The sequence below is a fragment of the Streptomyces sp. NPDC048420 genome (assembly GCF_040651535.1).
Taxonomy (GTDB): Bacteria; Actinomycetota; Actinomycetes; order Streptomycetales; family Streptomycetaceae; genus Streptomyces.
Window position 1 is genome coordinate 1 of record NZ_JBEZKG010000016.1, and the last position, 56700, is coordinate 56700.

Sequence of the window (56700 nt, forward strand, 5' to 3'; positions counted from 1 at the left end):
GGGAGTCGACGCGGAGCGTCGGCGAGTGACGACAACGCGGCAGATGCGCGTGCCAGACCCCGCGCCGCCGGCATGATCCGCCGGACAGGCCCTAGACGATGTTGCGGGCCACTGTCCAGGCGACGGCGACCGCCAGGACGGCCACCTGGGCCCGGGGACTCAGCGTGGGGCGCCAGCGGCGGCCGCGCAGCCCCTCCCATGCCCAACGGCCCAGCAGGGCCAGGGCGTACGGCGAGGCGAGCAGCAGGGCGCGGTTGTCCAGCCAGGCCTCGATGAAGTGGCCGTGCATCAGGTCGTACACCATGCGGGTGCCGCCGCAGGCCGGGCAGAGCAGGCCGGTGAGCATCCGGAACGGACACTGCGGCAGGACGTGGCCGGGCTCGTGCGGGTCGGTGCGGTAGAGGTACCCGGCACCGAGGGCTCCCGCGGCGAGGACCGCCGAGGGCGCCGCCGCGGGGTGACGGAGCGGGGAGCGCCGCACGGACGCGGAAGGCTCGGCCCCGGCCGTCTCCGCCCTAGCTCCGGAGGATCCGGCCATGTTCATCGGTGTGGTCGTTCCCGGTGAGCAGGAGGATGCCGTCGACCAGGGACCAGATGCCGAGCCCACCGCAGGTGAAGAGCTGTGCGAGCCCCATCCCGACGTTGCCGAGGTAGAAGCGTCCGACGCCGAAGCCGCCGAGGGTGAGCTGCAGGATGCCCGCGATGACCTTCGACTTGTCGGAGTACGGGCGCCCGTACGGGTCGTAGCCGTAGGGGGCGTTGGGGTCTCCGGTGTACGTCCCCGGCGGCGGGAAGTAGCCCGGCGGAGGGTAGCCGGGAGGCGGGTAGCCCGGGGGCGGATACCCCTGCTGTTGATATCCCTGCTGATATCCCTGCTGGTCGGGGCCCTGCTGGCTTGCCTGCTGCTCGTCTTGCGGCTGATAGCCGTGATGTTCGTGGCCATGATGTCCGTGGCCGTGGTGCTCGTGGCCCTGATGCTCGCTCAAGGGGGACTGCTCCTGGGGACCGAAGCGGGCGGACCCGCGAAAAGAAGACAATGCGCCCGGTCATCATGCCCGACGACACCGCGTCGCAGAAGCCCGTTCCGTCACCCCCGGCTTAATCTGACGACATGTCAGATGACCAGTCGTACGAACTGCTCGGATTCGACAACGTACTGCTGCCCGTCGGGAACCTCGGCGAGGCCGTCTCCTTCTACGAGCGCGCGGGCTTCACGGTGGGCTTCCGGCTCGACGAGGCCGGGATCGCCCTGCTGAAGGTGGGCGGCGAGACGCCCGGGATCCTGCTCCGGCAGGAGGAGGCCCTGGGACACCGACCGCCGCCGTGGCCCGCCACGCGCGTGTGGCTGGAGGTGCCGGACGCCAGGACTGCCGCCCGGGAGCTGCGCACGGCCGGCGTCGACCTGCTCGACGAGCCCTTCTCCGTGGCCACGGGCTGGACCGTCGAGGTCGCCGACCCATGGGGCAACGTCCTCGGGTTCACCGACTACACGAAGCGCCCGGAGCTCGGGCGCCGAGCCTGAGGCACTCCGCGCGGACGTGACGCAGACCTCTCCGCAAGCGAGTTGAACACGTTCAAAAGCAGGTCTAGAGTCTCCCCTGTCAGCGTTTTGAACGCGTTCAAGAAGGGGGAGGCGCATGGACCGCACGGTCGTCGCCTACGTCATCTACCTCGTCGTCAGCATCGGGCTGACCGTCTGGGTCGCCCGCACGCTCAGCAGGAACGGGCGGATCTTCCTCGCCGACGTACTGCGCGGCAACGAGAAGCTCGCCGAGGCCGTCAACCACCTCCTGGTGGTCGGCTTCTACCTGGTGAACCTCGGCTTCGTCGCCCTGTACCTCAGCGGCGACGGGACGATCGAGGACACGCGCGGCATCTTCGAGGCCCTGTCGACCAAGCTGGGCGTCGTACTGCTGGTGCTCGGCGTGATGCACCTGGCCAACGTCTACGTCCTCAACAAGATCCGCCGACGGGGCGCCATGGAGCGGGAGCAGGTACCGCCGGTCGCACCGCAGGACTGGGTCCGGGCGTGAGCACGGTCACCGCGGCGGACCGCACCCCGGTCCGCCGGCTCACCGTCCTGTACGACGCCGAGTGCTCGCTGTGCGCCTTCCTTCGCGACTGGCTCGTACGGCAGCCGCAGTTGGTGCCTCTGGAACTGGTACCGGCTGCCTCGGAGGAGGCCAGGCGGCGGTTCCCCGGGCTCGATCACCGCGCCACACTCGAAGAGATCACCGTGGTCGGCGACTCCGGGCAGGTCTACCGCTCCACGGCCGCTTGGATCGTCACACTGTGGGCGCTGCGCGAGCACAGGGGACTCGCGCATCGGCTCAGCACACCGTCGGGTGCTCGCCTCGCCAGGGGGGCCGTGCTCGCCGCGGCGAAGTGGCGCGGGGCGCAGTGGGGCGGGACGCTTCCTGGGGGCCCGGGACGGGGCGGGCGGGTGTACCGACGGGCGGACGGATGGTCGTACGACCCGAGTCTGGGCTGGACCCGCACCCCACCGGGGTGCGACAACGGCACCTGCGCCACTGGCTAGGCTCTCCTGTTGTGCCCGCCAAGAACGAAGGCCCCGAAGAGGGCTCCGCGCCGTCCACCAAGTCCGAGCAGACTCGCGCGCTGATCCTGGAGACGGCCATGCGGCTGTTCCAGGAGCGGGGGTACGACAAGACCACCATGCGTGCCATCGCGCAGGAGGCCGGAGTCTCCGTCGGCAACGCCTACTACTACTTCGCGGGCAAGGAGCACCTGATCCAGGGCTTCTACGACCGGATCGCCGCCGAGCACCAGGTGGCGGTCCGGGAGGTGCTGGCCCGGGAGAGCGACCTGGAGGCGCGGCTCGCGGGCGTGCTGAAGGTCTGGCTGGACATCGCGCAGCCGTACCACGAGTTCGCGGTGCAGTTCTTCAAGAACGCCGCCGATCCCGACAGCCCGCTCAGCCCCTTCTCACCCGAGTCGGAGCACGCGCGCGTGGAGGCGATCTCGGTGCACCGGAAGGTGCTGCGGGGCGCGACGAGGACCAAGGTGCCCGACGAACTGCGGGACATCCTGCCCGAGTTGATGTGGCTCTCCCAGATGGGGCTCGTCCTGTACTGGATCTTCGACCGCACGGAGGGCCGGGAGCGGAGTTACCGGCTCGCCGAGCGGGGGGCGCGGCTCACCGCGCGGGGCGTGACGCTGGCCCGGTTCCGGGTGCTGCGGCCGCTCGTACGGGAGGTGCACGAGCTGTTCACGGACTTCCTGCCGGGGATGACGAAGGTGATGCCGGACCCCGGCAGGAAGCCGTAGCCACGTCAGTTGACGGCGTCCACCTCACCCTCGGCGAGCTCCACGTCGTACACCAGCGGGCCCTGCCCCACGACGACGTGCCGCGCGCGCGAGCCGTACGACGCGGCCGTGGCGGCCAGCAGATACGTCCCCGGCGCCGGGACCGAGACGATGTACGAGCCGTCGGCCAGCGACACGACACGGTCCAGTTGCCGGCCCCCGGCCGACAGCAGTGTGACGGCCGCGCCCTCCACCGGGTCCCCCTCCGTCGTACGGACGAAGCCGTGGACGGCCGAGGCCGGGCCGCCGTCCGCGCGGACCTCGGCCACCGGAACCGCCGCCTCTTCCCCCGGTTCCACCGCGAGGTGCGGCAGCCGCTTCTCCAGCCACCCGGGCAGCCACCAGTTGGAGTTGCCGAGCAGATGCATCGCGGCCGGCACCAGGGCCGTGCGCAGGACGAAGGCGTCCAGGGCGACGGCGGCCGCGAGTCCCACGCCCGCCATGGCCGCGCCCGAGTCGCCGCTGAGGACGAAGGCCATGAACACGCAGACCATGATCAGGGCGGCGGAGTTGATGACCCGGCTGGTCTCCGCGAGGCCGACGCGTACCGCGCGCGCGTTGTCGCGGGTGTGCACCCACTCCTCGTGCATACGGCTCACCAGGAAGACCTGGTAGTCCATCGAGAGCCCGAAGAGCAGGGACAGCATGATGACCGGCAGGAAGGCGTTGATCGGGCCCTCCTTGCCGAGACCGAGCAGTTCCAGGCCCCATCCCCACTGGAAGATCGCGACCAGGACGCCGAAGGAGGCCGCGGCGGCGATCAGGTTCATGAGGGCGGCCGTCAGCGGCACCACCAGGGAGCGGAAGGCGACCAGCAGGAGCAGGAAGCCGAGTCCGATGATCGTCGCGATGAACAGCGGCAGGCGGTCGCCCGTGACGGACGCGAAGTCCTTCGAGACGGCCGTGACCCCGCCGACGTGGGCCTGTGCCCCGGCCGCGGGGATGACGTCGTCCCGCAGCCGGTCGATGAGCCGGTCCGTCGCCACGGACTGTGGTGACGTCGTCGGCACGACCTGGATCACCGTCACGCCCCGCGCGGGCGGCAGCGCGGCGACCCGCGCGACGCCCGGCGTGTCCTGGAGGCCCTTGACCAGGGTGCTCGTCCCGCCGCCCTCGGTGACCACCTGGAGCGGGCCGTTGAAACCGGGACCGAAGCCCTCGGCGAGCAGGTCGTACGCCTTCCTGGTGGTCGTCGAGGAGTCGTCGTTGCCCTGGTCGGTGGCGCCGAGGCGGAGCGACAGCACCGGAACGGCCAGGACGGCCATGAAGACCAGGGCGAGCGCGGCGGTCCTGCGGGGGCGCTTCTGGACGCCCGTCGACCAGCGGGCGGCGAGACCACTGGCGTGCTCCGGCTCGGGCCCCTGGTCGGCCAGCCTGCGCCGCTGGCGGCGGCTGAGCACGCGCGGGCCGAGAAAGCCGAGCAGGGCCGGCAGGAGGGTCGTGGCGGCCAGGACGCTCAGCACCACGGTCAGGGACGTGCCGATGACCACGCCGTCCAGGAAACGCAGGCGCGTCACCAGCATGCCGGCGAGCGCGATGCAGACCGTGCCGCCCGCGAACAGCACCGCCCGGCCCGAGGTGTTGAGGGCGGTGACCGCCGACTCCTCGGGGTCCAGGCCCCGCAGGATGCCGCGTCGGTGCCGGGTGACGATGAACAGCGCGTAGTCGATTCCGACGCCGAGGCCGATCAAGGAGGCGAGCAGCGGGGCGATGTCGGGTACGTCGGTGGTGTGGCTGAGCAGCTGGGTGGCGAACAGGCCCATGCCCACGCCGAAGACGGCGATCGCGATCGGCAGCATCATCGCGAAGAACGAGCCGAACGCCAGGAACAGCACGACCGCCGCCGCGACGATGCCGACCGTCTCCGACAGCCCCTGCGGCGGCTCCTGCACGCGCTGGATCGCCTGGCCGCCCAGTTCCACCTGCAGACCGGCCCGCTCGGCCCCGTGCGCGGTGTCGACGACGTCCTCGACGAGTCCCTTGGGCACCTCGTTCGCGCGCTTGACGAAGGTCACCTGGGCGTACGCGATCGTGCCGTCCTGGCTGATCTGCGCGGCCCCCTGGGCGCCGTAGGGACTGGTCACCGCCCCGACGCCCGGCATCTTCGCGATCTCGTCGAGGGCGGGCCGGATCCGGTCCCGGACCGCCTGGTCGCGCACCGAGCCGTCGTCGACCTTCCAGACCACCGTGTCGGTGTCGCCCGAGGTGTTCGGGAAGGCCTTCTCCATCAGGTCGTACGCGCTCTTGGAGTCCGTGTCGGGGAGGGAGAACACGTTCGCGTAGTTCGTGCCCGCCGTCGAGGCCGAGAAGCCAAGACCGAACAACGCCCCCACCCACAGCAACAGGACCACCAGCCGGTGCCGGTAGCACCAGCGTGCCAATGCCGCCACGCTCATCTCTCCTCAGTAGGTCGGTCGGTTGGTCCCCCAGGTCCTGGGCAACAGGATCGGGGCGGCACGCGCGCGTGGACACGAGAGGCCCATGACTCTCAAGGAACTCCAAAGCGCGAACCGGCCCGACTGTCAGTGGCCCGGCCGATACTGAGGACATGACTGGGGGAACGGCTGGGGAGAAGGCCGCGCATCAGGGCACCGTGCTGGTGGTGGAGGACGAGGAGAGCATCGCCGACGTGCTCGCCATCGCCCTGCGCTTCCACCGGTTCGAGGTGATGGTCGCCGGCACCGTCCGCGAGGCGCTCGCGCTCGCCGGGCGCACCTGCCCGGACGCGGCCCTGCTCGACGTCATGCTGCCCGACGGCGACGGCCGCGCCCTCGCCCGCGAACTGCGCGAGCGGCGACCGGAGCTGGCCCTCGTCTTCCTCACCGCGCGGGACTCCCCCGCCGAGATCGTCGGCGCCCTCGGCTTCGGCGACGACTACATCACCAAGCCGTTCAACATCGACGAGGTCGTCGCGCGGATCACCGCGGTCCTGCGCCGCACCCGCCCGGCCGACGTCCTGCCGCAGCGCCCGCCCCTGAGATACGGCGACCTGGAACTGGACGAGACGACCTACTCGGTGCACCGCGACGGCCGCACGGTCCAGCTCACCCCGACCGAGTACGCCCTGCTGCGGTTCCTGGTGCGCAACGGCGGCCGGATCGTGCCCAAGGAGCAACTCCTGCGCCATGTCTGGCAGTACGAGCACACCCCGCCCGAGTCGACCGTCGTGGAGACCTACATCAGCTATCTGCGGCGCAAGCTGGACGCCCTGGGACCGCCGGTGATCACCACCCGGCGGGGTGTCGGATACGGGCTCGCATGAAGTTCCGCCCCGCCCACGGCATCCACTCGCTGCGCGGCAAGCTGACGCTGGCCAATGTGGCGCTGCTCGCGATCGGCATCGTCGCGGCGACCGCCGTGAGCGTGATGGGCATGCGGTACTACCTGCTCGACCAGATCGACACCGAGCTCATCAAGAACCGGGACTCCCTGGGCGGCTCGCAGCTCACGCTGCGCCAGATCGACTCGCTGAGCGCCATGAGCTTCGTCCGCGACAGGCTGGTGCCGGAGGACCGGGACGAGGACCAGGACGACCGCACGACGGAGACCGTCTTCGCCGCGGTGGACCAGCGTGGCGAGCCGGTCGAGATCCTCGGTTTCGCGCCGACCGGGACCCAGCGGGCGCTCGCGAAGGCGGCCGGCGACCCGGGCGCGCTCGCCGCCGACTCCGAGCCGCACGACCTCACCCTGGGCGGCTCTCCCTACCGGGCCACGGCGGCCCGGCTCGGCGACGGCAGCTACGCGCTGATGGCCGCGCCCACCGACGTCCTGCACCAGGGCGTCGCCAAGGCCGTCAAGCTCGACCTCGCCATCGGCAGCCTGCTCCTGGCCCTGCTGGCCTGTCTCACGATGTTCAGCGTCCGGCGCCGGATGCGGCCGCTGGAGGACATGGTGGAGACCTCGTCGGCGATCGCCGAGGGGGACCTGACCCGGCGTGTGCCCTCCAGCCGCGAGGCCACCCTGGAGGTCGAGCAGCTGCGGGTCGCCCTCAACACCATGCTCCACCAGGTCGAGTCGGCGTACCGCACGCGCGAGCGCAGCGCGGCCCAGCTGCGCAGCTTCGTCGCCGACGCCTCGCACGAACTGCGCACCCCGCTGTCGGCGATACGCGGCTATCTCCAGCTGTACGACAAGGGCATGCTGTCCGACCCGGACGAGCGAAAGCGGGCCTGGGGGCGGGTCCTCGCGGAGACCGACCGTATGGGGCGGCTCGTGGACGAACTGCTCACCCTCGCCCGTCTCGACCAGCAGCCCGAACTGCGGTTCAGGAACGTCGACCTGAGCCGCCTGGTGCGGGAGGCGGCCGAGGATCTGCGGGTGCAGCAGCCGGACCGGCCCGTGGAGGTGGCCGCCGAGGGCTCGCTGCTCGTCCGGGCCGACGAGTCGGGGCTCAGACAGGTCCTGGGCAACCTGGTGGGCAACGTCCGCACGCACACTCCCGCCGACGTGCCGGTGCGGCTGGGGGTGGAGCGCGCGGACGGGGTCGTACGGCTGTGTGTCGCGGACGAGGGGCCGGGGCTGCCCGCGGACGACGCGGCTCGGGTCTTCGACCGGTTCTTCCGGACCGGCGGTGGCGCGGGCAGCGGTCTGGGCCTGGCGATCGTGCAGGGCGTGATCCGGGCCCACGGCGGCGAGGTGGCGGTCCGCACGGCGCCGGGCGAAGGGCTGGCCGTGACGGTCACGCTGCCGGGCCGGGCGGGGGTACCGTCCTGACACCGGGCGGGGGTACCGTCCTGGCGCCGGGCGCGGGTCCGGGCGGGCTGCGGGCGTGATCCGGGTCGCCATTGCGGCCGTGTGCGCCGGGAGGTCCTGCGGGGCCGGGGGCTCCCGGCGGTCCTGCGGGGTGGGGCCACGGCGGTTCTACGGAGCCTGGCTCCTCCGGGTGGTCCTACGGGGGTGGGGCCCCGGCGGTCCTACGGAGCCCGGCTCCCGGCAGTCCTACAGAGCCCGGCCCCGGCAGTCCTACAGAGCCCGACTCCCGGCGGTCCTGCGGGACGGGGCCACGGCGGTCCTGCGGAGCCCGGCTCCCGGCGGTCCTACGGAGCCCGGCCCCGGCGGTCCTACGGAGCCCGGCCCCGGCGGTCCTGCGGAGCCTGGCTCCTCCCGGTGGTCCTACGGGATGGGGCCCTGGCAGTCCTACAGAGCCCGGCTCCCGGCGGTCCTACGGGACGTGACTCCGGGCGGTTCGGCGGCCTTGGCGCCGTGTGTCCCGGTCGGCGCCCTCCGTCGGTGCCCGGCGCTGCGAGGCGCCGTCACGGGCGGGGCCCGGATCACGCCCTGCACGATCGCCAAGTCACTGACAGATCAGCTCAGTTGGCCATCACCAGAGCCCACACGGTCTTGCCGTGCCGGCCCCGGCTCCACACCCCCCACGCGGCGGCGATGTTCTCCACCAGGTGCAGCCCCCGCCCGGTCTCCTCCCACTCGCCGACCACCCGCAGCCGGGGTTCGAGCCGGCCCTCGTCGGAGACCTCTATGAGACAGGAGCCGTCGGCGAGGGCGGTCACCGCGACCTCGAACTCCCGCTCGAGGAGCGGCCCGTGGCGCACCACGTTGGTGGCCAGCTCCGACACCAGCAGAACGGCGTCACTCAGGGCCGGATCGTCCGGCCCGTGCCCCCAGTCGGCCAGATGATCCCGGACCCGGCGCCGGGCGAGACCGACGGAAGCCGGATGCCGGGGCAGCCGGAAGGAGTTGCGTCTCAACACGTTTGCTCCTCACCCCGCGCGCACCTCCGTCACATGGTGCTGCGTTGAGTGGCTGCCCGGCGTCACTCGGGCGAATGTCAGTTCCATGGAAATGCGTCAGATACGGCGCGAACGCATCGGGATCAGATCCAGTTGAGGCGCCAGAGCCGGAAGACCCCGGTACCGTCCGAGAGGTACTGGCCGCCGCCGACGTCCTCGCTGGTCACGACGTAGTCCTTGGCCTGCCACAGCGGGATGACCGGGACATCGCGGGCGATGTCCTCCTGGAGGTCACGGAAGTCCTGCTCGGCCTCGCCGCGGTCGGCGTACCGCTGACTGTCCTGAATCAGATGGTCGACCTCGTGGCTGCTGTAGCCGGTGTTCATGGTGCCGCCGGTGCCGATCAGCGGGGAACCGTAGGTGTCCGGGTCGGGGTAGTCCGCCACCCAGCCGACCGCGTAGGCGTCCAGCTTCCCGGTGGCCCAGCGCTTCTGGAAGTCGGTCCACTCGTAGCCCTTGAGCGTCACCTTGAACAGGCCGCTCGCCTCCAGCTGCTTCTTGAGCTCCTTGGCCTCCGCGGCGGCGGAGCCGCTGTTGAGTCCGTAGCCGTAGGTGAAGCTGACCGGGGTGCTCACCCCGGCCTCGGTGAGCAGGGCGCGTGCCTTCTTGACGCTCGGCTCCGAGTAGGTGTCGAAGAACGAGGTGGTGTGGCCGGTGATGCCGGTCGGGATCAGCGAGTACAGCGGGTCGACGGTCCCCTCGTACACCGAGGCGGCCAGCTGCTCGCGGTTGATCAGCCAGGCCATGGCCTGGCGCACCTTGACATCATGCAGCGGCTCGCCCGCGCGGGTGTTGAGGTAGAGGTTGCGGACCTCGGAGCTGTCGGCCTCGGAGACACGCTGGCCGGGGTCGCTCGGGTTCAGGTCGGCGAGGACCTTCGGCGGCAACTGGCGGTAGGCGACGTCGACCCGCTTCGCCTTCCAGGCGTCGTTCAGCTTGGCCGAGTCGCTGTAGTACTCGAGTTCGACCGAGCGGCCGGTGCCCTTGATCTCGCCCTTGTAGTCGCTGTTGGGCGCGAGGACCGCCTTCTTCTCCTTCGTATACGCCTGCAGCTCGTACGGACCGGTGCCGTCGACTCCGTTGTCCTTACGCAGGGAGTCGGCCGGGTACTTGGTGCGGTCCACGATGGCGCCGGCGCCCGTGGCCACCTTGAACGGGAAGGTGGCGTCCGGTGAGGACAGCTTGAAGGTGACGGTCCGGCCGCTGGCGTCGACGGACTTGAGGGTGTCCAGAAGGCTGGCCGGGCCGACGTCGGAGTTGATCTTCTTGACCCGGTCGAAGGAGTACTTGACGTCCTCGGCGGTCATCTCGCGGCCGCTCGGGAACTTGATCCCCTCGCGCAGCACACAGCTGTAGGTGCGCAGATCGCTGCCCTTGAAGCCACAGCTCTCGGCCGCGTCGGGCACGGGTGTGGCGCTGCCCGGCTCGAAGGCCAGCAGTGACTGGAAAACGTTGTTGAACAGCGCCCAGGAACCGGCGTCATAGGCGCCGGCCGGATCGAGTGAGGTGACCTCGTCCGTAGTCCCCACCTTGATCGTCGCTCCGGCGCCCGCGTCGGACGGAAGCAACTGCCAGCCGCCGACCCCCACCACGCCCAGTACGAGCAGCGTCGCGAGAATCCGCATGCGAACCGACCGCATCGGTTTGCCCTCCCCGGACCCCTACGGGCCCCAGTGCACATGCCACCCCCTAGTGGCGCGGATCACCTAATCACAGGTGTTTCACCTGGGGGAAGAGGGATTTGTCGAGTTGGGCAAGACGTTACCGCAAGGAGTTTCGGCCAGGTTTCACAGACCTCGCACAGGGTCTCCGGCCGATGGTCAATGGGTCATCACGTAACCGAACACCCCGGCACACACCGTGATCGACGCGACGGCCCGCACCATGATCACCCGATCCACGATCCGCCGCAGCCACGGGACCGGAACGCCTCTCAGCAGCCAGGTGACCGGCAGGGAGAGCGCCGTCGCGCAGGCGAGGAGGAAGAACGGCCGCGCGGGCGGGTGGTCGGGGTCCCAGGGGTCGTGAGCCGCGTTCTCCAGATACAGCCCGCGACCGCGTACCAGAACAGCGCGCAGCCACCGGTGAGCAGCGTCTCGAACAGTGCGAACAGAACCGGCCTGCTGCGTGCGAGGCGCAGGACGGACGCGTCGGAGACCATGCGGCGAGCCCTTCCCCGGGTGGCGCCAGCAGGGCCGTCTCGCGTCAACGTACGCCGACTCGCGCGCCGTGCACAGCCGTACGACACGGAGGGCGCCGCCGTGCGACTCGCTCGGCGCGGGCCGCTGTTCAGGCCTGTCTCGAGGCCAGTTCGATGACCGTGATGTCCGACGGAGCTCCCACGCGCGTGGGCGGGCCCCAGGCGCCGGCGCCGCGGCTGACGTAGAGCTGGGTGTCGCCGTAGCGCTCCAGGCCGGCGACGGTCGGGTTGGCCGCCTCCGCGAGGAGGTTGCCGGGCCAGAGCTGGCCGCCGTGGGTGTGGCCGGAGAGCTGGAGGTCGACGCCGTGGTCGACCGCGTCGTGGATCTGGACCGGCTGGTGGGCGAGGAGCACACACGCGCGTGCCGTGTCCCGGTCGCCGAGGGCCTTGGCGAAGTCGGGGCCCTGGCCCTCGCTCTCGCCCGCGATGTCGTTGACACCGGCGAGGTCGAACCAGGCGAGTTCCGTACGGTCGTTCTCCAGCGGGCGCAGTCCGAGCCGCCGTACCTCATCGACCCACTGCTCGGCGCCGGAGAAGTACTCGTGGTTGCCGGTGACGAAGAACGAGCCGTGGCGTGCCCGGAGCTGCGCGAGGGGGGCGGCCGCCGGGCCGAGGTCCTTCACGCTGCCGTCGACCAGGTCGCCGACGACCGCGATCAGGTCGGGCTGGGTGGAGTTGATGGTGTCGACGACCTTCTGGGCGAAGCCTCGCCCGAGGACCGGGCTCAGATGGATGTCGCTGACCACCGCGATCCGGTAGCCCTGCGCCGCGCGCGGGAGCTTCGCCAGCGGCACGGTGACCCGCTTGACCCTCGGCCCGCGCAGAACCCCGTAGGTGCCGTAACCGACGGTCCCCACGGCGGCCGCTGCGGCGGCTCCGGCGACGACCCGGGAGACGAACAGGCGGCGGGAGGGAGCGGCGGCCAGGGTGGTCGGCCCGGGCTCCTCCTGCGGCGCCAGGGGCCCCGGTGCGGCCTCACGCGGTCCCTCGGGCGGGCTCGCGGCCGCTCCGTCGGCCTCCTGCGGCTGCTCGGCCGGCACTCCCGCCGGCACCCGCTCCGGATGCGGTACTGCGGCCACGGCCGGCTCCCCGCGCCCGGCCCGGCGTTCGAGGAAACGTCGCAGCAGGGGCCGTACGACCTCTCCCGCCATGACCCCGAACAGCAGGTAGATCGACAGCGCCAGCCACAGGAAGCCGGGCCACGCGAGCACGCGCTGGAGCCAGAAAGGGGCGCCGGAGCGCTCCGCGACCAGGGCGGCCACCGCCAGCACCCAGCCGCCGCCGATGGCCACCGCGCCCACCCGGCGGGCCCACCCGGGGCCGCTGGTGGTGTCGCGGAACAGGCGGCGCCACAGGTACCAGTTGGCCGTGACGAGGACGGCCAGGGCGAGCAGTGCGAAGACGATGATCACGCTGTGTTAACTCTCCGGGGTGGGCTGTGAGTTCCGGCGCAGTGCGCGCACTCCACGCAACCCGATGCCGCCGACGACCGTCCCCAGTACGAAGGAGACGACAGCCAGCAGCAGGTGCACCCAGAAATAGCCCGTCGGGTCGCCCGCGTCATCGAACGCGAGCCCGCTGGCGTCCTTGACGAGGTTCTTGACGAAAGTGATCCAGATGATCCAGCTCCACACCCCGAAGGCGAGCAGGAACCAGGAGACGGGGCGGCTGAGCTTCATGGGTCCAGTATCGCGGGGCGCTGTCCGGTTCGGAGCCCGGGGTGGCGAGGGCGGTGGGACTTCACCCTCCGCGCCATGTACGTTCCTGAGCGTGTCCGCTCCCCTGAAGAAGACCGCCGGGCGATCCCTGCTGGTCACCTCCGCCGCCGTCCTGTCGTCCCTCGCGCTGACCGCGCCCCCCGCCCTCGCGGCCCCCAGCCCGTCGCCGAGCGGTCCGTCGCCGAGCACCAGCCCCTCCGCCACTCCCCCGGCGAGCATGTCGACCGTGGGCGGCGCCCGGCTCGGCCAGGCGGGCACCCAGGTCAATCTCGCCAGCGGGGTCCCGGTACTGCCGAAGGACATCACCGCGCGGTCCTGGATCGTCACCGACGCCGAGTCCGGCGATGTGCTCGCCTCGCACAACGCGCACTGGCGGCTGCCCCCGGCGAGCACCCTCAAGATGCTCTTCGCGGACACCGTGCTGCCGAAGTTCCCCAAGACCGAGAAGCACAAGGTCGTCCCCTCCGATCTCGCGGGCATGGGCGCCGGCTCCAGCCTGGTCGGGATAAAGGAGGGCGAGACGTACACGGTCCACGATCTGTGGCTGGGTGTTTTCCTTCGCTCCGGCAACGACGCCGTGCACGTCCTGTCGGCGATGAACAAGGGCGTCGCCAAGACCGTCGCGGAGATGAACGAGCACGCCGAGGAGCTCCAGGCCCTCGACACGCATGTGGTCAGCCCCGACGGCTACGACGCCCCCGGCCAGGTCTCCTCCGCCTACGACCTGACCCTGTTCGCCCGCTCCGGCCTGCAGAAGAAGGACTTCCGCGAGTACTGCTCGACGGTCACCGCCAAGTTCCCCGGCGAGACGAAGAAGGACAAGAAGGGCAAGACCGTCCGCAAGCCCTTCGAGATCCAGAACACCAACCGACTGCTGAGCGGTGACTACGACATCTCGCAGTACCCGGGCATTGCAGGTGTGAAGAACGGCAACACCACCAACGCCGGTTCCACCTTCACCGGTGTCGCCGAGCGCAATGGCAGGGTGCTGCTCGTCACCGTCATGCACCCGTCGAAGGAAGAGCACAACGAGGTCTACAAGGAGACCGCGCAGCTCTTCGACTGGGGCTTCAAGGCGGCCGGCAAGGTGCAGCCGGTGGGTGAGCTGGTGCCGCCCAAGGGCGCCGCGCAGTCCAGCGCCCAGCCGGGGGCCTCCGGCGAGGCCGGGCAGGCCGGGGGCGGCTCCGGGGACTCCGCGGGCTCGGGGAGCTCGGCGAAGCCCGTGGCGTCCGCCACGGCGGACGGCGACTCCAGGGGCATGGAGACCGCCCTGGCGATCACCGGCGGGCTGCTGGTGCTGCTCGCGGGCGCCGCGTTCCTGGTCAACCGCCGCTGGCCGCTGCCGGATCTGGTACGTCGTCGCTCGTCGCGTCCGTGAGCTCCTGCTCCTTGCTGCCCGTCGCCGTCCAGGCGGCGCAGAACAGCACCAGTTTCGCCGTGAAGTTGATCCACAGCAGCAGGGCGACGGGCACGCCGAACGCGCCGTACATGCTCTTCGTCGCCACGCCCTGCATATAGCCGCTCAGCAACAGCTTCAGCAGTTCGAAGCCGACCGCGCCGGTCAGCGCTGCGACGGACAGCCGGCGGCGCGTCGGTTCGACGCCCGGCAGCAGGGTCAGGACGTACAGCAGGAGCAGGAAGTCGGCCAGTACGGCGATGGCGAACGCGGCGATCCGCAGCAGCACCCGGCCGGCGCCACCCTCCTGGAGGCCCAGTTCCCCGCCGATCCAGTCGACCAGCGCGGAGGCGACGGTGGAGATGGCGAGCGTGACCAGGACCGCGCCGCCGAGCCCGACCAGGATGCCCAGGTCCTTGCCCTTGCGCAGGATCGCGTTCTCGTCCTCGTCGGGCATCTCCCACACCGCGCGCAGGCATTCGCGCATCGAGCCGGCCCAGCCGATGCCGGTGAACAGCAGTGCGGCCGCGGCGATGAGGCCGACGGTGCCGGCGTTCTGCACCAGGTCGCCGATGTTCAGCTGGTCGGAGATGCCGGGCACCTGGTCGGCGATCTTGTCCTGGAGGTCGTTCTGCTGCTTCGTGCTGAGGGTGGCGGCGGCGATCGCGGCGGCCACGGTCAGCAGCGGGAACAGTGCGACGAAGCTGGTGAACGTCATCGCCGCGGCCAGCCGGGTCCACTTCACCCGGTCCAGTCGTTCGTACGACCGCCACGCGTGCGTGGCCGTCAGGCGTACCCAGAGGGGCCCGACGACGGGGAGTTTCTTCAGCCAGTCCATGATCGGATCTTGCCCTCCGTGCGGACGACCGATGTGCGGGTACCCCGGAAAAGCGGTGTGCCGGCGCACGGCGTGCCGACGGGTTCGCGGTCTCCGGCTACCACTTGGCCACCCACGCTGACGGGTTCGCCGTCTTCGGCTACCACTTGGCCACCGCCAGCCCGTAGATCGCGAGCCAGGTCAGGGCGATGAGGGCGAGGGCGCGGTCGCGCAGGACGACGTCCTCGGGCTCACCCGCCGTGCCGCGATCGGCGAAGACGGCGTACCGCAGGATCGCCAGGACGAAGGCGACCACGGACAGCTGCCGCCAGGGCAACAGGCCGGTGTGCGGGCCGTTGCCGTCCTCCAGGGCCCACAGGCAGTAGCCGAGCACGGCGACCCCGGCCGCGAGCTGCCAGACGAAGCGCAGATAGCCGGTGGTGTACTCGGTGAGCAACGCGCGCGTGGCGCCCGCTGTCCCGGCCATCTGCACCGCCTCCGAGTAGCGCTTGGCCGCCACCATGAACAGCGCGCCGAACCCGGTCGTGATCAGGAACCAGCGCGAGAGCGGGATGCCGAGCGCCAGGCCGCCCGCCGCGGCCCGCATCATGAAGCCGGTCGTGACGATCGCGAGGTCGACGACGAGGACGTGCTTGAGGACCGTGCAGTAGGCCAGTTGCATGCCGATGTAGGCCGCGAGGAGGGCCGCCACCGGGGGTGAGGTCAGCCAGGCCGCGAGCAGCGGCGCGAGGACGGCGAGGGCGCCGCCGACGGCGTACGCCACCGGGACCGGGACCTGTCCGGCGGCGACCGGGCGGTGGCGTTTGGCGGGGTGGGCGCGGTCGGCCTCGACGTCCCGTGCGTCGTTGATCAGGTAGACGGCGGCGGCGCAGGCGGTGAAGAGGGCGAAGGCGAGGACGAGTTGGGCGAGGGCGTGCGGGGCGAGGAGCCGGCCCGCGGCGGCGGGGGCGGCGACGACCAGGACGTTCTTGACCCACTGTCTGGGGCGGGCCGTCCTGAGGAGACCCTGGAGGAGGGTGGCGAGGGTGCGGGGCCGAGGCGGCGAGGTGGGGCGTCGGGGTGTGCAATGTTCGAGGAGTGCGGGGCGGGTGCCCTTGGCGAGGGGCGCTGTTTCCGTCACGCGCGGCGCCTGTCGTGCGGGGTGGCCTGGACGGCCGCTCCAGCCGCTCCAGTTGCTCCAACCGGCCTCGCTGGCCCTCCGGTCATCCAGCGCGATCCGAGGCGCGCCGTGAGGACTCCCAGGGCGGCGCCCGCCACGACGTCCGACGGGTAGTGGACGCCGACCACGAGGCGGGAGACGCACATCGCGGCGGCGAGCGGCGCGATCAGGCTCGCGCCGAGCGTGCCGTAGGCGACGGCGGCGGCCGCGGCGGAGGTCGCGTGGGAGCTGGGGAAGGAGTGCCGGCCCGCCGTCCGCACCAGAGGCTCGACATGCGCCGGGCGGGGGCGCCGCACCACCCTTTTCACTCCCATGCTGACGAGGTGCGCGCCCGCGGTGAGCGCCGTACCGCGCAACCAGGCGCCGCGTCGCGTGCCGTCCACGGCGGCCCCGGCCACCCCTGCCGCGATCCACAGTGCCCCGTGCTCACCGGCCCGGGACAGGGCACGCGCGGCGCCGGCCACGCGCGGGTCGCCGCCGTGGGCCCGGAGCGCCGAGAGCATCCGGTGATCCAGGCAATCCATGCGATCCGTGGGGTGCGTGCGATCCATGGGGACTCACTGTTCACGTCACCGCGGCCGGAGTTCCGGCAATATTGAGCGACATCCCATTAATCACCCATTTCGGGGAGAGTCGGGATGTTTCAAAACCGATCGCCCACAGAGCGGCGATACGGTCACCGGCATGTCCGCCGACACCGTTCCCGTCACGGGGTGGGGCCGCACCGCTCCCACCGCGGCCCGTCAGATCCGCCCACGGAGCTACGAGGAGGCCGTGGCCGCCGTCCGTGACTGCGGGGCCCGCGGCGGGATCCCGAGGGGCCTGGGGCGGGCATACGGGGACGCGGCGCAGAACGCCGGCGGGGCGGTGTTCGACATGACGGGCCTGGACCGTGTCCACGCGATCGACGCCGACGGCGGCACCGTGCTGTGCGACGCGGGCGTCTCCCTGCACCGGCTCATGGAACTGCTGCTGCCGCTCGGCTGGTTCGTGCCGGTGACGCCCGGGACCCGCCAGGTCACCGTGGGCGGCGCGATCAGCGCCGACGTCCACGGCAAGAACCATCACATGTCCGGCTCCTTCTCCCGCCATGTGCTGTCCTTCGAACTCCTCACGGCCGACGGCGAGATCCGCACCGTGGGCCGCGGCACGCCCCTGTTCGACGCGACCACCGGCGGCATGGGTCTGACCGGGATCATCCTCACCGCGACGGTCCAGCTGCTGCCGGTCGAGACCGCGCTGATGTCGGTGGACACGGAACGCGCGCGTGACCTCGACGACCTGATGGCCCGTCTGACCGCGACCGATCACGGCTACCGCTACTCGGTCGCGTGGATCGACCTGCTGGCGCGCGGGGCGGGGATGGGAAGGGCGGTGCTGACGCGGGGGAACCACGCGCCGCTGGAGGCGCTGGAGACCGCGGGGGCGTGGCGGGGGCTGGAGCCGTCGGACGCGCTGAGGGCGCTGGGGCCGTCAGGGGCACTCAGGGTGCTGGGACCGTCAGGCGCGCTGAAGGCGCTCGGGAGAGGCACGCGTGCGCGTAGGGACCCGCTGGCCTTCCGGACCTCGCGCTTCCCGGCCCCGCCCGCCCACCTTCCCGAGGGACTCCTCAACCGCGCCACGGTGGGGCTGTTCAACGAGTTCTGGTACCGGAAAGCGCCCCGCGCGCGTACCGGTCAGCTCCAGAGGATCTCGACCTTCTTCCACCCCCTGGACAGCGTGCCCCACTGGAACCGGATCTACGGCCGCGGCGGGTTCGTGCAGTACCAGTTCGTCGTCGGACACGGCCAGGAGGAGGCCCTGCGCCGGATCGTGCGGCGCGTCTCCGGACACCGGTGCCCGTCCTTCCTCGCCGTGCTCAAGCGGTTCGGGGACGCCGACCCGGGGTGGCTCTCCTTCCCGGTGCCGGGCTGGACCCTGGCCCTGGACATCCCGGCGGGACTGCCCGGCCTCGGCGGTCTCCTCGACGTACTGGACGAGGAGGTCGCCACAGCCGGCGGGCGCGTCTACCTCGCCAAGGACTCCCGCCTGCGGCCGGAGCTGCTCGCCGCGATGTACCCGCGTCTCGACGACTTCCGGGCACTGCGCGCGGAACTTGACCCGCGCGGGGTGTTCACCTCTGACCTGTCCCGCCGTCTCACCCTCTAGGCCCTCCCAAGGAGCTGCTCGTGAAGGACGCCTTCGGCATCCCTCAGTCCCTGCTCGTCCTCGGCGGCACGTCCGAGATCGCGCTGGCCGCCGCCCGCCGCCTCATCGTCCGCCGCACCCGCGCCGTGTGGCTGGCGGGCCGCCCCTCCCCGGCCCTGGAGACGGCCGCGGCGGAGCTGCGCTCCCTGGGCGCGGAGGTCCACACCGTCGCCTTCGACGCGCTGGACCCCGGGTCCCACGAGGCCGTGCTCGGCAAGGTCTTCGCGGAGGGCGACATCGACATGGTGCTGCTCGCCTTCGGGATCCTCGGCGACCAGGCGCACGACGAGCGCGAGCCGGTCGCGGCGGTACGGGTCGCGCAGACCAACTACACGGGTGCCGTCTCGGCCGGACTCGTCTCCGCGCGCGCGTTGCAGGCCCAGGGCCACGGCTCGCTGGTCGTGCTCTCCTCCGTCGCCGGTGAACGCGCCCGCCGCGCCAACTTCATCTACGGCTCCAGCAAGGCCGGCCTCGACGCCTTCACCCAGGGGCTGGGCGACGCCCTGTACGGCACAGGCGTGCACGTCATGGTCGTACGCCCCGGGTTCGTGCGATCAAGGATGACGGCCGGTCTGGAGGAATCACCCCTGGCGACGACCCCGGAGGCCGTGGCGACGGCGATCGAGCTGGGCCTGCGGCGCAGGTCAGAGACGGTATGGGTGCCCGGAGCACTACGGTTCGTGATGTCCGCTCTCCGACACGCGCCTCGGTCGCTGTTCCGACGCCTGCCGCTGTAGCGGTGGTCCGGGGAACGCCCTCAGGGGCGCGGGGCTGTGTCGATATGCGGCTCCGCCGCGTGGGCGCGACCAGCCACAACGGCGCGGCACACGCCAGACGGCATAGCGCGGCACCCCCTCGCCGCCCCACCGGCGGAGCTAACCCGCCGGGATCGACCCGCGCTCCACATACCCCGCCTGAGGCGGCACCACGGACCCGCCGAAGGTGAACTCGCGCAGCTTGCGCCACACCCCGTCGGCGCCCTGCTCGTACAGCGCGAACCCGGTGCACGGCCACGCGGCCTCGAACCCGGCGAGTTCCCCGAAGGCGCGGTCCATGGCGGCCTCGTCGATGCCGTGCGCCACCGTGACGTGCGGGTGGTACGGGAACTGCAGTTCCCGCGCCACCGGCCCGGAGGCGTCACGGACCTGCTTCTGGAGCCAGGTGCAGGCCTCGGCGCCCTCGGCGATCCGGACGTACACGACCGGCGACAGCGGCCGGAAGGTGCCGGTGCCGGACAGCTTCATCGGGAAGGGCCGGCCCGCCGCGGCGACCTCGGTGAGGTGCGCCTCGATGGCGGGCAGCGCGGTGTCCTCGACCTCCGTCGGCGGCAGCAGGGTGACATGGGTGGGGATGCCGTGAGCAGCGGCGTCGCCGAAGCCCGTGCGCCGCTCCTGGAGCAGGCTGCCGTGAGGCTCCGGGACCGCGATCGACACGCCGATCGTTACGGTCCCCACGTCGTCTCCTGTTCGTCCCTGTCGTCCTGTCGGATTCGTTCCCGGCCGTCCGGCTATCGACTGTACGGCCACGGCTGTGCTGTGGGCAGGCGCAGGCGTAGTGATGTGCAGCGCTCTGCCCGGTGTTGCTGGTGTGCGGTGGTACGCCCCGGCGGTCGGCGCCGACGGGAGGTGCCGGTGACTCAGTGCTTGGCGGGCAGGAAACCCACCCTCTCGTAGGCCTGGGAGAGGGTCTCCGCGGCGACCGCGCGGGCCTTCTCCGCGCCCTTGGCCAGGATCGAGTCCAGCGTCTCCGGGTCGTCCAGGTACTGCTGGGCGCGCTCCCGGAAGGGCGTCACGAAGTCGACGACGACCTCGGCGAGGTCCGTCTTGAGCGCGCCGTAGAGCTTGCCCTCGTACTGCTGCTCCAGCTCGGTGATGCTCGTGCCGGTGAGCGTCGAGTAGATGGTGAGCAGGTTGCTGACGCCCGGCTTGTTCACCACGTCGTAGCGGACCACGGTGTCGGTGTCGGTGACCGCGCTCTTGACCTTCTTGGCGGTGGCCTTCGGGTCGTCGAGGAGGTTGATGAGGCCCTTCGGCGTGGACGCCGACTTGCTCATCTTGATCGACGGGTCCTGGAGGTCGTAGATCTTCGCCGTCTCCTTGAGGATGTACGGCTTCGGGATCGTGAAGGTCTCGCCGAAACGGCCGTTGAAGCGCGTGGCGAGGTCACGGGTCAGCTCGACGTGCTGCCGCTGGTCCTCGCCCACCGGGACCTCGTGGGCCTGGTAGAGCAGGATGTCGGCGACCTGGAGGATCGGGTACGTGAACAGGCCGACGCTCGCGGTGTCGGCGCCCTGGCGGGCGGACTTGTCCTTGAACTGGGTCATGCGGGAGGCCTCGCCGAAGCCGGTGAGGCAGTTCATGACCCAGGCGAGCTGCGCGTGCTCGGGGACGTGGCTCTGGACGAAGAGCGTGCAGCGCTCCGGGTCGAGACCGGCGGCGAGGAGCTGGGCGGCGGCCAGGCGGGTGTTGGCCGTGAGCTCCTTCGGGTCCTGCGGAACCGTGATCGCGTGCAGGTCGACGACCATGTAGAACGCGTCGTGGGACTCCTGCAGAGCCACCCACTGGCGGACGGCGCCGAGGTAGTTGCCGAGGTGGAACGAGCCTGCGGTGGGCTGGATTCCGGAGAGCACGCGGGGTCGATCAGAGGCCATGTTCACCATTCTCTCAGGTGTCGGGGGCCGATCCGGAACCAGTCGGAAACAGATGTGCCACGGGTGGGAACCGATTCGGTTCGGGCGGTGTACCAATCGTGTGAGGACGCGGGAGGGGGGCCGCATCGTCGATGAGGCCGCGGTGATCGCACGCGTACGCGCCGGAGACCCGGAGGCGTACGCGGAGCTGGTGCGGGCCCATACGGGCATCGCGCTGCGGGCGGCCGCCGTGCTCGGGGCGGGGGCGGACGCGGAGGACGTGGTGCAGCAGGCCTTCGTCAAGGCCTACTGCGCGCTGGGTCGCTTCAAGGAGGGCTCGGCGTTCAAGCCGTGGCTTCTGTCGATCGTGGCCAATGAGACGAGGAACACAGTGCGGACGGCCGCGCGCCAGCGCACGCTCGCGGGCCGTGAGGCGGCCTTCGCGGAGGCCGAGCCGCTGATACCGGAGTCGGCGGACCCGGCGGTGGCGGCCGTGGAGATAGAGCGCCGCACCGCGCTGCGGTCCGCGCTGGAGAAGCTGAGCGAGGAGCACCGTCTGGTCGTCACCTACCGCTATCTGCTGGAGATGGACGAGTCCGAGACGGCCCAGGCGCTGGGCTGGCCTCGCGGGACGGTGAAGTCCCGGCTGAACCGTGCCCTGCGCAAGCTGGAGAAGCTGCTGCCGGGTGCCGAGCCTCGGGAAGGGGGTGAAGAGCGTGAGTGAGTCCTACGACGGTGAGGGCGCCGACGGGAGCGGGCGTGAGCGGGCGTCCCGGTTGCCGGAGGAGCTGCGGGCGCTGGGGCGTTCGCTGGACGCGCCGGGTGCGGGTGGGTCCGAGTCGATGGTGGAGCGGGTGCTGGAGCGGATACTCGCCGAGCGGCTGCCGGTCCCGGTGGCCGAGGCGCCAGGGCCCGCCGAGCGGCTGCGGGCGGTGCGGCGGTGGACACGGGCGCGGTGGCGCTCGCTGACCGCGACCCTGTGCGGGCTGCTGGCGGTCCTCGCGCTCACTCCCCCGGTCCGGGCGGCGGTCCTGGACTGGTTCGACTTCGGCGGGGTCGAGGTGCGGTACGACCCGTCGGCGGTGCCCTCGCCGGGTGCCGAGGTGCCCGGCTGCGGGCGCTCGCTGTCGCTCGCGCAGGCCGAGCGGCGGGCCGGGTTCGAGCCACTGGTGCCGACGGCGCTCGGCGCCCCGGAGGTGGTGACGGTGGCGACCGAGCCACAGGGGCGGTCTCTGGTGAGTCTGTGCTGGCGGGAGGGCGGGGGCGTCATCCGGCTGGACGAGTATCCGGCCCGCTTGGACATCGGCTTCACCAAGAGTGTGCGGGAGCAGCCGGAGTGGCTTTCGCTGAGCGGGGATTCCTCGGACCCCGGCGGGATCAATGACACGGCTCTGTGGTTTCCGCAGCCCCACCTGCTGAGTTTCTGGCTGGTGGAGGCGGACGGCTCCCGGTTCACCCGCGAGGAGCGGACCGCCGGGCCGACGCTGCTGTGGATGCACGGATCGGGTGTCCTGGATGTGCCGGAGGTGACCCTGCGGCTGGAGGGTGTGGCGTCGAAGGCGCGGGCGATGGAGATCGCGAAGTCCCTCGGCGACCCGGCGGGGCAGGGTGCCGAGAAGTCCTCGAAATAGTGCGCGTGGGGTGGGAACCCCGGCGGGCCGGGCGGTGTACCAGAAGTGACACGCGGCTCGCGGACGGGCCGCACAGGGATCGTCTGTTGGGGGTTGACATGGAGAGGCATGAGGTCGGTCGCAGGGGCCGATGCCGTGAACTGGCGGCGGGGTTGGGCGCGTTGGCCACGGCGCTCGCTCTGACGGTGTGGGGTGCGCCCTCCGCGGCGGCCGGCGGTCCGACGAGCGTGCTCGTGGTCTCGCCGGAGAGCGGGGAGACGTCGTCGCTCTACTACTCCGACGAGGAGTATGGCGAGTTGCAGCGATTGCTCGGCCCTCCCGGCGTCGGCACCCGCTCCAAGCCGCCCGAGGCGAATCTGCTCGCCGCCCGACAGATCAACGTCACTTGGATGGCACACGACATCTCACCTTGGCGACTGGACGAGATCTTCCCGCTGGCCGACACGGACCAGGTGTGGATACGCACCACGGAGAACGTGGCGGATTCGGTGAACGGTCACTGGCACGCCACCAAGAATCCCGCCCAATTGCGTGCACTGCTAAACGACTTGGGCGTGATGGGCAAGGCCTCCGGCGAGGGCCACGCCATCTTCCCGGCGCCCGGGCAGGAGCCGGAGATCGACGCGGGGGCTCCGGACCCCGGTGCGGCGGAGGTCTCGCCGACCTCGGCGCCTGTGCGCGCGTCCTCGGCCGCGGACGACGGCACCGAGTGGTGGTGGGCGCTGCCGGGTCTGGCGGCCGGTGCCGTACTGGCTCTGGTTCTGCGGCCGTTCGCGCTGCGGATGCCATGGGAGCGCCTGCGCCGGGAGCCGGGACCACGGCAGGAACTACGCGATGTGTGACGAAGGAGGGGGCCCACGAGCTTGAGGAAGCGAGGCTGAGTCGATCGAGGGGGGATGGCTGTGGGGAGCAGACACACGAGGTTGCGGCCAGGGCCACGTCGGGCGCTCACGGCGCTCTTACCGCTGTCGGTGGTTGTGGCGCTGCTCGGAGCACCGGTGGCCGACGCGGTGACGCTGTCGACACGGGGGTCGGGCCTGGACAGGCCCGACCTGGCGATGGTCGTCACCGGCGGCTCTGTCCGGACGCAGGTCGTGCGATCCCCAGAGCCGTACTTCGCTCGCCTGTGGCAGCTGCTGCAGCCGATGCACACAGGCACGGAGCGGGTGTCGGGCGACTGGGAGGAGGGCCGGTATCCGCCGGTACGGCTCACCGTGGTGTGGGGGCTGACGGGTGTCGGTGGCTGGCCGCAGACGGGCTCGGCGCCGGGTGGTGACGTGGCCGTGGAGCGCCAGGATCAGTTGTTCCTGGCAGAGGACGGCACTCCATGGGTGCGCTCGGACCCGGCACCGGAGAGGGAGGACGACGACATCCGCTGGCATCGGGCGCCACGGACGGTTTTCGATCAGCTTGACCGGGCGGGGCTGGTGGGCGGGGCCGTGGAGGGGCAGCGCGGGACTGAGGGCGGTGACGGAGCGGGGGGCCTGAGCCACGGCGCCTGGTGGGCGCTTCCGGGGCTTGCCGTGGGGTTCGCGGTCGGGGCCGGCGGCACTCGGCTGATACGCCGCGCGGCGGCCCGGCCGGGAGCCGGACCGCCGCGGGAAGCGCCACGACAGGAACTCATCGATCTGTAATCGCCACCTGAGTCATCGGTCCTTGACAACTCAAGAGCGTGATGTGCCGCTCGGCACCGCCTGGGTGGTGGTTCAGCCGAGGTCGACCTCCGGGTACAGCGGGAAGCCGGCCACGAGGTCGCTGGCCCGGTGGGAGATCTCGTCCGCGACCTTCGGGGCGAGGATGTGCTGGGCCTTGGAGGGGGCGCCCGACTTGGTGGTGCCGGACTCCGTGGTGGTGAGGACGCGGTCGATGAGGCCGGCGACCTCGTCCATCTCGGCGGTGCCGAGACCACGGGTGGTCAGGGCGGGGGTGCCGATGCGGATGCCGGAGGTGTACCAGGCACCGTTGGGGTCGGCCGGGATGGCGTTGCGGTTGGTGACGATGCCCGACTCGAGCAGGGCGGCCTCGGCCTGGCGGCCGGTGAGGCCGTAGGAGGAGGCCACGTCGATCAGGTTGAGGTGGTTGTCGGTGCCGCCGGTGACCAGGGTGGCGCCGCGCCGCATCAGGCCCTCGGCCAGGGCGCGGGCGTTGTCGACGATGCGCTGGGCGTAGTCCTGGAAGGAGGGCTGACGGGCCTCGGCGAGGGCGACGGCCTTGGCGGCCATGACGTGCGGGAGCGGACCGCCGAGGACCATCGGGCAGCCCCGGTCGACCTGGTCCTTGAGGGAGTCGTCGCACAGCACCATGCCGCCGCGCGGGCCGCGCAGGGACTTGTGGGTGGTGGTGGTGACGATCTGGGCGTGCGGGACCGGGTCGAAGTCGCCGGTGAGGACCTTGCCGGCAACGAGGCCGGCGAAGTGTGCCATGTCGACCATGAGCGTGGCGCCGACCTCGTCGGCGATCTCACGCATGATCCGGAAGTTCACCAGACGCGGGTAGGCCGAGTAGCCGGCGACGATGATCAGCGGCTTGAAGTCGCGGGCCGAGGCGCGCAGGGCCTCGTAGTCGACGAGGCCGGTGGCGGGGTCGGTGCCGTAGGAGCGCTGGTCGAACATCTTGCCGGAGATGTTCGGGCGGAAGCCGTGGGTGAGGTGGCCGCCGGCGTCCAGGGACATGCCGAGCATGCGCTGGTTGCCGAAGGCCTGGCGGAGCTCGGCCCAGTCGGCGTCGGAGAGGTCGTTGACCTGACGGACGCCGGCCTTCTCCAGGGCGGGCACCTCGACACGCTGGGCGAGGACGGACCAGAAGGCGACGAGGTTGGCGTCGATGCCTGAGTGCGGCTGGACGTAGGCGTGGCGGGCGCCGAAGAGCTCCTTGGCGTGCTCGGCGGCCAGGGACTCGACGGTGTCGACGTTGCGGCAGCCGGCGTAGAAGCGGCGGCCGATGGTGCCCTCGGCGTACTTGTCGCTGAACCAGTTGCCCATCGCGAGGAGGGTGGCCGGGGAGGCGTAGTTCTCGGAGGCGATCAGCTTGAGCATCTCGCGCTGGTCGGCGACCTCCTGGCCGATCGCGTCGGCGACGCGCGGCTCGACGGCGCGGATCACGTCGAGGGCGGCGCGGAAGGCCGTGGACTCGGTGGACAGGGGCTGCTGCTCTGACATGGCGGCCTCCGGGCTGCGTGGCTTGAAGCGGTCACGGATCACGGTTCGGCCCAGGCGCACGGCACTTGGTCACTCACAGGCCGCTCCCCGATGGTCCGTCCCATCCCAGCGCGCCAGTCACGGCCTGTCGGCCAGCCTACCGGGCACGTCGTGGGGCCTCGGCGCGGCGTCCACCATGCGAGCGACGGCTTCGGGGCCCGGTCGCGGGTTCCGGGCCCCGAAGCCGTGGCGGTGGACGACGTCAGAAGAGCACGTCGGCGAGGCGGTCGATCTGGTCGGCGTCCGGGGCCCAGCAGTAGAGCACCACCTCGTCGGCGCCGATGCCGAAGTAGGCGTCGGCGGCCTCGCGGATCTGGCGCGGGGTGGTGAGCAGGCCCGCCTCCATGTACTCGACGTGGCCGCTGAAGGCGTAGTAGTCGCGGAGGTTGCGGCGGGCCAGGTCCAGGGTGGTGTCCGGGCCGAGAGCGACGTTCGCCTGGGCGACGAGGCGGGGGCGGCCGGGTCGGTCGTGCTTCTGCCAGGCCGTGGTGGCGGCGCGGAACAGGTTGGACATGAAGGACGGCGGCAGGGCGGCGCCGAGGAAGCCGTCGCCGAAGCGGCCGACCCGTTCGAGGGCGGCGGGAGCGAAGCCGCCGAACAGCACCTCCGGGCCACCGGGGGTCATGGGGGTGGGGCCGATGGGGCCGACACCTTCGCCGTAGGGCTCTCCGGACCATGCGCGGCGCAGCAGCGTCATCTGCTCGTCGAGGCGGCGGCCTCGACGGTGGAGGTCGATCCCGGCGGCCAGGCAGTCGTCCTCCCGGCCTCCGACGCCGATGCCGAGCGTGAAGCGGCCGCCCGAGAGACTGTCCAGGGTGGCGGTCTGTTTGGCGAGCAGGGCGGTGTTGTGGAGTGGCGCGATCAGCACCTCGGTCTGGACGCGGATGCGGGCAGTGGCGCCTGCGAGGGCCGCGAGGGTGACGAGGGGCTCGGGGTTGTCGTAGACGAGGCGGTCGAGCAGACCGAGAGTGCTGAAGGGGCCCGCGTCGGCGCGCCGGGCCCAGGTGAGCAGCTGGGCGGGGTCGTCGATGGGCAGGCCGAGGCCGATGTTCATGGGAGAGTCCTCCGGAGGGCGTACGGGACCCGCCGGTCGGCCGGATCCCTTGCCGCCCCTCCGTGGCACCGCGCGCTGTGCGCAGGCCTGCTCCCGTTCTGCGGCGATGGTTCAAGAGAGCGTGTGCGTCAGAGTGCGAGGAACGTAACGCGGCCGGGCTGGGTACGACAACGCGTTTTTGGCGAGTGCGAACGGTCATGTCCTCGGGACCGGGATCACTGACGCGGCAGCACTCGTCCCGCCCTGCGGACCTGGCGCGCAGGGACGCCTGAGCGGCACGGCTTTCGCCAACTCCCCTCCGCTCGCGGGGAAATCCCCACCCGCGCGGCCCGCTGGACGCTCTCGACGACTCAACCCCGCCAGCGCCTCGCCGGTCCGCCCTCACCTGCATCGCCGGACGACAGCCGACACGTCGCCGGTGGCCCCTCGCCGCCTCGCGGGTCCGCCCCTCACCCGCCTCGCCGATCGGTCCCGGCCGGGCACCCCATCACCGGCCCTCGTTGAGCGAGGTGCCCGACTTCATGTCTCCCCGTTGGTCAGGCCATGGGCCTGGTGTGCACATGGCCGGCGGACGGCTTAGAGATCAGTAAGAGCTTGTCCGAACGCAGCCCGCTCCTCACAGCCTCCCCTAAGGTCACTTTGTGTTCTTTGGAATGGTGTGCGCCCTGGGCGCCTCGGTCTGCTTCGGAACGGCCACCGTGCTGCAGGCGATGGCCGCGCGGACGGCGGATGCGGGCGGGGATGACGGGGGGTCGGCGTTCGCGGTGACGCTGCTCCTGCGGGCGGTGCGGCAGTGGCGGTTTCTGGCGGGGCTGGCGCTGGATGGGCTGGGGTTTGTGCTGCAGATCGCGGCGTTGCGATCGGTTCCGATCTACGCGGTCGGCGCGGCGCTCGCGTCGAGCCTCGCGGTGACGGCGGTGGTCTCCGCGCGGCTGCTGCGGGTGCGGCTGAGCCGGAGCGAGTGGGGCGCGGTCGGGGTGGTGTGCGCGGGGATGGCGCTGCTCGGGATCGCGTCCGGGACGGAGGGCGACCGGGGCGGGCCCGCGGCGCTGGGGTACGTGATGCTCGGGACGGCTCTGGCCGTGCTGGGGTTGGCGCTGCTGGGCGGGCGACTGCCGGAGCGGGGGCGGGCGTTGGCGCTCGGACTGGGGGCCGGGTTCGGGTTCGGGGTGGTCGAGGTGGCGGTGCGGCTGATCGACTCGCTCGCCCTGTCCGACCTGGTGGCCGATCCGGCGGCCTACGCCCTCCTGGTGGGTGGTGGCGCGGCCTTTCTGTCGCTGACCTCGGCGTTGCAGCGGGGGTCGGTGACCACGGCGACCGCCGGCATGGTGATCGGGGAGACCATCGGGCCCGCTTTGGTGGGGGTGGTGTGGCTGGGGGACCGTACGCGGGACGGGCTGGCGTGGGTGGCGGTGCTGGGTTTCGCCGTGGCTGTCGCGGGGGCGTTGGCGCTGGCCCGGTTCGGGGAGGCGCCGGAAAATCCGGCCACGTGATCACTTTCTTGAATTTCGTGAAGTTGATTCCGGTGCAGCTCGACAGAATCAGCCATGCTCACCGAAAGCCCGATAAAGAGTCACGATCCGGACAGCCGGAAAAACGTCGTTGAATATTTGAACGTGATGTGAAGGCACTGCGTACTGGGTGGCGTGAGCAGTAATCCCGTCACCATCACCGTGGCCTATCACGTGGTGTCGGGCCGTGAGGCCGACTTCCACTCGTGGGGGTGGGCCATGCTGGCCGCGAGTTCGCGGCAGCCGGGCTTCCTGGGGGGTGGCGTCCTTGTCGACCGAGAGGCGGAGTGGCATGTGGTCTATCGCTTCGCCAGCGAGGGAACGGCCCGGGCCTGGGAGGATTCGACCGCCCGGACACAGTGGGAGGTCGAGGCGGTGGGCTTCGCCCGGCAGACGGAGCGCAGGAGCGTGCGGGGCTCCAAGGTGTGGTTCGACTCCCAGACCTCGACGCCGAAGGCGCCTGCCCCACCGGCGAAATGGAAGCTGTGGTTCGTGAACATGAGCGCGGTTTTTCCGCCGGTGCTCCTGTTCAATCTGATCGTTCTTCCTTATCTCGGCGGACTCAATCCGCTCGTCCGCACATTGCTGTTGTGCCTGTGTGTGACGGCTCTCGTCACGTGGATTCTCATGCCCCGGCTCCAGCGTTTCTTCAGGAAATGGCTGTATCCGCCGCTCCAGGCCCTCCGCGGACGGCACAAAAGACGGACCGCGTAGGTCCGGCACGAACCGAGGGAGGTGGGCGGGTGAAGACCCTGCTCATCGACAATTACGACTCGTACACGTACAACCTGTTCCAGCTGATCGCCGAGGTCAACGGCGAGGAACCGGTCGTGGTCCTCAATGACGCGGTCGACGCGATTCCCGATCTCGGGGAATACCTGGCGAAGTTCGACAATGTCGTGGTGTCGCCCGGGCCCGGGCACCCGGCCGAACCGCGCGACTTCGGACTGAGTGCCGCCGTGCTCACCGGGTCTTCGATCCCCGTCCTGGGCGTGTGTCTGGGGCACCAGGGCATCGCGCTCGGGGAGGGCGGCCGGGTGGAGCCCGCCCCGGAGCCGCGGCACGGACATCTGTCGACGGTCCGGCATGACGGACGGGATCTGTTCCGGGGTCTGCCGCAGGACTTCACCGCGGTCCGCTACCACTCACTGGCCGTGTCCGAGCCGCTCCCCAGGACGCTGGAGGCCACCGCCTGGGCCGAGGACGGCGTGCTGATGGGGCTCAGACACCGCAGCCGGCCGCTGTGGGGCGTGCAGTTCCATCCGGAGTCCGTGCTCACCGACTACGGACACCGCATGCTCGTCAACTTCCGCAATCTCACCGCGGAACGGGCGCGCAAGCAGCGGACGAAGAACACCGCCGTGCCCCCGCACGAGGTGCCGCTCCCCCGGTCCGCGCCGGTCGTGCCGCGTCCCCGGCGGGCCGCCCCCGCCTACCGTCTGCACACCCGGCGCATCGCCGGCGCGGTCGACACGGAGGCCGCCTTCACCCGGATGTACGCGGCGTCGAGACGGGCGTTCTGGCTGGACAGCGCACTGGTCGAGGAGGGGCGGTCGCGGTTCTCGTTCTTCGGCGACGACAGTGGGCCGCTGGCGGAGTTCGTCCGGTACGACGTCGAGAGCGGCCGGTGCGAGATCGAGCGGGCCGGGCGGCCGCCGCGGAAGGTCGCGGCGAGCGTCTTCGACTACCTCGGACGGCAGTTGACAAGTCGTCGGGTGGACGGCGGAGGGCTGCCCTTCGACTTCACCGGGGGCTATGTCGGCTACTTCGGCTACGAGACGAAGGCAGACTGCGGCTCACCGAACCGGCACACCTCCGAAGTCCCGGACGCCTGCTGGCTGTTCGCCGACCGACTGATCGCCGTGGACCATCTCAAGCGGTTCACCTACGCGGTCTGTCTGGCCGAGGACACCCCGCAGGCCGCGCGGGAGGCCGAGGACTGGCTGGAGGGTGCGCTGGCCCAGCTGACCTTCGTCGCCACCGAGCCGGATCCGACAGCGGCGCCCGAACCGGCGGCGCAGGCCGAGCAAGACCTCGGCGCGGCCGAGCCGTGGCTGGTGCGGGACCGGGCGGCGTATCTCGCCGACATCGAGTCCTGCGCGCGGGAGCTGCGGGCGGGCACGAGCTACGAGGTCTGTCTGACGAACGCGGCCCGGTTACCCGCCCCGCCGGACGCGTACGAGTTCTACCGGGTGCTGCGGCGGGTCAACCCGGCGCCCTACGCGGCGTTCTTGAGGTTCGGGGACGTCGACGTGGCCGGGTCCTCGCCCGAGCGGTTCCTGCGGATCACCCGGGACGGGGTCGCCGAGGCCCGGCCCATCAAGGGCACGGCGCCGCGCGGTGCCGGTCCGGAGGAGGACGCCCGGCTCCGGGACGCGCTGGCCGCGGACGCCAAGACGCGCGCCGAGAACCTGATGATCGTCGACCTGCTCCGCAACGACCTGGGGCGGGTGTGCCGGACCGGGTCGGTGCGGGTGACCCGGCTGATGGCCACGGAGACGTACGCGACCGTGCACCAGCTCGTGTCCACCGTGGAGGGGCGGCTGCGGGAGGGCATCCGGGCGGTGGACTGTGTACGGGCCTGCTTCCCCGGCGGCTCGATGACCGGGGCGCCGAAGCTGCGCACGATGGAGATCATCGACTCCCTGGAGACCGAGGCCCGCGGTGTCTACTCCGGTGCCCTCGGCTACCTGGGGTGCAGCGGGGGCGCGGATCTCAACATCGTGATCCGGACGGCCGTGTTCGCCGACGGGCTGATGCATCTGGGCGCCGGGGGCGCGATCGTCCTCGACTCCGATCCGGTCGCCGAGTACGACGAGATGCTGCTGAAGACGGCGGCCCAGATGAAGGCCCTGCACCTGTACACCGCGGACCGGATGGCGGAGCAGCGGCAGCACACGGTGGTCCGCGCCGACGCCCGCGGGGGACACACGGCCACCGAGGAGCCGGTTCGATGACCACTGCGCAGACCGTGCTGTCGCCGGCCGGCTTCGACGCCCCCGGGAACCTCGCCGCCCAGCTCACCGACCTCGCCGAGCGGCGCGGTTGGGAGGGTCGGCCCGCCTTCCACGAGGGCCATCGGACCTGGACCCACGGTGAGGTACACGCCCTCGCCGCCCGGGCGGCCGGGGTGCTCGCCGGGCACGGCACGACGGCGGGGAACCGGGTGGTGCTGGCGTTGCCGGACGGGATCGCCTGGGTCACGACGTTCCTCGCCGTCGCACGGCTCGGGGCCGTCGCCGTCCTCGTCAACCCCGAACTCCCAGCGGCGGACCACGCGTTCATGGCCGCGGACAGCGGAGCCGAGCTGTGTGTGACGGGGCCGGGGCTCGATGACCGGTTCGCCGACCGGGCCCGCCTCGGCGCGGACCAGCTGCTCGCGCTCACCGCCTCCACCGCACCGGCGCCCGCTCATCCGGTGGACGCGCACGCGCCGTTGTACGTGCAGTACACGTCGGGCACCACGGGCCGTCCCAAGGGGGTCGTGCACACGCACGGCGATCCGAAGGCGTACCACGACCTGATCGGCCGGCGGCTGCTGCGGATCACCGGGGAGGACGTGACCCTGTCGGTGTCGAAGCTGTACTTCGCCTACGGCTTCGGGAACGCGTTCGTCTTCCCGCTGTTCTCCGGTTCCTCCGCCGTCCTGGTGGACCGGCGTCCGACCCCGGCGGCCGTGGACGAGCTGGTGGTCCGGCACCGGGTGACGCTGCTCTACTCGGTGCCGTCGGCGTACGCCGCGCTGGTGGCCGACCGGGGCAGCGGGCACGAGGGGTGTTTCGCCTCGGTGCGGGCCGCGGTGTCGGCCGGTGAGGGGCTGCCGCAGGAGCTGGGGCGGCGGGTCACGGAGTTGCTCGGCGCGCCGGTGCTGGAGCAGATCGGCTCCACCGAGGCCGGTCACGCCTTCTGCGCCAACAGCTTCGACCACCACACCCCGGGCACCGTCGGCCGCCCCGTCCCCGGCTTCGAGGTGGAGGTGCGCGACCGCGCCGGGCGGCCGGTCCAGGACGGTGTGGAGGGTGAGCTGTGGGTGCGCGGGCCGACGGTGACCCCGGGCTATCTGAACCGGCCCGAGGAGACCGAGCGCACCCTGGTCCGCGGCTGGCTGGCCACCCACGACCGGGCGGTCCGCGAACCCGACGGCACCTACCGGCATCTGGGCCGCGCCGACGACATGGAGATGGTCGGCGGCATCACCGTCTCCCCGCTGGAGGTGGAGGCCGTCCTGCGGACCCATCCGACGGTGAAGGAGGTCGCGGTCGTGGCCGTCACCGACGGCACCGGCGTCGGCCGGCTGCGCGCCTTCGTCGTACCCGCCGACGCGAAGGGCGCCGACCTCCAGGGCCTTCAGGAGGACCTCCTCCGGCTGGCCCGCGAACATCTGGCCGCCTTCAAGGTGCCCAGAAGCGTGAGCCTCGTCCCGTCCCTCCCCCGCACCCCGACCGGCAAGCTCCGCCGCCATCTGGTCCGCCAGGGTGCCTGGTGACCACAGCCGAAAGCACCGCAGAAGCCCCGCACAAGCCCCACAGAAGCACCGCAGAGAGGAACGGCCCCATGCGAGAGCAGCAGCCTCCCTTCACCGACCGGGGGTTCTACCTGGGCCCCGTCTTCCGCCGGGCGGCCGAGCGGCACGGCGCCGTCTTCGTCACCCTGGACCGGCCCCTGGACACCCACCCCGCTCTCGGTGTCGACCTCACCTACACGGCGCTGGCGGAGGCCGTCGAGGAGCTGTCGGGGCGGCTGTGGGAGGCCGGGGTACGGCCCTCGGAGCAGGTGGTGGTGCACAAGACGGACAACGTCGACATCGTGCTGCTGACCTGCGCGGTCTCCCGTATCGGCGCCGTGCCGGTGCTGCTCTCCCCGGGCCTGGCCGGTGAGGTGGTCGGGGAGCTGATCGAGCGGCTCAGGCAGCCGTGGCTGGTGACCGACCGGACCAAGATGGACGGGCCGCTCAAGGGTGTCGGGCTCCGGGTGCGGCAGGTCCTCTCCGTGGACGACGACACTCCGGGGGCCGAGAGCCTGGGGAAGTACGCGGGCGCCGAGCCTCCGGTGCCCGTCCGCCTGCACCCTCGCGAACCGGCGCTGATCACCCACAGTTCGGGCACCACCGGGCTGCCCAAGCTGGCCGTGCACTGCGCGAACACCATGTGGAACCGGCTCGTGCCGCAGAAGGCGATGGGCTGGCCGACGCGCGGGGAGACGGCGGCGCTGCACATGTCGTTCGTGCACTCGCGCTTCTACCATCTGCTCGGAGTCCTGCTGCACTTCGGCAGCCCGCTGGTGCTGATCACCGACCCGGACCCGGCCGCTGTGGGACCGCTGCTCACCCGGCACCGGCCCGGCATCGTGGAGACGCACCCCAACACCTTCGTGCTGTGGGAGGAGTTGGCCGACGCGCCCGGCGCTCCCCTGTCGCGGGTGCGGTCGTACGGCTCGACGTTCGACGCGATCCATCCGCGCACGGTACGGCGGCTGCTGGACGCCTCGAAGCGCCGAACGCCCTGGCTGATCCAGCTGTACGGGCAGAGCGAGACGGGACCGGTCGCCTTCCAGTGGTTCACGCGGCGCAGTGCGGCCCGCGCGGACGGGCGGCGGGTCGGGATCGGGATACCGGGCTTCACCCGGGTGCGGGTCACCGGACCGGACGGCCGGCCGGTCGCGCCGGGGCGGTCCGGGCGGATCGAGGCCCGGACCCGAGGCCGCATCCTCACCTATCTCGGCATGCAGGACCGCTACGACCGTCAGCTCAACGACGGCTGGTGGGAGATGGGCGACATGGGCTACCGCGGCCGGCTCGGCGGTCTGCACCTGATCGACCGGGAGATCGACCAGATCGACTCCGTGCACAGCAATCTGGAGGTCGAGGACACCCTGATGGAGCGGCTGGAGGAGCTGCGTGAGGTGGTCATCGTGCCCGGCGCGGACCGGGAGCCGGTGCCGGTGGTGTGCGTGCGCGGGGAACAGCCGTTGGACCCCGAGCGCTGGCGGGAGGCGACGGCCGATCTGCCGGCGATGGCCGAGCCGCGGCAGTGGCGGTTCGAGGAGCTGCCGATGACCGCGACCTGGAAGGTGAAGCGGGTCGAGATCACCCGGATGCTGGCGGAGGGTGCGCGCGCGTGACACCGGTCGTGGTGGTCGGCGCCGGGCCCGTGGGCCTGTCGGCGGCGCTCGCGCTACGGGCGCGCGGACTGCCGGTGGTGCTCCTGGAGGCGGATCCGGAGGACCGTGAACGACCCGGCAGCCGGGCCCTGTTCGTGCACCGCGAGACCCTGGCGCTGCTCGACGGGATGCAGCCGGGGCTGGCCGAGGAGATCACCTCGTACGGGCGGACCTGGCAGACCCGGCGGACCCTGTACCGGGGGCGCGAGGTGTACTCCCGCACCCATCCGCCGCGTGAGGGCCCGCCGCCCTTCACCAGCCTGCGCCAGGTGGACACCGAGCGCTTTCTGCGGACGGCGTGCGAGCGGGCGGGCGTGGAGTTCGTGTGGGACGCGCGCGTGCTGGACGTCCGCACCACGGCCACCGGCGTCCATCTGAGCTGTGGGGACGGCCGGGAGTGGAGCTGCGCGTACGCCGTGGCGGCGGACGGTGCCCGGTCCACCGTCCGGGACGCTCTGGGAATCGCCCTGGAGGGCGAGCGGGGCGAGGGTTTCCATGTGGTCGTCGACGTGGCCGACCTCCCCGGTGCCGAACTGCCGCTGGAGCGGGTCTTCCACTACGAGCATCCGGGCGTCGACGGCCGCAGTGTGATGCGGGTGCCGTTCACCGGGGGCTTCCAGGTCGACCTCCAGTGCCGGGCCGACGACCGGGAGGAGGAGTTCGGGACCGAGGAGGCGGTACGGCGATGGCTGCCGGCGGTCGTGGGCGAGGGGTACGACGAGCAGGTCCTGTGGGTGTCGACGTACCGCTTCCTGCGCAAGGTGGCCGCCTCGTTCACCGACCCGCACCGGCGGGTGCTGCTCGTCGGGGAGGCGGCGCATCTCTTCCCGCCGTTCGGGGCGCGGGGCATGAACAGCGGCATCGCGGACGCGGCGGCCGCGGCGGAGGCCATCGCCGGTGGGACGGTCGAGGACTTCGCCGGCGTACGACGGTCCGCGGCGCTGTTCAACAGTTCCGCGGCCGGTGCCGCGCTGGCCCATCTGCGGCCCCGGCGCCGGACGGTACGGCTGCGGCAGCGCGTGGCGGCGGCACTTGCGCCGGTCCTGCCGTCCTGTGGATCGTGGCTGGAGCACGCGCCGTACGGGCCCCGGGGCGGGGCGCCGGCGGTGGCGGGCGGAAAGTACTGAGCACTTCGGGAGGAGCGGCCGTGGCGGAAGCGGCGGTGGGAGAGGTACGGCCATGACACGACCGGCAGTGGCGGAGGGAGTGTGGGCATGGTCGCCGGCCGCCGGGCTGCGGCCCGTCGAGGGGACGGCGGCCGAGGGGCCGCTGCTCGTCGCGGACTCCTGGTTGGTGCACGACGGCAGGGTGCGTGGCCTGGAACGGCACCGGGAGCGCTTCGTACGGTCCTGCGGCGAGTGCGCGGGGCCGCCGTCGTACCGGATGCTGGAGTTCTGGCAGGCCATGACGGACGTGCTGCCCCGCAGGGGTGAGTGGTTCCCGCGGGTCGAGCTCACGACCCGTCATGTGCGGCTGCGGCTGCGGCCCGCGCCCCCGCTCGGGACGGAGGTCCGGGTCCTGGCCGCGGGTCAGGCCGATCCGCGGACCGTGCCCCGCCGAAAAGGGCCGGACCTTGACGTCCTGGCCGCCGTCCGCACCCGGGCCTCCGTCGACGGCGCGGACGAGGCGGTGCTCGTCGACCCCACGGGGGTCGTGCTGGAGACGGCCACGGCCAGCGTGCTGTGGTGGGAGGACGACACCTTGTGCCTGCCGTCGCCCCGGCTGCCGGTCCTGCCAGGGGTGACTGTCGCCCTGATCCAGGAACGCGCCCTGCACACGGGCGTCCGGATCGCCCACCGCGAACGAACCCTCCCCGAGCTGGACGGCCGTGAGGTGTGGCTGGTGAACGCGCTGCACGGAATCCGGCCGGTGACGGAGTGGACCGGCGGGCCGCTCAAAGCGGCACCGGCGGAACGCGCCCCGGAATGGCGGGCGTGGCTGGACGACATCATGGAGCCGCTGCCGGAAAAATAGCGGGTCCGGAGAAGGACGGGCATCGGTGACGGGCATCGGCGTTAATTCCCGATGCCCGTGTTCGGCGTTATTTCTGAGTCGGCTGATAACCCCCCGGAACCATCCGTGTGGCGATGGCGATCCGGTTGTACGCGTTGATGACGGTGGCCGCCCAGATCAGCGCGGCGATCTGCTGCTCGTCGAAGACCTCCGCGGCCTCGGCGTAGACCGGGTCCGGCACATGTCCGTCGTGGACCAGGGTCACGGCCTCGGTCAACGCCAGTGCGGCGCGCTCGCGTGCGGTGAAGAAGGGGGTCTCCCGCCAGGCGTTCAGGGCGTAGACACGCTGCTCGGTCTCGCCGGTCGCGCGGGCGTCCTTGGTGTGCATGTCGATGCAGAACGCACAGCCGTTGATCTGCGAGGCACGAATTCGGATCAGTTCCAGGAGTTCCGGTTCGACCTTGGCGTCCTGGGCCGCGGAAACTGCGGCGGCGTGCAGGGAGCCCATCGCCGCGGACACGTCGGGGGTGATTTTCTTCAGGGCCACACGGGATATGGATGCGCTATCACTCATGCGGCGACTCTATCCGTGCCATCGGATTCGGGAATGGCGAACTGTGCAATCAGTTCGCGTTATTCGGGCAACACCGCGCACAGCGCTTCCAGCGCTCCCGACCAGGCGTGGTCGGGAGGGGTGCCGTAGCCCACGACGAGCGCGTCGTGCCGCTCGACCGTCGCCTCCGGGTGCTGGTAGCGGTGCAGTCCGTGCACGGCGAGGCTCTGCCAGGCGGCCGCCCGCAGTGTCGACTGCTCGGTGCCCGGCGGCAGCCGCAGCACCACGTGCAGGCCCGCCGCGATCCCGGTGGCGTGGACGCGCGGGGCACGCCGGGCGAGTTCGGCCACCAACGCGTCGCGGCGGCGGCGGTACCGCAGCCGGGCGGCGCGTACATGACGGTCGTAGGCGCCGGAGGTGAGGAACTCGGCGAGGGTGAGCTGGTCCAGGGTCCCGCAGGTGTCGATGCCGCCCTTGGCGCTGAGCACCTCCTGCATCAGGTCAGGCGGCAGCACCAGCCAGGCCAGCCGGAGGCCGGGGGCGAGGGACTTGCTGGCCGTGCCCGCGTAGACGACGTGGTCGGGGTCCAGGCCCTGGAGGGCGCCGACGGGCTGGCGGTCGTAGCGGAACTCGCCGTCGTAGTCGTCCTCTATGACCAGTCCGCCGGTGCGACGCGCCCACTCGACGACGGCCGCCCGCCGGTCGCGGTGCAGGGTGCCGCCCATCGGGAACTGGTGGGCGGGGGTGAGCAGGACCGCGTCCTGGTCGGCCAACTCCCCGGGGTCCGTGCCGCGTTCGTCGAACGGCAGCGGGATGGTTCGCAGGCCGGTGTCCGCGAGCAGGTTCCAGTGCACGTCGAGGCCGTACGACTCCACGGCGACCGTGCGCGCACCGCGAGCCCGCAGCACCGCGCCGAGGATGCGCAGGCTCTGCGAGAACCCGGCGCAGACCAGGATGCGTTCGGGGTCGGCGCGTACCCCGCGGGCGCGGGAGAGGTAGCCGGCGAGGGCGGTGCGCAGTTCGACCCGGCCGCGGGGATCGCCGTAGTCGAGAGCCTGGTGGGGTGCGATGGCGAGGGCACGGCGGGCCGCCTTGAGCCACTGGGTGCGGGGGAAGGAGGCGAGGTCCGGGGTGCCGGGGATCAGGTTGTAGGTGGGCCGGGGTGCGGGCGAGGGCGGGAGGCCGGGGGCCCGACGCGGGGCGGACGCGGGCGGCAGGCCTGACGTACGACCGCCTGCGGCCGCGGGCGACAGACCGGACGTGCCGGGGCGGGAGCGGGAGCCTATGGCCGGGGACACGCCGGACACTCCTGGGTGGGCGGCAGAGACAGACGGCGGGCCGGAGACGCCGAGGCGAGTAGCAGGGGCATCGGGGTGGCCGACGGAGGCACCGGGGTAGCCGGCGGAGGCACCGGCGCCCGCGGCAGACGCACCACGACGGCCGGCAGACGCACCACCGTCCCCGGCAGAGGCACCACGACGGCCGCCAGACACACCACCGCCCCCGGCAGACGCACCACGACGGCCGCCAGACACACCACCACCTGACCCAGAACCCCCAGGACGGCCGGCCAACGCACCACCACCCCCGGCAGACGCACCCCGACGGCCGCCAGACACACCGGAACCCGCGGCCGAAACGCCAGGACGCCCAGCAGACGCACCGGAGCCTGCCACGAAGGCACCACGACCGTCGCCATCAGCCCCCGCCCCCGCCCCCGCCCCCGGTGTGATCGTCCGTTCCGCCACCCGTGTTCCCGAGCCCTGGCGTGCCGTGAGCCAGCCCTCCGCGACCAGGTCGGCGTAGGCGTCCGCGACCGTGTTGCGGGCGATGCCCAGGTCGGTGGCGAGGGAGCGGGAGGAGGGCAGGCGGGTGCCGGGGGCGAGGCGGCCGGTGCGGACGGCCTCGCGGAGGGCGTCGGTGAGGCCCCGTCGGATGCCGGGTCCGGTGGGTTCCAGATGCAGGTCGACGCCGAAAGTGGCCCAGGGTTTCGCCATGAAAGTGGACCATACTCCTGGGCTGCCTGGCTTCTAGGGTCGAGGCATGACCACAGCCGAAACCGCCCCTCACGCCCCCGAACACGCCCCCCGCCTCGCCTGGGCCCAGCACGCCCCCGAGGTCTACAAGGCAATGCTCCGGCTCGACACGGCCGCCCGGCAGGGCCTGGACCCGAGGCTGCTGGAGCTCGTGAAGATCCGCGCCTCGCAGCTCAACCACTGCGCGTTCTGTCTCGACATGCACTCCAAGGACGCCCTCGCTGCCGGTGAGAGCGTCGAGCGGATCATCCAACTCGGCGCGTGGGAGGAGTCGCGGCACTTCTACACGGAGAAGGAGGCCGCGGCCCTCGAACTGACCGACGCGGTCACCGTTCTCACCGACGGCTTCGTGCCGGACGAGGTGTACGACCACGCGGCCAAGCACTTCCAGGAGGCCGAGCTGGCCCAGCTGATCGCCGCGATCACGGTGATCAACGCGTGGAACCGGTTCGGCGTGACCTGCCGTGTGGTCCCGGGCCACTACGAGGCGGCGAAGCACCGGTGAGTCGTACGGACGTTCTCGACCCTGAAGTCGGACGGGCCCTGTCCGTGCTCAGCGCCGCCGCGAAGAAGGGGCTCGGCGACCCCGCCCTCGCCGAACTCGTCGTCATCCGGGCCTCGCAGCTCAACCACTGTGCGTTCTGCCTGGACATGCATCTCGCGATCGCCCGCAAGCACGGGGTGAGTGAGCAACAGCTGGACCTGCTCGCCGCCTGGGAGGAGGCCGAGGGCGTCTACGACGAGCGGGAGCGGGCCGCGCTCGCGCTGACGGAGGCGGTGACCGTCCTGACGGAGGGCTTCGTCCCGGATGCCGTGTATGCCAGAGCCGCCCGGCACTTCGACGAAGGCCGGCTCGCCCATCTCATCGGCCTGGTCGTCGCCATCAACAACTGGAACCGGGTGATGGTCAGCCGCCGTATCCCGCCGGGGGGTTACACGCCGTGAGGAAAGTGGACGTCTTCCGCGCCCTGCACCGGAACCGTCTCCCGGGCGATCCTCTCGTGCTGCCCGGTCCCTGGGACGCGGTCAGTGCCCGGGTGTGCGAGGAGGCCGGGTTCGCGGCGCTCGCCACGCCCAGCGCGGGGATCGCGGCCTCGCTCGGCCACCGGGACGGGTCCACCCCGGCCGACGAGATGTTCGCCGCGGTGGCGCGCATCTCCAGCGCTGTGGAGATCCCCGTGTCGGCGGATGTCGAGGGCGGGTACGGGCTGGCGCCGAAGGAGCTGGTGGAGCGGCTGCTGGAGGCGGGGGCCGTGGGCTGCAACCTGGAGGACTCCCACCAGGGTGTCCTCCAGGACCCGCGCGAGCACGCCGAGTGGCTCGCCGAGGTGCGGTACGCGGCCGGGGACCAGTTGTTCGTCAACGCCCGCGTGGACACCTTCGCCCACGGTGACGGCAACCCCCAGCGGGCCGCCGAACTGGCCATCGAGCGGGCCGCGTTGTACGTCGCCGCGGGCGCCGAGTGCGTGTACCCGATCGGCGTCCCGGCGAGCGTGCTGCCCTTGCTGCGGTCCGGGATCCAGGGGCCGATCAACGTGTTCGGGCACCTGGACGGCGAGGGCGGCCCCTCGCCCACCGAACTCGGTGAACTCGGGGCCACTCGCGTCACGTTCGGGCCGGGGCTCCAGCGCCGGGCTGCCCGGCAGCTGCGGGAGACCGCCGAAAGCCTCCGGCCCTGAGGGAGTTCAGGACAGCCACGCCTTCCACGTGGACTCGTGGCCGTCCACCCACTTCTTCGCCGCCTCCTCGGGCGTCAGCTTCTGGTCGGCGATCATCAGGGAGACCTCGTTCTGGTCCTCGGTCGTCCACTTGAACTTCTTCAGGAAGGCCGCCGCCTTGCCGCCGGACTTGGCGAAGTCCGTGTTGAGGTACTTCTGGAGCGGGGTGTGCGGATAGGCGCAGGCGACCTTCGCCGGGTCGGCGTCGCAACCCTCCTTGTAGGCGGGCAGCTTCACCTCGGTCATGGGGACCTTCTTGAAGAGCCACTGCGGGGCGTACCAGTACGTCAGGAAGGGCTTCTTCTCCTTGGCGAACTGCCGCATCTGCGTGATCTGGGCGGCCTCCGAACCGGCGAACACCACCTGGTAGTCCAGGTCGAGGTTCTTCACCAGCGCCTGGTCGTTGGTGACGTAGGACGGGGAGCCGTCCATCAGCTGGCCCTTGCCGCCGCTCTCGGCGGTGCGCAGCTGCGAGGCGTACTTGTTGAGGTTCTTCCAGTTGGTGACGTCCGGGTGCTGCTTGGCGAAGTACGTCGGGACGTACCAGCCGATGTGCCCGGTCACCCCGAGTCCGCCGCCCGGCGTGATCGTCTTCTTGTCCTTGACGTACCGCTGTTCCTGGTCGGGGTGGCCCCAGTCCTCCAGGATCGCGTCGACCCGGCCCTGGCTGAGCGCGTCCCACGCGGGGACCTCGTCGACCTGGACGGTGTCGACGCGGTAGCCGAGCTTGTGCTCCAGGAGGTACTGGGCGACGGCCACGTTGGCCTGCGCGCCGACCCAGGACTGGACGGACAGGGTCACCGACTTGGCGCCCTGGGCGTTGGCGAAGGGCGAGGCCTGCTTGGTCATGTCGGCGGCACCGCAGCCGGTGATCAGCAGCAGGGCGCCGCCCACGGCGATCGTACGTACGCGCATGTCAGGCTCCCTTCCTCGTACGGCGTTCCGTCGGCTGGGTGACCCGGTCGAGCATCAGGCCGAGGCAGACGATGGCCGCGCCGGCGACCAGGCCGGTCGCCAGGTCGCCCTGGGCCAGGCCGAAGACGGTGTCGTAGCCGAGCGCGCCACCGCCGACCAGACCGCCGATGACGACGACGGCGAGGACGAGGACCACGCCCTGGTTGACGGCGAGCAGCAACGCCGGCCTGGCGAGCGGGAGTTGGACCTGGCGCAGCTGCTGCCAGCTGCTCGCGCCGAGCGACCGCGACGACTCCATCGCGGCCGGGTCGACCTGGCGCAGGCCCTGGGTGGTGATGCGGACGACGGCGGGCAGCGCGTAGACGACGGCCGCGGCGGCGGCGGGCGCGCGGCCCACGCCGAACAGCGCGACGACCGGGATCAGGTACACGAACTGCGGCATCGTCTGGAAGACGTCCAGGACGGGGCGGAGCATCCGTTCGAAGCGGTCGCTGCGGGCCGCCGCGACGGCGGTCGCGAAACCGAGGACGAGGGTGACGGCGACGGCCGCGAGGACCTGCGACAGCGTGTCCAGCGACGGCTTCCACACGCCCAGGACGCCGATCGCGGCCATGGCGAGGACCGCGGTGAGCGCGGTGCGCCAGGTGCCGATCAGCCAGGCCAGGGTGGCGACGATGAGCAGCACGGACCACCAGGGCAGCGCCTGGAGGCCGTCGCGGACCGGGTCGAGGACCCAGGTGGTGAAGTGGCCGGCCCAGTCGGCGGTGCCGCCGACGACCGGGACACCGGAGTAGAGGTGGTCGGTCATCCAGTCGACGGCCCGGTTGACGGGCTCGGCGATGTTCACGGTCCAGGCGTTGGGCCAGTCGAGACGGCCGAGCAGACGCCCGGCGACCGCCACGGCCACGGCCGCGACGAGGGCGTACGCCCACCCCGCGCGCCCGGAGTGCTCGGTGCCGTCGCCCGCCGCGGCCGTCACCCGGTCGAGCACGACGGCCAGCAGCACGATCGGGATGCCGGCCGCGAGGGCCGCGCCCACGTCGACCGAGGCCAGCGCCTGGTAGACGCGGTCGCCGAGGCCGCCGGCACCGATCACGGACGCGATGACGGCCATCGAGAGGGCCATCATGATCGTCTGGTTGAGGCCGAGGAGGAGTTCCTTGCGGGCCAGCGGGATACGGGCCGTCAGCAGCCGCTGCGGCGCGGTGGTGCCGAGCGACTCGACCGCCTCCAGGACCTCCTTGTCGGCCCCGCGCAGGCCGAGCGCGGTGAGACGGGCCATGGGCGGGGCGGCGTAGACGACCGTGGCGAGGACGGCGGCGGGGACGCCGATGCCGAAGACCAGGACCACCGGGAGGAGGTAGGCGAACGCGGGCAGGACCTGCATGGTGTCCAGCACCGGGCGCAGGATCCTGTCCATACGGCCGGACAGCCCGGCGGCGAGCCCCAGCACGGCGCCGACCACGACCGAGGTGAGGACGGCGACGACCATCAGGGCGAGGGTCTGCATGGTCGGGATCCACATACCGAGCAGACCGCAGGCGAGGAACGCCGCCGCCGTGCCCAGGGCGAGCCTGACACCGGCGACCCGCCAGGCCACGAGGGCGCCGATCGCGGTCACACCGGCCCAGCCCGCGGCGAGCAGGACGAGGTACACGGCGCGTACGGAGATCACGACGGCGTTGCTGACGTAGCCGAAGCCGTAGAGGAACAGCGGGTGGCTGTCGCGGTTGTCGATGATCCAGTCGCTGGCGCTGGTGAGCGGGCTGGTGAGGTCGACGGTCAGGGCGCTCGGCCAACTGCCGCTGGCCCAGCGGGCGTTGGCGAGCGGCACGAGGACCGCGGCGGCGAGGGCGATGAGCAGGAGCTTGTGGACCGCCCGGTGCCTGAGCAGTCCGGTGGGCAGGGTGCGGGGCGTGGACGCGGTGACGGTAGCCATCAGACGGCCTCCTTGTGGAGCTCCGTTCCGGGGCCTTTCGTGCCGAGTTCCGTCCCGGCGACGACGCCGAGCAGCCGCTCGTGGTCGACGACGCCGAGGCAGCGGCCGTTCTCCACGACACACGCCGGCTTCCCGCTGCCCGCGACGACCTTGATCGCGTCGGCGACCACGGCGTTCGGGGCCAGCGCGCCCGGGTGGGTGGGGCCCGCGCAGTCGCCCGGCTTCATGGCCCGGCGGACCGTCATGACCTGCTCGCGCGGCACGTCCCGGACGAACTCGCGGACATAGCCGTCGGCCGGGGATCCGACGATCTCCTCCGGGGTGCCCAGCTGGACGACCTTGCCGTCGCGCATCAGGGCGATGCGGTCGCCGAGCTTGAGCGCCTCGCTCAGGTCGTGCGTGATGAAGACCATCGTGCGGCCCTCCTCGCGGTGCAGGCGCACGACCTCCTCCTGCATGTCCCGCCGGATCAGCGGGTCGAGGGCGCTGAACGGCTCGTCGAAGAGGAGGACCTGCGGGTCCACCGCGAGCGCCCGCGCGAGGCCGACGCGCTGCTGCTGGCCGCCAGAGAGCTGGGAGGGCTTGCGCTGTTCCATGCCCTCCAGGCCGACCTTGGCGACGACCTCGGCGGCCCGCGCCCGGCGCTCGGCCTTGCCGACGCCCTGGATCTCCAGGCCGTACGCCACGTTGTCGAGGACCGTGCGGTGCGGGAGGAGGCCGAAGTGCTGGAAGACCATCGCGGCGCGGTGCCGGCGCAGTTCGCGCAACCGGGACTTGTCCATCGCGCGGACGTCCTCGCCGTCGATGCAGATCGTGCCCGCCGTCGGCTCGATGAGCCGGGTCAGACAGCGCACCAGCGTGGACTTGCCGGAGCCGGACAGGCCCATGACGACGAAGACCTCGCCCTTGCGGACGTCGAAGCTGACGTCACGCACGGCGGCCGTACAGCCGGTCTGCGCGCGCAGTTCGGCGGGGTCGAGGGCGGACAGCTCGGCGTCCTCGGGGACGCGGTCCGCCTTGGGACCGAAGACCTTCCACAGCCCGTCGACGGAGAACACGGGACTGTCCGTCGTCGGCGGCTTCTCCATGGTCGCGGTCGTACTCATCACGCACCACCTCCCAGCAGGTCCACGGCTTTCTCACCGACCATGAGCACCCCGATCATCGGGTTCACGGCGGTCATGGTCGGGAACACGGACGCGTCCGCGATACGGATGCCGTCCAGGCCGCGGACCCTCAACTCGGGGTCCACGACGGCGAGTTCGTCGTCGGCGGCACCCATACGGCAGGTGCCCGCCGGGTGGTACACGGTGTGCGCGACCTTGCGGGCGTACTCGCTGAGCTCCTCGTCACCGGTGACGTCGGGCCCGGGGCACACCTCCCGCTTCAGCCAGCCGGCGAGCGGTTCCGTCTGCGCGATCTCGCGGGCGATCCTGATTCCGTCGACGAGGGTGCGGCCGTCGTAGTCGTCCTCGTCGGTGAAGTACCGGAAGTCGAGGGCGGGCTTGACCTCGGGGTCCGCGCTGGTGAGGTACAGGCGGCCGCGGCTCTTCGGCTTCGGGATGTTCGGGGTCATCGAGACGCCGTACGCCGGGCGTTCGTAGCCGAGACGCTCGGGATTGTCCGTGAAGGGGACCTGGTAGAAGTGGAACATCAGGTCGGGGCCCGGGTGTTCGGGGTCGCGGCGCACGAACAGGCCCGCGTCGGAGTCCATCGCGGAGTTCTCGGGGATCGGGCCGTTGGTCTCCCAGACGATGACCGACTCGGGGTGGTCGAGGAGGTTCTCACCGACGCCCTGGAGGTCGTGCACGACCGGGATGCCGAGCGCTTCGAGGTCCTTGCGGGGGCCGATGCCGGAGTGCAGCAGCAGACGGGGCGAGTCGACGGCGCCGGCGCACAGGAGGACCTCGCGGCGGGCCCTGATCAGGGTCTCCTGGCCGTCCTTGGAGCGCACGTGCACGCCTTCCGCGCGCGTGCCGTCGAACTCCAGCTTGTACGCCCAGGTCTCCAGCAGGATCGTGAGGTTGGGCCGCTCGTCCATCACGGGGTGCAGATACGCCACCGACGCCGAGGAGCGCTTGTTGTTCTCGGGGTGGTAGGCCAGGTCGAAGAAGCCCACACCGTCGTCGAACGGCTTCTTGTTGAAACCCTCGACCCGGGGGACGTCCAGGGCCTTCTGGGCCGCGTCGACGAAGTCGCGGGCGATCGCGTTCCGGTCCTTCTCGTCGACCGGGACGATGTTGTTCTTCAGGCGGGCGTAGTACGCCTCCATCGGGACCGCGCCCCAGCCCTTGGCGCCGGCCTGCTCCCACTCGTCCCAGTCGGAGGGTAGCGGCTTGAAGGCGATCAGGGTGTTGTGGGAGGAGCAGCCGCCGAGGACACGGGCGCGGCTGTGCCGGATGTGGGAGTTGCCGCGCGGCTGCTCGGTGGTGGGGTAGTCGTAGTCGAGTTCGCCGCCGAGCAGGCCCATCCAGCGGCGCAGGGTGAGGACGTCGTCTCTGCCGACGTCACTGGGGCCGCCCTCGATGACGGCGACCGTGATGTCGGGGTTCTCGGTGAGGCGGGAGGCTATGACGGAGCCTGCGGTGCCACCGCCGATCACGACGTAGTCGTACTCCTGTTTGGACTCGGACATGGGGGTACTCCAGGGAAGTCTTGAGGCGCGGAGAGTGTGGAGAGGGGGCGAGTGGGCTCAGCCTGCGAACCAGCGGACCGGCTCCGGCGCGAGGTTCTGGTAGACGTGCTTGCTCTCGCGGTACTCGGCGAGGCCGGCGGGGCCGAGTTCGCGGCCCACTCCGCTCTTGCCGAAGCCTCCCCACTCCGCCTGTGGGAGGTAGGGGTGGAAGTCGTTGATCCAGACGGTGCCGTGGCGCAGCCGCCCCGCGACCCGGCGGGCGCGGCCCGCGTCGGAGGTCCAGACGGCGCCGGCGAGGCCGTACTCGGTGTCGTTGGCGAGGGCGATCGCCTCGTCCTCGGTGCGGAAGGTCTCGACGGTGAGGACAGGGCCGAAGACCTCCTCCCGCACGACCCGCATCTCGCGGTGGCAGCGGTCGAGGAGGGTCGGCTCGTAGAAGTAGCCGCTCTCCGGACGCTCCGGGGCGGGCTTGGGACGCTGGCCGCCGGAGCGCAGTACGGCGCCCTCCTCCAGCGCGGAGGCGACGTACGACTCGACCTTGGCGCGCTGCTGCTCGGAGACCAGCGGACCGCACTCGACGCCGTCCTCGGTGCCGCGGCCGAGGCGGATCTTCGAGGCGCGGCGGGCGAGTTCGGTGACGAAGCGGTCCCGGACGGACTCCTCGACGATGAGGCGGCCGCCCGCGGAGCAGACCTGGCCGCTGTGGATGAACGCGGCGTTGAGGGCCTGGTCGACGGCGGTGTCGAAGCCCTCGGGGGTGGCGCAGGCGTCGGCGAAGACGACGTTGGGGTTCTTGCCGCCGAGTTCGAGGGCGACCTTCTTGACGGAGGGGGCGGCGGCCTGGGCCACTTTGGTGCCGCTGACCAGGCCGCCGGTGAAGGAGACGAGGTCGACGTCGGGGTGCTCGGCGAGCCGGGCGCCGACGGTGTGCCCGGGTCCGGTGACGATGTTCGCGACACCCTCCGGCAGGCCGGCCTCGGCCAGCAGTTCGATGAGGGCGATCGTCGTCATCGGGGTGATCTCGCTGGGCTTGACCACGAAGGTGTTGCCGGCCGCGAGCGCCGGGGCGATCTTCCAACTGGCCTGGAGGAGCGGGTAGTTCCAGGGCGTGATCAGCGCACAGACCCCTACGGGCTCGTGCACGACCACACTGTGGATGTCGGGTGAGCCCGCGTCCACGACCCGGCCCGGGGCCTCGGCGGCGACCAGGTCGGCGAAGTAGCGGAAGGCGTCGGCGACACAGTCGATGTCGACCCGGCCCTCCTCGACGGTCTTGCCCGCGTCCCGGCTCTCCAGCAGACCGAGCTCTTCTCGGTCGCGCCCAAGAAGATCGGCTGTGCGGCGCAGCAGTGCGGCACGCTCGGCGACCGGAGTGCTGGGCCAGTCGCCCTGCCCTCCGTCGAAGGCCTGGCGGGCGGCGGCGACCGCCAGGTCGGTGTCCTTCTCGTCGCCCTCCGCGACCACGGCGAACGGCTGCCCGTCCGCGGGGTCGAGGATCTCTCGGGTGGCCCCGGAGACGGCTGCGCGCCATTCGCCGCCCGCGTGGATGGTCTGCGGCGCCTGCCGCGCCTGCTGTCCGGCCATGATCGGTGTTGCCTTCCGTTCCTGTTCAGTGCCCCTGCGTCACACCTGTGTCACTCACGGGGACCGTCACCGCCTGCCCCCGTGCCTCGATTGCATGCGCAATCGGTGGCCGAAAGTGTGCTGGTTCACTGAACATGCGGACGAATCAGGGCAAACCAATCCACGAACCGGGGCCTGTTTGACCGGTTTCAGTCGATCGACGCCGCGTCGCAGGCGTAGGGGGCGCAGAAGCCCTGCAGCGCGCTGGTCAGGAGCTCCAGTTCGTCCTCGGGGCCGTCCTTCTCCAGGCCGTACGCGGCTATCGCGTAGATGAAGCCGTCCTGGGCGACGAAACGCTCGTCGTAGACGTGCCAGGGGCCCACGTCCGGCTCGCCCTTGAGGGAGTCGGCCACGTACTCCAAGCGCTCACCGGTGAACCCGCCCTCCTCGACGGGTCGCAGGTCCAGCTTCTCGAAACCGTCCGGCTTGGGGGTGTCGTCGGACAGGTACAGCGCGAAGGACGCCTCCGGGGACTCCTCCGCGATCTGGTACACCTGGAGCCTGCGTTCGCCGTCCGCGCTGCGGTAGTTGACGATGTCAATGCCGAACTGGGAAGCCACGGTGGAGCGGGACCACCCCACGGGGCGTCCGATACGGAAGCCCTCCTGGTCCTCGTACAGCTCGTACCCGGCGGGGAGTTCGGGCTCGGAGGCGAACGGGGACGCGGTCTCCTCGGTGGGCGTGGGAGTGGGCGAGGGGTACGGGTCGCTCTGCTGCGAGACGGTCCCCGTGGGGGTGGGGCTGGTGTCGACCGCCTTGTCGTCCTCGTCCCCGCCGCCGACGACCAGCGTCAGCACCAGGGTCGTGGCGACCCCGACGGCGGCGGCGCCGATGAGCACCGACCAGACGAGCCGACGGTTCCTCCCCGTGGGCGGCGCGGTCACAGTGGTCGGTCCGGCGGACGACCAGGAGGTCCCCGACCACTCGGCCGACGGCACGGCCCCACCACCGACCTCCTCGACCGAGGACCAGCCACCACTGGGGGCACCGGCGACGCCGGGCCCGTGCCAGGTGCTACCGGTACCGGTGCCGGGCCAGCCGGGGGGTGGGGGCGGTGGAGCGGTGGGGGATGAGCCCGCCGGTGACACAGCGGGGACTCGGCCTGTCGAGGCCGGGCTGGAGACCGACCCCAGGGACGGCGTGCGCGGACCCTGCTCAGCGGGCGGCCAGTCCGAGGTCGCACCGGCGTCCGCGGGAGCCGCGACAGTGCCGGTGTCCACCCCGCCCGCCCCCACAGCCGGCGGCCACACCGGCGCAGGCGGACCCCCGGTCACCGTCTCCCCGCCACCGGAGGGCACACTGGCCGCCGCACCTCCACCCGCGGACACGTCGGCCGCCCCACCGCCCGACACCCCCGGCGGCCACGTCGGCACCGCCCCCGGACGGGCCGGCGGCGGAGGTGTGACCGGACCGGTGACCGCCCGGCCTCCGTCACCGTCCCCGTCCTCCCAGCGCTGCGTCTCCTCGTTCCAGTACCGCGCTCCCCCGCTCATACCGTCCCCCTCAACCGTCCGCCCAGCACACCGCCACTCACCACGTCCCCCTCACCGACCGGCACGGCACGCGTCCACTCACGAACCGGCCCCGCACTTCCCCCTCACAACCCCAGCAACCCGGCCACAGCCCCCGCCGAGGCGATCAGGCTGACCAGCGCCTGGGAGTCGTCCAGCAACCCCCGCAGGCGTTCCCGACGGGTCGGTCCCGCCTGACCGGTCGTCACGATCTCCTCCTCCGTCTCGGCCAACGCGGTGTCCAGCGCGGCCGTTTCGTCGGTGGCCCAAACCCTCGTGAGGTCGGCGCGGAGTTCCCGTACCGCCGTCAGGAGCGCCTCGGCGGCCTCGTCGCGCGCCGGCGCCGTACCGTGGTGGTGGTTCTCGGCGTGCGCCTGGTTGCCGACGGCGAACGCGCTGCCGTGGATACCGCCGCTGATGTTGATGCCCGGCTCACCCGTTGCCATTGCTGCCGCTTCCCTTCTGCGACGCGGAACCCGCGCCCGCCGTACCTGTGTGGGAGGTCGCCGTGGCCTGCGCGCCCATGGCGAACGCGCTGCCGTGGATGCCGCCCTCGACGTTCACTCCGCCGCTGCTGATGTTCACGATCTTCTGGACGAACTCCCCGGTCTGGTAACCGGATTCGGCGAGCGCGGTCAGCACGCCGTGCGCGACCCGGTCCTGGACGCTCCTGAGGTAGCGGTAGGCGTCCATCTCCTGGAAGGTCGACCCCACGTGCATGGAGCCCAGCTCGCGCACCGACAGCGCCGGTCCGTCGGGCAGCGCGCCCGCGTGGCCGCCGGTGAGCAGCTTCCAGGCGTACGCCACGCCCTTGCCGAGGGTGACCAGGGAGCGGGCCGCGGAGCCCGGCACCCGGGCCACCGCCCAGGCGGCCTTCCCGAGTACGTTGTTGTGCCGGTAGGTGTGCGCCGCACGGTCGGCGTCCTTGAAGTCCTCGCGCACCGGCATCAGCGCGTGCGGGGCGATCTCCAGCATGAGCATGCGGCCCTGGGTGTGGACGCGCACGAAGACCGTGACGACCAGCTCCTCCTCCCAGCCGCCGACCCGCACCCGCAGGAAGTGCCGCCGCTTCTCGGCCCCCTCCTCCACCGCACGCGCCCGGTGCTCCTCGAAGGCCTGCGGGTGGTACGGCGCCTCCTCGCGTCGGCGCAGACCCTCCGCGGGCAGGAACACGCACTCGTCGATCTCCAGCCAGCGCAGCCGGTCGCGGACCGTGTGTCCGGCGAACTCCGAGGGCAGCCGCAGCTGTTCAAGCAGCGGGCGGATCTTCTCCAGGACCGCGCGGTTGTTCAGCGGCAGCTGTTCCTTCTTGGTCGTGTCGGGCCGCAGTTCGACCGCGAGCACCCAGGTCTCGTAGGCGGCGCCGGCCCCGCAGAAGGGCCGCTTCTCGTGGTACATGACCAGCGGAGCGTGCTGCTCGATCCGGATGCGTTCCTTCAGCCGCTGGAACCGCTGTCCCTCGGCCCGCTCGGCCGGGTCGCCGGCCGCGTCCGGGAAGCGCTCGGGGGAGAGTTCGGCGCCCACCGCCCTGGCGAACTGGCCGCGCTGTGCGGCCACACACACCGCGATCAGCGCGAAGACGACGACCACGAGCCAGGCCTGCGCGGGCCCGATGAGCCCACCGACCTCGTCGAGGTCAGGGAAGAGCAGGTCGGACAGGCTCGGCGAGTCGCCGTAGGAGCCGTACGAGTCGCCGTAGCCGTACGAGTCGCCGAAGGACGACGAGCCGTCGTAGGACGAGGAGTCGTCGCCTCCGCCGAACGCGACGACGAGCGCGACGACGAGCAGGGTCGCGAAGGTCAGGCGCCCCCACCAGCGCAGGAGGAAGGCGGGCACCCGGCGGTACAGCGGCGGGTTGGCGCCCTTGCCGCGGACCCAGGAGGAGACCGCGAGCATCAGGCTGGGCCCGAGGAAGACGAACAGCAGTCCGCCGGTCAGGGGCACCCCGATCACCCACAGGCCGAGGATCAGCCCGGCCCACATCAGTTCCTGGCGGCGGGCCCGCAGCGCGTGGGCGAGCACCCGGGCCGCGTCGTGGCCGAGCGAGGGCGCCACGATCCGCTGCTCGTTCAGGTGCAGCTGCTCGATGACCTGGTCCCGGTAACCGGAGTCCAGGTAGGTGCCCGCGCACAGCAGCCGGGTCGCCTCGCTGGCGTGCGGTGGTGTGACCGGCCCCGGTGGCGCCGACTGCGGTTGCCGAGGCACAGATGTAGTAGTCACGCGACTCCCCCGATGCGTGCAATGTCCTTGCTCAAGTCGGCTGTTGACAAACAATCAGCATAGAGGGACGGGTGGGAACCGGAAACCGGAATCGCAGACCGATGGACGGCACCACAATCCTTTGACTACAGTCAAATATCATGGACCCGGTGTCGACAGAGCACGTGGCGGAGATCCGCCGGTTCAACCGCTACTTCACCCGCCGTGTCGGCGCCCTCGACGAGCACTACCTCGGCCAGGACCGTCCGCTCGGCGAGGCGCGTCTGCTGTTCGAGATCGGCGAGGGCGTGTCGCTGCGCGAGCTCAGGACCCGGCTCCGCCTGGATGCCGGATACCTCAGCCGGATGGCCAAGACCCTCCAGTCCCAGGGCCTGGTCCGGGTCAGCGTCCACCCGCACGACAGCCGGCTGCGCATGGTCGAACCCACCCGCGCCGGACGCGTCGAGCTCAAGGAGCAGAACCGCCGGGCCGACGCCCTCGCGGCCGGCCTCCTCGAAGGACTCACCGGGCCCCAGCGCGCCCGGCTCACCGAGGCGATGAGCACCGCCCAGCGGCTGCTGCGCCTGGCCGCCATCACCGTGGACCGGGTCGACGGGGCCGCCCCCGTCGCCCGGGCATGTCTCGACGCCTACGCCGCCGACATCGACGCCCGCTTCCCGGAGGGCTTCGACAAGACCGACCTGGTGCGGCCCGAGGAGGTCTCCGGGGCGGCTGGCGCGTTCTTCGTGGCGTACGAGGAGAGCCGCGCGGTGGGCTGCGGGGCGCTGCGACGGCTGGAGCCGGGCGTCGGCGAGATCCGCCATGTGTGGGTGCACCCGGACGCCCGCCGCCTCGGTCTCGCCCGGCGGATCCTCACGGCCCTGGAGACGGAGGCCGCCGCGCGCGGCTTCACTGTCCTGCGCCTCGACACGCACGCGTCGCTCACCGAGGCCCAGAGGATGTACCGGGCCTGCGGATACACGGAGATCCCGCCGTACGTGGATCACGTCTACGCCGACCACTGGTTCGAGAAGCGACTGTCAGGACCCGCCTCCTGACGGCGGCCAGCGTCAGCGACCAGGAGCTGGAGACCGACCGGCAGCCCGCCCCGCCGGGACACGACCAGATGATCGGCCGCGGCGAACCGCTCGGCGGTCAACTCCCCTTCCAGCGACGGATGTCCGGCCCGTACGACCCCCCGGTCCCCTCGCGCAGGAACGTGGCGCTGGTGGTCGCAGGACACCACGATCGGTCCGAAGAATCACGCACTATCGCGTTCGGCGGGAAACGAGTACTATCGCGTTCGGCCCACAACTGACCCAACCTCCGTCGCCCATTCCCTAGTTGCCCCGAGGAGCCGCCGTGCCCTCCCTCCTGAACCCGTTCGTCGGCCTGCTGATGCTCCGGGGCATCGTCACCGAGAACGAACCACCGACGGCCCGCGCGCCCCACGCACGCGTCGAGGACGGCACCCTCCCCGGCCTCGACGGCCACGTCCTGATCGGCTCCGGCCCGACCCGTCGTCCGCACGCGCCGCGGCGCCACGCCCCTTCCGGTGTCGGCGAGTTGTGTGGGCTGGACCATGCCGGGGCAGGGCGGGGTCGGGTGTGGCACGGGGCCGCGGTGTCGCGGTCGGCAAGGTGGACGCCCTCGGTTCCCTGCTTGCCGCGCTGCCGGAAGGGGCACGGCGCTCCCGGCGTCAGCCGCACTCCGTGTCCGCCGGGCAGAAGGAAGCCCGCGCCCTGGTGAGCGGATCGCGGACCAGGGCGGCCGGGAGGGAGGCCGGGCCGGTGGCGCGGATCGCGTGCAGCGTGCCGTCCGCGGCCTCGAAGCGGTGGTCGACGACCTGGCGGGCGCCGAGCTCCGGGTCGTCGTAGCGGTAGGCGAGTTCGGCCCAGGTGGTGCCGGAGGCACGGTCGAGGACCTGGTAGCCGGGCTGGAGCGCGAAGCCGTAGCCGGGGTCGTTCTCGGCCAGGTCCAGGGAGCCGGCCGGGGTGTCCTCCGCGAGCCGGAAGACCTGGAGCCGTCGGCCGTCGGCGGGGGCGGCGTAGCCGACGACCGGGGCGGACCGGCCTTCCTTCTCGGTGCGGGTCCAGCCCCGGGGGACGTCGAGGGAGTAGCCGACGGGGTCCTGGATACGGCGGTACCCGGAGGCCGTGGAGGCGGAGGCCGCCGGGGACGGGGTGGCCGTGACACTCGGGACCGGGCCCGCTCCGACTCCGGAACCGGACCCAGAACCGGAACCGGAACCGAGGGACGTGCCCCGGAGCAGGAACCAGACACCGGCCCCCACGCACACACCGACCAGTACGGCCACGACGAGGGCGGCGAACACCCGCCGGATCCGGTGCGGGGCGTGCGGAGGACCCACCGGGGTCGGAGTCACCGGCGTCCAGGGAGGAACGGGTGAAGCCTGTGTCCGGTCCGTCGCCCAAGGAGGGCTCAACGAGGTCTGCGTCTCGGCGGAGGCCCAGGGCGGTGCGACCCCCGTCTCCCCCGAGTTCCAGGCCGCCCGGCCTCTCTCCTCACTCGGTTCGTGCTCCGCTCCGGAACCGGAGCTGTAGCCGTTCCAGCCGTTCATCGCGAACCCCCCGCATAACCCCACCGGGTACGACTTCGACCGTAGGGCGAAAAACAGCCACGGGCCCTGCTCCGGAAGGAACCGGAACAGGGCCCGTGCAGGCTCGTGACAGAGTCGTCGAGAAGACTCAGCCGTCGAGAGAACTAGTCAAGAGCACTGTCGGGAGAACTAGATGAGGCCGAGCGCGCGGACCGCCTCGCGCTCCTCCTCCAGCTCCTTCACCGACGCGTCGATGCGGGCGCGGGAGAACTCGTTGACGTCCAGGCCCTGGACGATCTCGTAGACACCATCCTTGGTGGTGACGGGGAAGGAGGAGATCAGGCCCTCCGGGACGCCGTAGGAGCCGTCCGACGGGATGCCCATGGAGGTCCAGTCGCCGTCCGCGGTGCCGTTGACCCAGGTGTACACGTGGTCGATGGCGGCGTTGGCGGCGGAGGCGGCGGAGGAGGCACCGCGGGCCTCGATGATGGCCGCACCGCGCTTGGCGACGGTCGGGATGAACTCCTCGGCCAGCCACTTCTCGTCGTTCACGGTCTCGGCGGCGTTCTTGCCGGCGACCGTGGCGTGGAAGATGTCCGGGTACTGGGTGGCGGAGTGGTTGCCCCAGATGGTCAGGCGCTTGATGTCGGCGACCGTCGAACCCGTCTTCTTCGCGAGCTGGGTCAGCGCGCGGTTGTGGTCGAGGCGGGTCATCGCGGTGAAGCGCTCGGCCGGTACGTCCGGGGCGGCGGCCTGGGCGATCAGCGCGTTGGTGTTCGCCGGGTTGCCGACGACCAGGATCTTGACGTCGTCCGCGGCGTTGTCGTTGATGGCCTTGCCCTGCGGCTTGAAGATGCCGCCGTTGGCCTCCAGGAGGTCACCGCGCTCCATGCCCTTGGTGCGGGGGCGGGCGCCGACGAGCAGACCGACGTTGGTGCCGTCGAAGGCGACGTTCGGGTCGTCCGTAATGTCGATGCCCTGAAGCAGCGGGAAGGCGCAGTCGTCGAGCTCCATGGCGGTGCCCTCGGCGGCCTTCAGCGCGGGGGTGATCTCCAGCAGGCGGAGCTTGACCGGCACGTCCGCGCCGAGCAGCTGGCCGGAGGCGATGCGGAAGAGCAGGGCGTAACCGATCTGGCCGGCCGCGCCGGTGACGGTGACGTTCACGGGAGTGCGGGTCATGGCGTTCTCCGTATGACAGCTGGCGGTGGGGCGGCGTCCCTGCCCCGGACGTTTGATCGATCTCTCGGCATCAAGAGATCCACCGGTCAGGCTATCGCGCATCCGGGATCCCGGACGTCCGGGACCGTGTGGCCCAGCCCACAGCCTCCCCCTGCACGCACAGAAGAGGCGGCCGCCCGTCCGGGAGAGGGGGACGAAGGCGGCCGCCGTATGGGGGTACCGATTGCCGGACTCCCGTGGGGGTACGGTTCGCGTGCCCCCAATCCGGGAGCCCATGCACACTGCGAGAAGAATTACCTGCCTAGGGACCTCAGCCGGTGCACCCCTGCTGCCCGGAAGCCAGGGTCACGCACGCCTTGGCCTCCCCGGCGTCCTTCACAGCCACCATCGGCGTGTACGCGATCGTGTCCCCCGCCTCGGTGATACTCCCGCTCTGCTCGGACACCTTCCCGGCGGACACCTCGACCTTGTCCCCCTGCCCGGCCTGAGTGACCCGCCCCCACGCCGCCCCGCAGGTCTCGCTGTACCGCACCTCGACCACGGTCGCCCCCACACTCGCGGTCTTGGCGGTCGTCACCAGATCCCCGCTGCACCTCATGGCCTCGGCGTCCTTCCCGGTACACCCCGCACCACTGCACTTCACCCCGGCGGGCAGCGAGACGGACGCAGTGGCGGACGGCGACGGAGACTTCTCGGCCCGGTTCTTCTTGTCCCCGCCCGGATCGGTCAGGAAGAACACGGCGGCGACCACGACGAGCACTCCGACGACCCCCGCGAGGAACATCGTCAGCCGCCGCTTCCCCCCACCGGAACCACCGGAACCACCAGAGCCACCGGAACCACCGTCTCCCGGCCGCGCGTCCTGCGGCTGGTCGTACGGCCCGGGCGTCCCCGGCGTCCACCCCGGCCCGTCGGCCGAGGCAGGCGCTGAAGCGGGCGCGGCCGCGGCCGCAGCCGTACGCCCAGACGCCTGCGACGGCCCCTGATACCCGGCCACACCCCAGGAGTTGCCGCTCGAGGAACCGCTGTCGGCCTCCGCCGCGGTCGGCTGCGGCGGCACCGTGGGGGCGACTCCCGCCGGCCCCGCCACCCCCGGCGTCGCCGTCGCGCTGCCGCTCTTGCGCAC

At 71.6% G+C, this 56700-nt stretch carries 51 protein-coding genes, 2 pseudogenes and 1 riboswitch (1 of these 54 only partly in view); of the genes and pseudogenes, 24 read left to right on the plus strand and 29 right to left on the minus strand.

Going from position 1 to position 56700, the window contains the following annotated elements; translation table 11 throughout:
* Positions 1-91 precede the first annotated feature (91 nt).
* Positions 92-538, minus strand: coding sequence for a DUF2752 domain-containing protein (locus AB0D34_RS28860; RefSeq protein ID WP_362666409.1), 447 nt, complete (start codon positions 536-538; stop codon positions 92-94).
* A complete protein-coding gene (locus tag AB0D34_RS28865; protein WP_362666412.1) occupies positions 516-986 on the minus strand; it encodes a TM2 domain-containing protein in 471 nt (156 codons plus the stop codon). Before AB0D34_RS28865 ends, AB0D34_RS28860 begins: the two co-directional genes overlap by 23 nt.
* 125 nt (positions 987-1111) lie before the next feature.
* Between AB0D34_RS28865 and AB0D34_RS28870 the strand changes: the two genes are divergently transcribed.
* The 4 genes from AB0D34_RS28870 to AB0D34_RS28885 all read left to right on the plus strand — a co-directional run bounded on the left by AB0D34_RS28870 (position 1112) and on the right by AB0D34_RS28885 (position 3288).
* The gene (locus tag AB0D34_RS28870) at positions 1112-1522 is read left to right on the plus strand and encodes a VOC family protein (RefSeq protein ID WP_362666415.1); all 411 of its coding nucleotides are present in this window, start codon (positions 1112-1114) and stop codon (positions 1520-1522) included.
* Between the two features lie 115 nt (positions 1523-1637).
* Complete coding sequence (locus AB0D34_RS28875) at positions 1638-2033, plus strand: hypothetical protein (RefSeq protein WP_362666417.1); 396 nt, start codon at positions 1638-1640, stop codon at positions 2031-2033.
* Positions 2030-2539: a DCC1-like thiol-disulfide oxidoreductase family protein gene (locus tag AB0D34_RS28880; protein WP_362666419.1), complete on the plus strand. Its 510-nt coding sequence runs from the start codon at positions 2030-2032 to the stop codon at positions 2537-2539. The genes AB0D34_RS28875 and AB0D34_RS28880 overlap by 4 nt, the downstream gene beginning before the upstream one ends.
* A gap of 11 nt (positions 2540-2550) precedes the next feature.
* A complete protein-coding gene (locus tag AB0D34_RS28885; protein ID WP_362666422.1) occupies positions 2551-3288 on the plus strand; it encodes a TetR family transcriptional regulator in 738 nt (245 codons plus the stop codon).
* Positions 3289-3293: 5 nt separating this feature from the next.
* On the opposite strand, the gene AB0D34_RS28890 is transcribed toward AB0D34_RS28885, so the two are convergent.
* Positions 3294-5708, minus strand: coding sequence for an MMPL family transporter (locus tag AB0D34_RS28890; RefSeq protein WP_362666798.1), 2415 nt, complete (start codon positions 5706-5708; stop codon positions 3294-3296).
* Between the two features lie 167 nt (positions 5709-5875).
* Here AB0D34_RS28890 and AB0D34_RS28895 point away from each other — a divergent pair, with 167 nt between their 5' ends.
* Positions 5876-6589: a response regulator transcription factor gene (locus tag AB0D34_RS28895; protein WP_362666424.1), complete on the plus strand. Its 714-nt coding sequence runs from the start codon at positions 5876-5878 to the stop codon at positions 6587-6589.
* Positions 6586-8040 carry a HAMP domain-containing sensor histidine kinase gene (locus tag AB0D34_RS28900; RefSeq protein ID WP_362666426.1) on the plus strand — a complete coding sequence of 485 codons (1455 nt, stop codon included), beginning with the start codon at positions 6586-6588 and terminating at the stop codon, positions 8038-8040. Before AB0D34_RS28895 ends, AB0D34_RS28900 begins: the two co-directional genes overlap by 4 nt.
* A gap of 596 nt (positions 8041-8636) precedes the next feature.
* On the opposite strand, the gene AB0D34_RS28905 is transcribed toward AB0D34_RS28900, so the two are convergent.
* The 4 genes from AB0D34_RS28905 to AB0D34_RS28920 form a co-directional block, all read right to left on the minus strand.
* Positions 8637-9035 carry an ATP-binding protein gene (locus tag AB0D34_RS28905; RefSeq protein ID WP_362666428.1) on the minus strand — a complete coding sequence of 133 codons (399 nt, stop codon included), beginning with the start codon at positions 9033-9035 and terminating at the stop codon, positions 8637-8639.
* Between the two features lie 122 nt (positions 9036-9157).
* A complete protein-coding gene (locus AB0D34_RS28910; RefSeq protein WP_362666430.1) occupies positions 9158-10714 on the minus strand; it encodes an ABC transporter substrate-binding protein in 1557 nt (518 codons plus the stop codon).
* Positions 10715-11363: 649 nt separating this feature from the next.
* Positions 11364-12686 (minus strand): metallophosphoesterase, encoded by a 1323-nt coding sequence (locus AB0D34_RS28915; RefSeq protein ID WP_362666432.1) that lies wholly within the window; start codon positions 12684-12686, stop codon positions 11364-11366.
* Between the two features lie 6 nt (positions 12687-12692).
* Positions 12693-12953, minus strand: coding sequence for a hypothetical protein (locus AB0D34_RS28920; RefSeq protein ID WP_362666434.1), 261 nt, complete (start codon positions 12951-12953; stop codon positions 12693-12695).
* 91 nt (positions 12954-13044) lie between these two features.
* On the opposite strand from AB0D34_RS28920, the gene AB0D34_RS28925 reads away from it, so the two are divergent.
* The gene (locus AB0D34_RS28925; RefSeq protein ID WP_362666437.1) at positions 13045-14370 is read left to right on the plus strand and encodes a D-alanyl-D-alanine carboxypeptidase; all 1326 of its coding nucleotides are present in this window, start codon (positions 13045-13047) and stop codon (positions 14368-14370) included.
* Here the strand turns inward: AB0D34_RS28925 and AB0D34_RS28930 are convergent.
* The 3 genes from AB0D34_RS28930 to AB0D34_RS28940 all read right to left on the minus strand — a co-directional run bounded on the left by AB0D34_RS28930 (position 14315) and on the right by AB0D34_RS28940 (position 16909).
* Complete coding sequence (locus AB0D34_RS28930) at positions 14315-15226, minus strand: YihY/virulence factor BrkB family protein (RefSeq protein ID WP_362666439.1); 912 nt, start codon at positions 15224-15226, stop codon at positions 14315-14317. The two genes, AB0D34_RS28925 and AB0D34_RS28930, sit on opposite strands and share 56 nt — an antisense overlap.
* Positions 15227-15365: 139 nt before the next feature.
* Positions 15366-16346: a decaprenyl-phosphate phosphoribosyltransferase gene (locus AB0D34_RS28935; protein WP_362666441.1), complete on the minus strand. Its 981-nt coding sequence runs from the start codon at positions 16344-16346 to the stop codon at positions 15366-15368.
* Entirely contained in the window at positions 16343-16909 is a 567-nt protein-coding gene (locus tag AB0D34_RS28940; RefSeq protein WP_362666443.1) for a phosphatase PAP2 family protein, read from the minus strand. Before AB0D34_RS28940 ends, AB0D34_RS28935 begins: the two co-directional genes overlap by 4 nt.
* A gap of 160 nt (positions 16910-17069) precedes the next feature.
* On the opposite strand from AB0D34_RS28940, the gene AB0D34_RS28945 reads away from it, so the two are divergent.
* Both AB0D34_RS28945 and AB0D34_RS28950 read left to right on the plus strand, forming a co-directional pair.
* Positions 17070-18533: an FAD-binding oxidoreductase gene (locus AB0D34_RS28945; RefSeq protein WP_362666446.1), complete on the plus strand. Its 1464-nt coding sequence runs from the start codon at positions 17070-17072 to the stop codon at positions 18531-18533.
* Positions 18534-18553: 20 nt separating this feature from the next.
* Entirely contained in the window at positions 18554-19309 is a 756-nt protein-coding gene (locus AB0D34_RS28950) for a decaprenylphospho-beta-D-erythro-pentofuranosid-2-ulose 2-reductase (RefSeq protein WP_362666449.1), read from the plus strand.
* Between the two features lie 138 nt (positions 19310-19447).
* On the opposite strand, the gene AB0D34_RS28955 is transcribed toward AB0D34_RS28950, so the two are convergent.
* Both AB0D34_RS28955 and trpS read right to left on the minus strand, forming a co-directional pair.
* Positions 19448-20026 (minus strand): 2'-5' RNA ligase family protein, encoded by a 579-nt coding sequence (locus AB0D34_RS28955; protein WP_362666452.1) that lies wholly within the window; start codon positions 20024-20026, stop codon positions 19448-19450.
* 182 nt (positions 20027-20208) lie between these two features.
* Positions 20209-21222: a tryptophan--tRNA ligase gene (gene trpS, locus AB0D34_RS28960; RefSeq protein ID WP_362666454.1), complete on the minus strand. Its 1014-nt coding sequence runs from the start codon at positions 21220-21222 to the stop codon at positions 20209-20211.
* A 100-nt stretch (positions 21223-21322) separates the two neighbouring features.
* Between trpS and AB0D34_RS28965 the strand changes: the two genes are divergently transcribed.
* From AB0D34_RS28965 to AB0D34_RS28980, 4 genes are all read left to right on the plus strand, one after another.
* On the plus strand, positions 21323-21925 hold the full coding sequence (locus tag AB0D34_RS28965) for a sigma-70 family RNA polymerase sigma factor (RefSeq protein WP_362666456.1): 603 nt from the start codon (positions 21323-21325) through the stop codon (positions 21923-21925).
* Positions 21918-22832: a hypothetical protein gene (locus AB0D34_RS28970; protein ID WP_362666459.1), complete on the plus strand. Its 915-nt coding sequence runs from the start codon at positions 21918-21920 to the stop codon at positions 22830-22832. The genes AB0D34_RS28965 and AB0D34_RS28970 overlap by 8 nt, the downstream gene beginning before the upstream one ends.
* A gap of 98 nt (positions 22833-22930) precedes the next feature.
* On the plus strand, positions 22931-23674 hold the full coding sequence (locus AB0D34_RS28975) for a hypothetical protein (RefSeq protein WP_362666462.1): 744 nt from the start codon (positions 22931-22933) through the stop codon (positions 23672-23674).
* Between the two features lie 141 nt (positions 23675-23815).
* Positions 23816-24466: a hypothetical protein gene (locus AB0D34_RS28980; RefSeq protein ID WP_362666801.1), complete on the plus strand. Its 651-nt coding sequence runs from the start codon at positions 23816-23818 to the stop codon at positions 24464-24466.
* 72 nt (positions 24467-24538) lie between these two features.
* Here AB0D34_RS28980 and AB0D34_RS28985 read toward each other — a convergent pair whose 3' ends face one another.
* Together AB0D34_RS28985 and AB0D34_RS28990 are read right to left on the minus strand one after the other, a co-directional pair.
* Entirely contained in the window at positions 24539-25990 is a 1452-nt protein-coding gene (locus tag AB0D34_RS28985) for a glycine hydroxymethyltransferase (RefSeq protein ID WP_362666465.1), read from the minus strand.
* 41 nt (positions 25991-26031) lie between these two features.
* Positions 26032-26121: riboswitch (ZMP/ZTP riboswitch) on the minus strand.
* A 110-nt stretch (positions 26122-26231) separates the two neighbouring features.
* Entirely contained in the window at positions 26232-27083 is an 852-nt protein-coding gene (locus AB0D34_RS28990) for an LLM class flavin-dependent oxidoreductase (protein WP_362666468.1), read from the minus strand.
* A gap of 653 nt (positions 27084-27736) precedes the next feature.
* Here AB0D34_RS28990 and AB0D34_RS28995 point away from each other — a divergent pair.
* The 7 genes from AB0D34_RS28995 (at position 27737) to AB0D34_RS29025 (ending at position 36727) form a co-directional block, all read left to right on the plus strand.
* Entirely contained in the window at positions 27737-28576 is an 840-nt protein-coding gene (locus tag AB0D34_RS28995) for a hypothetical protein (protein ID WP_362666804.1), read from the plus strand.
* 153 nt (positions 28577-28729) lie between these two features.
* On the plus strand, positions 28730-29308 hold the full coding sequence (locus AB0D34_RS29000; RefSeq protein ID WP_362666470.1) for a hypothetical protein: 579 nt from the start codon (positions 28730-28732) through the stop codon (positions 29306-29308).
* A 29-nt stretch (positions 29309-29337) separates the two neighbouring features.
* Positions 29338-31551: an aminodeoxychorismate synthase component I gene (pabB, locus tag AB0D34_RS29005; protein WP_362666473.1), complete on the plus strand. Its 2214-nt coding sequence runs from the start codon at positions 29338-29340 to the stop codon at positions 31549-31551.
* On the plus strand, positions 31548-33080 hold the full coding sequence (locus AB0D34_RS29010; protein ID WP_362666476.1) for a benzoate-CoA ligase family protein: 1533 nt from the start codon (positions 31548-31550) through the stop codon (positions 33078-33080). Before pabB ends, AB0D34_RS29010 begins: the two co-directional genes overlap by 4 nt.
* A gap of 68 nt (positions 33081-33148) precedes the next feature.
* Positions 33149-34714 carry an AMP-binding protein gene (locus AB0D34_RS29015; protein WP_362666479.1) on the plus strand — a complete coding sequence of 522 codons (1566 nt, stop codon included), beginning with the start codon at positions 33149-33151 and terminating at the stop codon, positions 34712-34714.
* Positions 34711-35880 carry an FAD-dependent oxidoreductase gene (locus tag AB0D34_RS29020; RefSeq protein ID WP_362666481.1) on the plus strand — a complete coding sequence of 390 codons (1170 nt, stop codon included), beginning with the start codon at positions 34711-34713 and terminating at the stop codon, positions 35878-35880. The genes AB0D34_RS29015 and AB0D34_RS29020 overlap by 4 nt, the downstream gene beginning before the upstream one ends.
* Positions 35881-35932: 52 nt before the next feature.
* Positions 35933-36727, plus strand: a complete 795-nt coding sequence (locus tag AB0D34_RS29025) for an aminotransferase class IV (protein WP_362666484.1) — start codon at positions 35933-35935, stop codon at positions 36725-36727.
* A 67-nt stretch (positions 36728-36794) separates the two neighbouring features.
* Here the strand turns inward: AB0D34_RS29025 and AB0D34_RS29030 are convergent, their stop codons facing one another.
* From AB0D34_RS29030 to AB0D34_RS29040, 3 genes and pseudogenes are all read right to left on the minus strand, one after another.
* Positions 36795-37280 carry a carboxymuconolactone decarboxylase family protein gene (locus tag AB0D34_RS29030; protein WP_362666486.1) on the minus strand — a complete coding sequence of 162 codons (486 nt, stop codon included), beginning with the start codon at positions 37278-37280 and terminating at the stop codon, positions 36795-36797.
* A 59-nt stretch (positions 37281-37339) separates the two neighbouring features.
* Positions 37340-38752: an aminotransferase class I/II-fold pyridoxal phosphate-dependent enzyme gene (locus AB0D34_RS29035; protein WP_362666807.1), complete on the minus strand. Its 1413-nt coding sequence runs from the start codon at positions 38750-38752 to the stop codon at positions 37340-37342.
* Between the two features lie 243 nt (positions 38753-38995).
* Positions 38996-39256 (minus strand): annotated as a pseudogene (locus AB0D34_RS29040) (winged helix-turn-helix domain-containing protein); the annotation flags it as partial.
* Between the two features lie 46 nt (positions 39257-39302).
* On the opposite strand from AB0D34_RS29040, the gene AB0D34_RS29045 reads away from it, so the two are divergent.
* The 3 genes from AB0D34_RS29045 to AB0D34_RS29055 are packed head-to-tail and all read left to right on the plus strand — an operon-like array spanning position 39303 to position 40974.
* Positions 39303-39800: a carboxymuconolactone decarboxylase family protein gene (locus AB0D34_RS29045; RefSeq protein ID WP_362666489.1), complete on the plus strand. Its 498-nt coding sequence runs from the start codon at positions 39303-39305 to the stop codon at positions 39798-39800.
* Positions 39797-40240, plus strand: a complete 444-nt coding sequence (locus tag AB0D34_RS29050; protein WP_362666491.1) for a carboxymuconolactone decarboxylase family protein — start codon at positions 39797-39799, stop codon at positions 40238-40240. The genes AB0D34_RS29045 and AB0D34_RS29050 overlap by 4 nt, the downstream gene beginning before the upstream one ends.
* On the plus strand, positions 40237-40974 hold the full coding sequence (locus AB0D34_RS29055) for an isocitrate lyase/phosphoenolpyruvate mutase family protein (RefSeq protein WP_362666493.1): 738 nt from the start codon (positions 40237-40239) through the stop codon (positions 40972-40974). Before AB0D34_RS29050 ends, AB0D34_RS29055 begins: the two co-directional genes overlap by 4 nt.
* Before the next feature lie 6 nt (positions 40975-40980).
* On the opposite strand, the gene AB0D34_RS29060 is transcribed toward AB0D34_RS29055, so the two are convergent.
* The 8 genes from AB0D34_RS29060 to AB0D34_RS29095 all read right to left on the minus strand — a co-directional run bounded on the left by AB0D34_RS29060 (position 40981) and on the right by AB0D34_RS29095 (position 51856).
* A complete protein-coding gene (locus tag AB0D34_RS29060) occupies positions 40981-41928 on the minus strand; it encodes an ABC transporter substrate-binding protein (protein WP_362666495.1) in 948 nt (315 codons plus the stop codon).
* A 1-nt stretch (position 41929) separates the two neighbouring features.
* Positions 41930-43867, minus strand: a complete 1938-nt coding sequence (locus AB0D34_RS29065; protein WP_362666498.1) for an ABC transporter permease subunit — start codon at positions 43865-43867, stop codon at positions 41930-41932.
* A complete protein-coding gene (locus AB0D34_RS29070) occupies positions 43867-44973 on the minus strand; it encodes a glycine betaine/L-proline ABC transporter ATP-binding protein (RefSeq protein ID WP_362666500.1) in 1107 nt (368 codons plus the stop codon). Before AB0D34_RS29070 ends, AB0D34_RS29065 begins: the two co-directional genes overlap by 1 nt.
* Positions 44973-46502: a GMC oxidoreductase gene (locus AB0D34_RS29075; protein ID WP_362666503.1), complete on the minus strand. Its 1530-nt coding sequence runs from the start codon at positions 46500-46502 to the stop codon at positions 44973-44975. The genes AB0D34_RS29070 and AB0D34_RS29075 overlap by 1 nt, the downstream gene beginning before the upstream one ends.
* A 57-nt stretch (positions 46503-46559) precedes the next feature.
* Positions 46560-48086 (minus strand): aldehyde dehydrogenase family protein, encoded by a 1527-nt coding sequence (locus AB0D34_RS29080; protein WP_362666506.1) that lies wholly within the window; start codon positions 48084-48086, stop codon positions 46560-46562.
* A gap of 188 nt (positions 48087-48274) precedes the next feature.
* On the minus strand, positions 48275-49618 hold the full coding sequence (locus AB0D34_RS29085; RefSeq protein WP_362666508.1) for a hypothetical protein: 1344 nt from the start codon (positions 49616-49618) through the stop codon (positions 48275-48277).
* A 104-nt stretch (positions 49619-49722) separates the two neighbouring features.
* Entirely contained in the window at positions 49723-50082 is a 360-nt protein-coding gene (locus AB0D34_RS29090; protein WP_362666510.1) for a hypothetical protein, read from the minus strand.
* Positions 50069-51856 (minus strand): hypothetical protein, encoded by a 1788-nt coding sequence (locus tag AB0D34_RS29095; protein WP_362666512.1) that lies wholly within the window; start codon positions 51854-51856, stop codon positions 50069-50071. Before AB0D34_RS29095 ends, AB0D34_RS29090 begins: the two co-directional genes overlap by 14 nt.
* A 140-nt stretch (positions 51857-51996) precedes the next feature.
* Between AB0D34_RS29095 and AB0D34_RS29100 the strand changes: the two genes are divergently transcribed.
* Entirely contained in the window at positions 51997-52893 is an 897-nt protein-coding gene (locus AB0D34_RS29100; RefSeq protein ID WP_362666514.1) for a bifunctional helix-turn-helix transcriptional regulator/GNAT family N-acetyltransferase, read from the plus strand.
* A gap of 41 nt (positions 52894-52934) precedes the next feature.
* On the opposite strand, the pseudogene AB0D34_RS29105 reads toward AB0D34_RS29100, so the two are convergent.
* The 4 genes and pseudogenes from AB0D34_RS29105 to AB0D34_RS29120 all read right to left on the minus strand — a co-directional run.
* A pseudogene (locus AB0D34_RS29105) lies at positions 52935-53039 on the minus strand (LysR family transcriptional regulator); the annotation flags it as partial.
* A 495-nt stretch (positions 53040-53534) separates the two neighbouring features.
* Positions 53535-54221, minus strand: coding sequence for a hypothetical protein (locus AB0D34_RS29110; protein WP_362666516.1), 687 nt, complete (start codon positions 54219-54221; stop codon positions 53535-53537).
* Between the two features lie 363 nt (positions 54222-54584).
* On the minus strand, positions 54585-55574 hold the full coding sequence (locus AB0D34_RS29115; RefSeq protein WP_362666518.1) for a malate dehydrogenase: 990 nt from the start codon (positions 55572-55574) through the stop codon (positions 54585-54587).
* Between the two features lie 310 nt (positions 55575-55884).
* Positions 55885-56700, minus strand: partial view of a DUF2690 domain-containing protein gene (locus AB0D34_RS29120; RefSeq protein WP_362666520.1) — the 3' portion only. It continues 375 nt past the right edge of the window; 816 of the gene's 1191 nt are visible here — the last part of the coding sequence; its start codon lies beyond the right edge, outside the window — the gene reads right to left on this strand; it ends in the stop codon at positions 55885-55887.

Excerpts from the sequence above, each read along its gene's own strand:
- AB0D34_RS28920 (WP_362666434.1), bottom strand. The coding sequence starts at position 12,953 with ATGAAGCTCAGCCGCCCCGTCTCCTGGTTCCTGCTCGCCTTCGGGGTG.
- AB0D34_RS28940 (WP_362666443.1), bottom strand. The coding sequence starts at position 16,909 with ATGGATTGCCTGGATCACCGGATGCTCTCGGCGCTCCGGGCCCACGGC.
- AB0D34_RS29010 (WP_362666476.1), top strand. The coding sequence starts at position 31,548 with ATGACCACTGCGCAGACCGTGCTGTCGCCGGCCGGCTTCGACGCCCCC.
- AB0D34_RS28900 (WP_362666426.1), top strand. The coding sequence starts at position 6,586 with ATGAAGTTCCGCCCCGCCCACGGCATCCACTCGCTGCGCGGCAAGCTG.
- AB0D34_RS28930 (WP_362666439.1), bottom strand. The coding sequence starts at position 15,226 with ATGGACTGGCTGAAGAAACTCCCCGTCGTCGGGCCCCTCTGGGTACGC.
- AB0D34_RS29090 (WP_362666510.1), bottom strand. The coding sequence starts at position 50,082 with ATGGCAACGGGTGAGCCGGGCATCAACATCAGCGGCGGTATCCACGGC.
- AB0D34_RS28975 (WP_362666462.1), top strand. The coding sequence starts at position 22,931 with ATGGAGAGGCATGAGGTCGGTCGCAGGGGCCGATGCCGTGAACTGGCG.
- AB0D34_RS29045 (WP_362666489.1), top strand. The coding sequence starts at position 39,303 with ATGACCACAGCCGAAACCGCCCCTCACGCCCCCGAACACGCCCCCCGC.
- AB0D34_RS28945 (WP_362666446.1), top strand. The coding sequence starts at position 17,070 with ATGTCCGCCGACACCGTTCCCGTCACGGGGTGGGGCCGCACCGCTCCC.
- AB0D34_RS29070 (WP_362666500.1), bottom strand. The coding sequence starts at position 44,973 with ATGAGTACGACCGCGACCATGGAGAAGCCGCCGACGACGGACAGTCCC.
- AB0D34_RS29085 (WP_362666508.1), bottom strand. The coding sequence starts at position 49,618 with ATGAGCGGGGGAGCGCGGTACTGGAACGAGGAGACGCAGCGCTGGGAG.
- AB0D34_RS29100 (WP_362666514.1), top strand. The coding sequence starts at position 51,997 with ATGGACCCGGTGTCGACAGAGCACGTGGCGGAGATCCGCCGGTTCAAC.
- AB0D34_RS29115 (WP_362666518.1), bottom strand. The coding sequence starts at position 55,574 with ATGACCCGCACTCCCGTGAACGTCACCGTCACCGGCGCGGCCGGCCAG.
- AB0D34_RS29015 (WP_362666479.1), top strand. The coding sequence starts at position 33,149 with ATGCGAGAGCAGCAGCCTCCCTTCACCGACCGGGGGTTCTACCTGGGC.
- AB0D34_RS29065 (WP_362666498.1), bottom strand. The coding sequence starts at position 43,867 with ATGGCTACCGTCACCGCGTCCACGCCCCGCACCCTGCCCACCGGACTG.
- AB0D34_RS28860 (WP_362666409.1), bottom strand. The coding sequence starts at position 538 with ATGGCCGGATCCTCCGGAGCTAGGGCGGAGACGGCCGGGGCCGAGCCT.
- AB0D34_RS29080 (WP_362666506.1), bottom strand. The coding sequence starts at position 48,086 with ATGGCCGGACAGCAGGCGCGGCAGGCGCCGCAGACCATCCACGCGGGC.
- AB0D34_RS29075 (WP_362666503.1), bottom strand. The coding sequence starts at position 46,502 with ATGTCCGAGTCCAAACAGGAGTACGACTACGTCGTGATCGGCGGTGGC.
- AB0D34_RS28990 (WP_362666468.1), bottom strand. The coding sequence starts at position 27,083 with ATGAACATCGGCCTCGGCCTGCCCATCGACGACCCCGCCCAGCTGCTC.
- trpS (WP_362666454.1), bottom strand. The coding sequence starts at position 21,222 with ATGGCCTCTGATCGACCCCGCGTGCTCTCCGGAATCCAGCCCACCGCA.
- AB0D34_RS29025 (WP_362666484.1), top strand. The coding sequence starts at position 35,933 with ATGACACGACCGGCAGTGGCGGAGGGAGTGTGGGCATGGTCGCCGGCC.
- AB0D34_RS28870 (WP_362666415.1), top strand. The coding sequence starts at position 1,112 with ATGTCAGATGACCAGTCGTACGAACTGCTCGGATTCGACAACGTACTG.
- AB0D34_RS28875 (WP_362666417.1), top strand. The coding sequence starts at position 1,638 with ATGGACCGCACGGTCGTCGCCTACGTCATCTACCTCGTCGTCAGCATC.
- AB0D34_RS28910 (WP_362666430.1), bottom strand. The coding sequence starts at position 10,714 with ATGCGGTCGGTTCGCATGCGGATTCTCGCGACGCTGCTCGTACTGGGC.
- AB0D34_RS29060 (WP_362666495.1), bottom strand. The coding sequence starts at position 41,928 with ATGCGCGTACGTACGATCGCCGTGGGCGGCGCCCTGCTGCTGATCACC.
- AB0D34_RS28985 (WP_362666465.1), bottom strand. The coding sequence starts at position 25,990 with ATGTCAGAGCAGCAGCCCCTGTCCACCGAGTCCACGGCCTTCCGCGCC.
- AB0D34_RS28995 (WP_362666804.1), top strand. The coding sequence starts at position 27,737 with ATGGTGTGCGCCCTGGGCGCCTCGGTCTGCTTCGGAACGGCCACCGTG.
- AB0D34_RS28895 (WP_362666424.1), top strand. The coding sequence starts at position 5,876 with ATGACTGGGGGAACGGCTGGGGAGAAGGCCGCGCATCAGGGCACCGTG.
- AB0D34_RS29030 (WP_362666486.1), bottom strand. The coding sequence starts at position 37,280 with ATGAGTGATAGCGCATCCATATCCCGTGTGGCCCTGAAGAAAATCACC.